At 74.3% G+C, this 54,472-nt stretch carries 57 protein-coding genes, 1 tRNA gene and 1 pseudogene (1 of these 59 cut by a window edge); 26 read left to right on the top strand and 33 right to left on the bottom strand.

Annotated elements, in window-relative coordinates:
• Positions 1–53: 53 nt before the first annotated feature.
• The 3 genes from BDZ31_RS23000 to BDZ31_RS23010 all read right to left on the bottom strand — a co-directional run bounded on the left by BDZ31_RS23000 (position 54) and on the right by BDZ31_RS23010 (position 2,552).
• The gene (locus BDZ31_RS23000; RefSeq protein WP_183345574.1) at positions 54–1,472 is read right to left on the bottom strand and encodes a hypothetical protein; all 1,419 of its coding nucleotides are present in this window, start codon (positions 1,470–1,472) and stop codon (positions 54–56) included.
• The gene (locus BDZ31_RS23005) at positions 1,469–2,074 is read right to left on the bottom strand and encodes an RNA polymerase sigma factor (protein ID WP_183345576.1); all 606 of its coding nucleotides are present in this window, start codon (positions 2,072–2,074) and stop codon (positions 1,469–1,471) included. Before BDZ31_RS23005 ends, BDZ31_RS23000 begins: the two co-directional genes overlap by 4 nt.
• Positions 2,075–2,168: 94 nt before the next feature.
• Positions 2,169–2,552: a hypothetical protein gene (locus BDZ31_RS23010; protein ID WP_183345578.1), complete on the bottom strand. Its 384-nt coding sequence runs from the start codon at positions 2,550–2,552 to the stop codon at positions 2,169–2,171.
• On the opposite strand from BDZ31_RS23010, the gene BDZ31_RS23015 reads away from it, so the two are divergent.
• A complete protein-coding gene (locus BDZ31_RS23015; protein ID WP_183345580.1) occupies positions 2,545–3,207 on the top strand; it encodes a potassium channel family protein in 663 nt (220 codons plus the stop codon). The genes BDZ31_RS23010 and BDZ31_RS23015 overlap by 8 nt on opposite strands.
• A gap of 8 nt (positions 3,208–3,215) precedes the next feature.
• Here BDZ31_RS23015 and BDZ31_RS23020 read toward each other — a convergent pair whose 3' ends face one another.
• Together BDZ31_RS23020 and BDZ31_RS25660 are read right to left on the bottom strand one after the other, a co-directional pair.
• Positions 3,216–4,976: a cation:proton antiporter gene (locus BDZ31_RS23020; protein ID WP_183345582.1), complete on the bottom strand. Its 1,761-nt coding sequence runs from the start codon at positions 4,974–4,976 to the stop codon at positions 3,216–3,218.
• 27 nt (positions 4,977–5,003) lie between these two features.
• Complete coding sequence (locus tag BDZ31_RS25660) at positions 5,004–5,495, bottom strand: DUF1269 domain-containing protein (RefSeq protein ID WP_183345584.1); 492 nt, start codon at positions 5,493–5,495, stop codon at positions 5,004–5,006.
• A 157-nt stretch (positions 5,496–5,652) separates the two neighbouring features.
• Between BDZ31_RS25660 and BDZ31_RS25665 the strand changes: the two genes are divergently transcribed.
• Positions 5,653–6,339: a TetR/AcrR family transcriptional regulator gene (locus tag BDZ31_RS25665; protein ID WP_343075679.1), complete on the top strand. Its 687-nt coding sequence runs from the start codon at positions 5,653–5,655 to the stop codon at positions 6,337–6,339.
• Between the two features lie 11 nt (positions 6,340–6,350).
• Here BDZ31_RS25665 and BDZ31_RS23035 read toward each other — a convergent pair whose 3' ends face one another.
• Both BDZ31_RS23035 and BDZ31_RS23040 read right to left on the bottom strand, forming a co-directional pair.
• A complete protein-coding gene (locus BDZ31_RS23035) occupies positions 6,351–6,815 on the bottom strand; it encodes a DUF6325 family protein (RefSeq protein WP_183345586.1) in 465 nt (154 codons plus the stop codon).
• 14 nt (positions 6,816–6,829) lie between these two features.
• Positions 6,830–7,147, bottom strand: coding sequence for an SHOCT domain-containing protein (locus BDZ31_RS23040; protein ID WP_183345588.1), 318 nt, complete (start codon positions 7,145–7,147; stop codon positions 6,830–6,832).
• 106 nt (positions 7,148–7,253) lie between these two features.
• Between BDZ31_RS23040 and BDZ31_RS23045 the strand changes: the two genes are divergently transcribed.
• Both BDZ31_RS23045 and BDZ31_RS23050 read left to right on the top strand, forming a co-directional pair.
• A complete protein-coding gene (locus tag BDZ31_RS23045; RefSeq protein ID WP_183345590.1) occupies positions 7,254–8,405 on the top strand; it encodes a hypothetical protein in 1,152 nt (383 codons plus the stop codon).
• 7 nt (positions 8,406–8,412) lie between these two features.
• The gene (locus BDZ31_RS23050; RefSeq protein WP_183345591.1) at positions 8,413–9,276 is read left to right on the top strand and encodes a YhjD/YihY/BrkB family envelope integrity protein; all 864 of its coding nucleotides are present in this window, start codon (positions 8,413–8,415) and stop codon (positions 9,274–9,276) included.
• On the opposite strand, the gene BDZ31_RS23055 is transcribed toward BDZ31_RS23050, so the two are convergent.
• The 4 genes from BDZ31_RS23055 to BDZ31_RS23070 form a co-directional block, all read right to left on the bottom strand.
• Positions 9,254–10,051, bottom strand: coding sequence for a VOC family protein (locus tag BDZ31_RS23055; protein WP_183345593.1), 798 nt, complete (start codon positions 10,049–10,051; stop codon positions 9,254–9,256). The two genes, BDZ31_RS23050 and BDZ31_RS23055, sit on opposite strands and share 23 nt — an antisense overlap.
• Before the next feature lie 93 nt (positions 10,052–10,144).
• Positions 10,145–11,185: an NAD(P)-dependent alcohol dehydrogenase gene (locus BDZ31_RS23060; RefSeq protein ID WP_183345595.1), complete on the bottom strand. Its 1,041-nt coding sequence runs from the start codon at positions 11,183–11,185 to the stop codon at positions 10,145–10,147.
• A gap of 82 nt (positions 11,186–11,267) precedes the next feature.
• Complete coding sequence (locus tag BDZ31_RS23065; RefSeq protein ID WP_183345597.1) at positions 11,268–11,870, bottom strand: hypothetical protein; 603 nt, start codon at positions 11,868–11,870, stop codon at positions 11,268–11,270.
• Between the two features lie 80 nt (positions 11,871–11,950).
• On the bottom strand, positions 11,951–12,571 hold the full coding sequence (locus tag BDZ31_RS23070) for a carbonic anhydrase (RefSeq protein ID WP_183345599.1): 621 nt from the start codon (positions 12,569–12,571) through the stop codon (positions 11,951–11,953).
• A gap of 221 nt (positions 12,572–12,792) precedes the next feature.
• Here BDZ31_RS23070 and BDZ31_RS23075 point away from each other — a divergent pair, with 221 nt between their 5' ends.
• The 7 genes from BDZ31_RS23075 to BDZ31_RS23105 all read left to right on the top strand — a co-directional run bounded on the left by BDZ31_RS23075 (position 12,793) and on the right by BDZ31_RS23105 (position 18,869).
• Positions 12,793–13,863: a thiamine pyrophosphate-dependent dehydrogenase E1 component subunit alpha gene (locus tag BDZ31_RS23075; RefSeq protein ID WP_183345601.1), complete on the top strand. Its 1,071-nt coding sequence runs from the start codon at positions 12,793–12,795 to the stop codon at positions 13,861–13,863.
• A 71-nt stretch (positions 13,864–13,934) separates the two neighbouring features.
• The gene (locus BDZ31_RS23080; protein ID WP_183345709.1) at positions 13,935–14,897 is read left to right on the top strand and encodes a pyruvate dehydrogenase complex E1 component subunit beta; all 963 of its coding nucleotides are present in this window, start codon (positions 13,935–13,937) and stop codon (positions 14,895–14,897) included.
• Positions 14,878–16,212, top strand: coding sequence for a dihydrolipoamide acetyltransferase family protein (locus BDZ31_RS23085; RefSeq protein ID WP_343075680.1), 1,335 nt, complete (start codon positions 14,878–14,880; stop codon positions 16,210–16,212). The genes BDZ31_RS23080 and BDZ31_RS23085 overlap by 20 nt, the downstream gene beginning before the upstream one ends.
• A complete protein-coding gene (lipB, locus tag BDZ31_RS23090; RefSeq protein WP_183345603.1) occupies positions 16,209–17,018 on the top strand; it encodes a lipoyl(octanoyl) transferase LipB in 810 nt (269 codons plus the stop codon). The genes BDZ31_RS23085 and lipB overlap by 4 nt, the downstream gene beginning before the upstream one ends.
• Positions 17,015–18,001 (top strand): lipoyl synthase, encoded by a 987-nt coding sequence (gene lipA, locus BDZ31_RS23095; RefSeq protein WP_183345605.1) that lies wholly within the window; start codon positions 17,015–17,017, stop codon positions 17,999–18,001. The genes lipB and lipA overlap by 4 nt, the downstream gene beginning before the upstream one ends.
• Positions 18,002–18,042: 41 nt before the next feature.
• Positions 18,043–18,693, top strand: coding sequence for a rhomboid family intramembrane serine protease (locus BDZ31_RS23100; RefSeq protein WP_183345607.1), 651 nt, complete (start codon positions 18,043–18,045; stop codon positions 18,691–18,693).
• A complete protein-coding gene (locus BDZ31_RS23105) occupies positions 18,690–18,869 on the top strand; it encodes a hypothetical protein (RefSeq protein WP_183345609.1) in 180 nt (59 codons plus the stop codon). Before BDZ31_RS23100 ends, BDZ31_RS23105 begins: the two co-directional genes overlap by 4 nt.
• A 10-nt stretch (positions 18,870–18,879) precedes the next feature.
• On the opposite strand, the gene BDZ31_RS23110 is transcribed toward BDZ31_RS23105, so the two are convergent.
• Positions 18,880–19,608: a hypothetical protein gene (locus BDZ31_RS23110; protein WP_183345611.1), complete on the bottom strand. Its 729-nt coding sequence runs from the start codon at positions 19,606–19,608 to the stop codon at positions 18,880–18,882.
• A gap of 88 nt (positions 19,609–19,696) precedes the next feature.
• Between BDZ31_RS23110 and BDZ31_RS23115 the strand changes: the two genes are divergently transcribed.
• The 4 genes from BDZ31_RS23115 (at position 19,697) to BDZ31_RS23130 (ending at position 23,612) form a co-directional block, all read left to right on the top strand.
• Positions 19,697–20,677, top strand: a complete 981-nt coding sequence (locus BDZ31_RS23115) for a D-alanyl-D-alanine carboxypeptidase family protein (RefSeq protein WP_183345613.1) — start codon at positions 19,697–19,699, stop codon at positions 20,675–20,677.
• Between the two features lie 135 nt (positions 20,678–20,812).
• Positions 20,813–22,024 (top strand): acyl-CoA dehydrogenase family protein, encoded by a 1,212-nt coding sequence (locus BDZ31_RS23120; protein ID WP_183345615.1) that lies wholly within the window; start codon positions 20,813–20,815, stop codon positions 22,022–22,024.
• Positions 22,021–23,160: an acyl-CoA dehydrogenase family protein gene (locus BDZ31_RS23125; protein WP_183345617.1), complete on the top strand. Its 1,140-nt coding sequence runs from the start codon at positions 22,021–22,023 to the stop codon at positions 23,158–23,160. Before BDZ31_RS23120 ends, BDZ31_RS23125 begins: the two co-directional genes overlap by 4 nt.
• Before the next feature lie 101 nt (positions 23,161–23,261).
• Positions 23,262–23,612, top strand: coding sequence for a YbjQ family protein (locus BDZ31_RS23130; RefSeq protein ID WP_183345619.1), 351 nt, complete (start codon positions 23,262–23,264; stop codon positions 23,610–23,612).
• A gap of 10 nt (positions 23,613–23,622) precedes the next feature.
• On the opposite strand, the gene BDZ31_RS23135 is transcribed toward BDZ31_RS23130, so the two are convergent.
• On the bottom strand, positions 23,623–24,417 hold the full coding sequence (locus BDZ31_RS23135) for a DUF3891 family protein (protein WP_183345621.1): 795 nt from the start codon (positions 24,415–24,417) through the stop codon (positions 23,623–23,625).
• A 105-nt stretch (positions 24,418–24,522) separates the two neighbouring features.
• Between BDZ31_RS23135 and BDZ31_RS23140 the strand changes: the two genes are divergently transcribed.
• The 3 genes from BDZ31_RS23140 (at position 24,523) to BDZ31_RS23150 (ending at position 27,124) form a co-directional block, all read left to right on the top strand.
• On the top strand, positions 24,523–25,494 hold the full coding sequence (locus BDZ31_RS23140; RefSeq protein ID WP_183345623.1) for an ABC transporter ATP-binding protein: 972 nt from the start codon (positions 24,523–24,525) through the stop codon (positions 25,492–25,494).
• Entirely contained in the window at positions 25,491–26,663 is a 1,173-nt protein-coding gene (locus BDZ31_RS23145; protein WP_183345625.1) for an ABC transporter permease, read from the top strand. Before BDZ31_RS23140 ends, BDZ31_RS23145 begins: the two co-directional genes overlap by 4 nt.
• 101 nt (positions 26,664–26,764) lie before the next feature.
• Positions 26,765–27,124 carry a hypothetical protein gene (locus tag BDZ31_RS23150; RefSeq protein WP_183345627.1) on the top strand — a complete coding sequence of 120 codons (360 nt, stop codon included), beginning with the start codon at positions 26,765–26,767 and terminating at the stop codon, positions 27,122–27,124.
• Positions 27,125–27,142: 18 nt separating this feature from the next.
• On the opposite strand, the gene BDZ31_RS23155 is transcribed toward BDZ31_RS23150, so the two are convergent.
• The 7 genes from BDZ31_RS23155 to BDZ31_RS23185 form a co-directional block, all read right to left on the bottom strand.
• Positions 27,143–28,765, bottom strand: a complete 1,623-nt coding sequence (locus tag BDZ31_RS23155; protein WP_183345629.1) for a peptidoglycan-binding protein — start codon at positions 28,763–28,765, stop codon at positions 27,143–27,145.
• A gap of 168 nt (positions 28,766–28,933) precedes the next feature.
• Entirely contained in the window at positions 28,934–31,075 is a 2,142-nt protein-coding gene (gene kdpB / locus BDZ31_RS23160) for a potassium-transporting ATPase subunit KdpB (protein ID WP_183345631.1), read from the bottom strand.
• The gene (gene kdpC, locus BDZ31_RS23165; RefSeq protein ID WP_183345633.1) at positions 31,072–31,656 is read right to left on the bottom strand and encodes a potassium-transporting ATPase subunit KdpC; all 585 of its coding nucleotides are present in this window, start codon (positions 31,654–31,656) and stop codon (positions 31,072–31,074) included. Before kdpC ends, kdpB begins: the two co-directional genes overlap by 4 nt.
• Entirely contained in the window at positions 31,653–33,389 is a 1,737-nt protein-coding gene (gene kdpA, locus BDZ31_RS23170; RefSeq protein WP_183345635.1) for a potassium-transporting ATPase subunit KdpA, read from the bottom strand. Before kdpA ends, kdpC begins: the two co-directional genes overlap by 4 nt.
• Positions 33,386–33,475: a K(+)-transporting ATPase subunit F gene (kdpF, locus tag BDZ31_RS23175; protein ID WP_183345637.1), complete on the bottom strand. Its 90-nt coding sequence runs from the start codon at positions 33,473–33,475 to the stop codon at positions 33,386–33,388. Before kdpF ends, kdpA begins: the two co-directional genes overlap by 4 nt.
• Before the next feature lie 212 nt (positions 33,476–33,687).
• A complete protein-coding gene (locus BDZ31_RS26165; protein WP_183345639.1) occupies positions 33,688–34,365 on the bottom strand; it encodes a response regulator in 678 nt (225 codons plus the stop codon).
• Positions 34,362–35,900 (bottom strand): ATP-binding protein, encoded by a 1,539-nt coding sequence (locus BDZ31_RS23185; RefSeq protein WP_183345641.1) that lies wholly within the window; start codon positions 35,898–35,900, stop codon positions 34,362–34,364. Before BDZ31_RS23185 ends, BDZ31_RS26165 begins: the two co-directional genes overlap by 4 nt.
• 190 nt (positions 35,901–36,090) lie before the next feature.
• Here BDZ31_RS23185 and BDZ31_RS23190 point away from each other — a divergent pair, with 190 nt between their 5' ends.
• Positions 36,091–37,032, top strand: coding sequence for an AEC family transporter (locus BDZ31_RS23190; protein WP_183345643.1), 942 nt, complete (start codon positions 36,091–36,093; stop codon positions 37,030–37,032).
• Positions 37,033–37,295: 263 nt separating this feature from the next.
• Positions 37,296–37,367, top strand: a tRNA-Ala gene (locus BDZ31_RS23195).
• Positions 37,368–37,425: 58 nt separating this feature from the next.
• Here BDZ31_RS23195 and BDZ31_RS23200 read toward each other — a convergent pair.
• From BDZ31_RS23200 to BDZ31_RS23230, 7 genes and pseudogenes are all read right to left on the bottom strand, one after another.
• The gene (locus BDZ31_RS23200; protein WP_183345644.1) at positions 37,426–37,599 is read right to left on the bottom strand and encodes a hypothetical protein; all 174 of its coding nucleotides are present in this window, start codon (positions 37,597–37,599) and stop codon (positions 37,426–37,428) included.
• Between the two features lie 20 nt (positions 37,600–37,619).
• A pseudogene (locus tag BDZ31_RS26275) lies at positions 37,620–37,844 on the bottom strand (putative toxin-antitoxin system toxin component, PIN family); the annotation flags it as partial.
• Positions 37,841–38,143: a hypothetical protein gene (locus tag BDZ31_RS23210; protein WP_183345646.1), complete on the bottom strand. Its 303-nt coding sequence runs from the start codon at positions 38,141–38,143 to the stop codon at positions 37,841–37,843. The gene BDZ31_RS23210 and the pseudogene BDZ31_RS26275, both read right to left, overlap by 4 nt.
• Positions 38,144–38,365: 222 nt before the next feature.
• Positions 38,366–40,810 (bottom strand): HtaA domain-containing protein, encoded by a 2,445-nt coding sequence (locus BDZ31_RS23215; RefSeq protein ID WP_183345648.1) that lies wholly within the window; start codon positions 40,808–40,810, stop codon positions 38,366–38,368.
• Between the two features lie 166 nt (positions 40,811–40,976).
• On the bottom strand, positions 40,977–41,537 hold the full coding sequence (locus BDZ31_RS23220; RefSeq protein WP_183345649.1) for an HtaA domain-containing protein: 561 nt from the start codon (positions 41,535–41,537) through the stop codon (positions 40,977–40,979).
• A gap of 281 nt (positions 41,538–41,818) precedes the next feature.
• On the bottom strand, positions 41,819–42,124 hold the full coding sequence (locus BDZ31_RS23225; protein ID WP_183345651.1) for a hypothetical protein: 306 nt from the start codon (positions 42,122–42,124) through the stop codon (positions 41,819–41,821).
• A gap of 377 nt (positions 42,125–42,501) precedes the next feature.
• Positions 42,502–42,822: a hypothetical protein gene (locus BDZ31_RS23230; RefSeq protein WP_183345653.1), complete on the bottom strand. Its 321-nt coding sequence runs from the start codon at positions 42,820–42,822 to the stop codon at positions 42,502–42,504.
• A gap of 102 nt (positions 42,823–42,924) precedes the next feature.
• On the opposite strand from BDZ31_RS23230, the gene BDZ31_RS23235 reads away from it, so the two are divergent.
• From BDZ31_RS23235 to BDZ31_RS23245, 3 genes are all read left to right on the top strand, one after another.
• Positions 42,925–43,173, top strand: a complete 249-nt coding sequence (locus BDZ31_RS23235; protein ID WP_183345655.1) for a type II toxin-antitoxin system prevent-host-death family antitoxin — start codon at positions 42,925–42,927, stop codon at positions 43,171–43,173.
• Position 43,174: 1 nt separating this feature from the next.
• Positions 43,175–43,552 (top strand): PIN domain-containing protein, encoded by a 378-nt coding sequence (locus BDZ31_RS23240; RefSeq protein WP_183345657.1) that lies wholly within the window; start codon positions 43,175–43,177, stop codon positions 43,550–43,552.
• 215 nt (positions 43,553–43,767) lie between these two features.
• The gene (locus BDZ31_RS23245; RefSeq protein ID WP_183345659.1) at positions 43,768–44,670 is read left to right on the top strand and encodes a hypothetical protein; all 903 of its coding nucleotides are present in this window, start codon (positions 43,768–43,770) and stop codon (positions 44,668–44,670) included.
• 58 nt (positions 44,671–44,728) lie between these two features.
• On the opposite strand, the gene metW is transcribed toward BDZ31_RS23245, so the two are convergent.
• The 4 genes from metW to BDZ31_RS23265 all read right to left on the bottom strand — a co-directional run bounded on the left by metW (position 44,729) and on the right by BDZ31_RS23265 (position 48,824).
• Complete coding sequence (gene metW, locus BDZ31_RS23250; RefSeq protein WP_183345660.1) at positions 44,729–45,322, bottom strand: methionine biosynthesis protein MetW; 594 nt, start codon at positions 45,320–45,322, stop codon at positions 44,729–44,731.
• Entirely contained in the window at positions 45,312–46,547 is a 1,236-nt protein-coding gene (gene metX / locus BDZ31_RS23255) for a homoserine O-acetyltransferase MetX (RefSeq protein ID WP_183345662.1), read from the bottom strand. Before metX ends, metW begins: the two co-directional genes overlap by 11 nt.
• Positions 46,544–47,854: an O-acetylhomoserine aminocarboxypropyltransferase/cysteine synthase family protein gene (locus tag BDZ31_RS23260; protein WP_183345664.1), complete on the bottom strand. Its 1,311-nt coding sequence runs from the start codon at positions 47,852–47,854 to the stop codon at positions 46,544–46,546. Before BDZ31_RS23260 ends, metX begins: the two co-directional genes overlap by 4 nt.
• 88 nt (positions 47,855–47,942) lie before the next feature.
• A complete protein-coding gene (locus BDZ31_RS23265) occupies positions 47,943–48,824 on the bottom strand; it encodes an ABC transporter permease (RefSeq protein ID WP_183345667.1) in 882 nt (293 codons plus the stop codon).
• 91 nt (positions 48,825–48,915) lie between these two features.
• Between BDZ31_RS23265 and BDZ31_RS23270 the strand changes: the two genes are divergently transcribed.
• The gene (locus BDZ31_RS23270) at positions 48,916–49,644 is read left to right on the top strand and encodes a GntR family transcriptional regulator (protein ID WP_183345669.1); all 729 of its coding nucleotides are present in this window, start codon (positions 48,916–48,918) and stop codon (positions 49,642–49,644) included.
• Between the two features lie 93 nt (positions 49,645–49,737).
• Here BDZ31_RS23270 and BDZ31_RS23275 read toward each other — a convergent pair whose 3' ends face one another.
• Positions 49,738–50,574, bottom strand: coding sequence for an isocitrate lyase/PEP mutase family protein (locus BDZ31_RS23275; RefSeq protein ID WP_183345671.1), 837 nt, complete (start codon positions 50,572–50,574; stop codon positions 49,738–49,740).
• A 106-nt stretch (positions 50,575–50,680) separates the two neighbouring features.
• Here BDZ31_RS23275 and BDZ31_RS23280 point away from each other — a divergent pair, with 106 nt between their 5' ends.
• Positions 50,681–52,069, top strand: coding sequence for a glycosyltransferase family A protein (locus BDZ31_RS23280; protein ID WP_183345672.1), 1,389 nt, complete (start codon positions 50,681–50,683; stop codon positions 52,067–52,069).
• Positions 52,070–52,184: 115 nt separating this feature from the next.
• Positions 52,185–53,450 (top strand): Glu/Leu/Phe/Val family dehydrogenase, encoded by a 1,266-nt coding sequence (locus BDZ31_RS23285; RefSeq protein WP_183345674.1) that lies wholly within the window; start codon positions 52,185–52,187, stop codon positions 53,448–53,450.
• Positions 53,451–53,607: 157 nt separating this feature from the next.
• On the opposite strand, the gene BDZ31_RS23290 is transcribed toward BDZ31_RS23285, so the two are convergent.
• Positions 53,608–54,472: the 3' portion of a PhzF family phenazine biosynthesis isomerase gene (locus tag BDZ31_RS23290; RefSeq protein WP_183345676.1), read on the bottom strand. It continues 17 nt past the right edge of the window; 865 of the gene's 882 nt are visible here — the last part of the coding sequence; the start codon falls outside the window, past its right edge — the gene reads right to left on this strand; its stop codon occupies positions 53,608–53,610.

Raw genomic sequence — 54,472 nt, forward strand, 5'->3', positions numbered from 1 at the left:
CGCGGGCCTCGACGGCCCGCGCGCTCGTCGCGGGGCGCCGGTGCGCGTCCGGCTCACGGCATCCACCCGCTGACGCCGACCGGGCTGCCGGCGACCGATGCGCGGGCGCGGGTGCCGGGGTCGAGGCGTCGGCTGACGCGGCCGACGGCCGTCACGCGGCGCGGGCCGGTCGTGCGCGCGAAGACCCAGCGGTCGCCGGCAGGCCACCAGACGCCGGCCCAGCGGCCGTCGGGCGAGATCGCCACCTCGCCGAAGCCGCCGGGGCCGGCGAAGCGCATCCGGGCCCGCAACCGGACCGGGCGGTCGATTCCCGACGCGCCGCCGGCTCGCCGCGACGGCGGTGGGTCGAGGCGGACGGTCCGCAGCTCGCTCGCGCCCCGTACGCGGTCGAAGGCGACGAAGGCGGCGACGCGCCCGTCCGGGCCGACCGCGAGGTTGCCGCCGAGAAAGCCGGGCCATGGCGGTCGTGCGGTCGCCAGCCGGCGGCCGTCGAGGGCGAGCAGGTCGAGGCGGTCTCGCCGGAGCACCAGCAGGCGGTCGCGGCCGGCCCAGGCGATCGCGCGCACCGGCTTGCCGCGACGGACCGGGACGGCGAGCGCGGGCGCCGGCGCGCCCGACGGCAGCCAGCCTGCCGGTCGCGGTGTCGGCCCCTCCCAGCTCGCGACCGCGTCGACGTCGCGCACGACGACGCCGCCGCGCGGGGTCGCGTAGGCGAGCACGTGATCGTGCGCCGGACCGGGGCGCCATGCCGGCGTGACCGCAGCGGTCCGCGCGGCGAGGGCCCGGTCGCCGCTGCCGTCCCCGGCGACGACGCGCAGCTGCCTGCGGCTGCGGTAAGCGACGCGATAGCCGTCGCCGCGCGACCAGATCGCGTGGCTGACATGCGGCCGCGACAGCGTCCAACGCACCTGGCCGCGCGGATCGAGCGCGGCGAGCAGGTCGCGGCGCGTCGCCAGCACGAACAGGCCGCGCGGCGACCAGCTCGCCGTCGACCACGCGCCGAGCCAGCGCGCCGACAGGTCGCGCTGCACGATCCAGGCGCCGGTCGGATCGCTCACGAGCAGCCGGCCGTCCGCCGGCAGCGCCCGTCCGGCCGGCGGGTCGAAGGTCCGCCCGATCCAGTCGCCGACCTTCGCGCCGGCGGGCCCGAGCGCCAGCGCCGCCCCGCCGAGCGCGACGAGCAGCGCGACGCCCCACCGCCGTGCGCGCCGCGCTCCTCGCCGCGCGCTGGCACCGCGCCGGCCGCGCCCGCGTGCTCCGCCGCCCGCCGCCCCATCCGTCCCGGCCCACGCCGCCGCGTCGCGATGCGCGTCGCCGCCGGCCGCGCGCCCGGCGGCGAGCGGGTCGCGTGCGTCGTAGGCTGCGCGGACGGCGGTCCACGCGCGTGCGGCGGCGGCCTGCTCGCGCTCGTCGTCGAGCCGGTGCAGACGGTCGGCGAGGGCGGCGTCGAAGCGGTCGCGGCGCACGCTCATCCCATCTCCTCTCGCAGCTCGCGCGCGAGCGCGTCGAGACCGCGACGCAGGCGCGAGTTGACCGTCCCGCGCGGCAGCTCCAGCGCCGCGGCGATCTCGCCCGGCGAGTAGTCGAGCAGGTGCCGCAGCACGACGACGGCCCGCTGCTCGGGCGTCAGCGCCGCGAACGCCGCCAGCAGCTCCTCCGAGCAGGCCGGCTCGCGCGGCCGCTCGCTCCCCTGCGCGGCCGGCTCCGGCGCCGCAGTCGCGTCGACTTCGCGCCGGACCCCGCGGGCGCGCGCCCAGTCGATCGCGCGGTTGGCTGCGATCCGCGCCAGCCACGGCGCGAACGGGCGCCGGCGGTCGAAGCGGTCGAGTCGTCCGACCGCGGCGACGAACGCCTCCTGCGCGACGTCCTCCGCCGCCGCGTGGTCGCGCGTGATCAGCAGCGCGACGCGATACGCGGCGCCCCAGTGCCGGCGGAACAGCCGCTCCAGCGCGACCTCCTCGCCCCGCCGCGCCGCCGCGATCAGCGTGCGATCGGAGGGCTGTGCGACCTCCTCGCGACGGTCGCGCCCGGGCAGCGGGAGCACGGCGGCGATCGTGTCGGAGACCAAGGCCATCGACCGACACTACGGCTGCCGGCGCGCCAGAGGTCCCTCATCCGGTGCATGGCGTCTCGGAGCTGACCGCGCGGCGGGCCGCGGCCGCCGACCTTCACCCGATCGCGGGGTAGGTCTCCGCGGCGGCCTCGGGGTCGGCGTCGGCGTCGGCGGCGACCTGGCGCCGCAGCAGCGCGAAGGCGAGCAGCGCCGCCGCGACCATCACGCCGGCGGCGACCCAGTAGGCGGTCGAGACTGCCGTCGTGACCGCCTCCTTGACGCCCTCGACGACCTCCGGCGGGACCGCTCTGCCGCCCGGCGTCGTCGCGCCCGACGCCGCCGCGGCGCCCGACGAGGAGAGCGCCGACTCCAGCTCGCGGACCTGGGCGCTCGTCGTCCCCTCGCGCGTGAGCAGCTCGCTGATCTGCGTCAGCTGCACGTTGGCGACGACGGTGCCCATCCGGCCGCCCGGCCCGCGATGCTGTGCGCTGATGCGCATCGGTCCCGGACCCGAGGCTGCCTACCGCTACGGCGTCGTGCTGCTGATCGCCTTCGCCGCGGTCGTCTTCTTCACGCTCGCTCCCGACACCGCGGTGACGAGAGCGATCGGCCTCGTGCTCGTCACCCTGACGCTGGCCTTCGCCGTCGTGACCGGCCGCGGCGATGCCGTCCGGCGCGGCGGCACGACGCTCGTGGCGATCGTCGCCGGGATCGCGGCGACGATCGCGATCGTCGTCGACGGCGCGCCGACGTGGGTCGGCTCGGCGATCGGCGCCGCGCTCGTCATCGGCACGATCGGCGAGCTCGCGAGCGGGATGGTGCGGATGCTGCGCGACCGCGGCGTCACGATCCAGGCGGTCTCCGGCGCGCTCGCGATCTACCTGCTGCTCGGCCTCTTCTTCTCGCTGGTCGTCGCCGCCGCCGCGCACGCCGGCTCCGGCGCCTACTTCGCGCAGGGCACCGACGGGACCGCGAGCGATCACGTCTACTACGTCTTCACGACGATGACGACGACCGGCTACGGCGACCTCACGCCCGCCGACTCGTTCGGACGGGCGCTCGCGGTCGTCGCGATGCTCGTCGGGCAGATCTACCTCGTGACGGTGATCGCGATGCTGGTCGGCAACCTGCGGCGCCGCGACAGCGGCGCCTGACCGGCCGCTCACTGCGGCCCGCCGAGCACGAGCAGCAGCTGGCCCGGCTCGGGCCGCGGCGTCTCCCCGCCGGTCAGCGGCACGACCGTGCGCGCCCGCCCGTCGCCGTCCTCGAGCACGAGCACGAGCGGCAACGCGCCGGGCCCCGGCGCGGCCGCCGCGCGGACGCGCTCGCCGGCGGCCCAGCGGCGCGCCAGCGCAGGGGCGGTCGCGCGCTCGCCGAACAGCGGCGGCGTCAGCTCGCTCTCGCGCTCGGCGAGCCGCGGCCTGTCCGGCGCCGGCGGCAGCGCCAGCACGCGCGCGGCGCCCAGCTCCTCCGCGAGCCGCTCGACGAGCAGCTCGTTGAGCGCGTCGTCGTCGGTCGTCACGAGCACGAGCCCGATCGCCTCGTCGAGCGGGTCGTCGTCGGCCGCGCCGTCGCCGAGCAGCGGGTCGGGGCAGACGGCGAGGCCCTCCGCCGCGGCGGCGCGCGCCTCCTCTGCGCGGCCGCTCCAGATCCGCACGTCGGCGCCGGCCTTCTGGAGCGCCCGCGCGAGGTCGCGCGCCCACGGCGCGCCGCCGACGACCAGCACGCCGGCCGGGTCGCCGTGCGACAGCCCGGTCGCGCGCGCGACCGCCGGCGCGAGGACGGCGTAGACGACGACCGTCCCGGCGATCACGCAGAAGACGAGCGGGACGACCAGCTCGGCACCCGGAGCGCCGGCGTCGGCCAGCTCGACGCCGAAGACCGACGCGGTCGAGGCGGCGACGATCCCGCGCGGCGCCAGCGACGCGACGAACGCCCGCTCGCGCCACGGCAGCCCCGTCCCCCACGTGCTCGCCAGCACCGCCAGCGGCCGCACGACGACCACGAGCACCGCGACGAGCGCGATCGCCGCCCAGCCGAGGTCGACGACGTCGCCGATCGCGACCGTCGCGGACAGCAGCACGAACAGGAGGCCGAGCAGGATCGCGCCGAGCGTCTCCTTGAACTCGACGATCCGCGCGATGTCGACGCGCTGCTGGTTGGCGAGCACGAGCCCCATCACGATCGTCGCCACCAGCCCGGCGTCGCTGCGCAGCAGGTCGGCGGCGGCGAACGCCGCGACGACCGCCATCAGCGTCGCGGCGACCTTCTGGCGCTCGGCCAGCCAGCGGGCGCGCAGCAGCGGCATCAGCAGCAGCGCGCCGGCGGCGCCGCAGGCGATCCCGCTCAGCATCGTGAGCCCGAAGTCGCCGGCCTGCAGCGAGATCCCGCCGCCGGCGAAGTCGAGCGCGTTGAAGACGACGACCGCCGTGATCGCGCCGACGGGGTCGACGACGATCCCCTCCCACTTGAGGATCGAGCGGACCGATCTCGCCGGGCGGATGAAGTCGAGCATCGGCAGCACGACGGTCGGCCCGGAGACGATCACGATCGCCCCCACCAGCAGCGCGATCGCGTGCGGCACGTCGAACAGCAGCTCGACCGCGAGCCAGCTGCCGAGCCACGTGATCAGGGCGCCGATCGTGACCAGACGCGCCGAGACGGCGCGGACGTTCCCGCGCAGCTCCTCGCGCCGCAGCCCGAGCGCGCCCTCGAAGAGGATGATCCCGACCGCGATCGAGATCGCGTCGTCGAGCGCCGGGCCGAGCAGCGCGTCGGGATCGACCAGGCCGGTGACGTCGCCCGCCACCACGCCGACGGCGAGCAGCGGGACGATCGCGGGGATGACGAGCCGCGCCGCCAGCAGCTGGGCGCCGACGGCGAGGACGACGACGAGCGCCAGCCCGAGCAGCTCGTCATCCATCGCGTGCTACCTGCTGAGCGGGAGCGCTCAGTCCTCCTCGGCGAAGGTGGCGCGCAGCTTCGCCTCGTCCTCGTTGGAGAGGTTGGTGTAGAGCAGCTCGGCGTTGGAGAGGTCGAACTCGGCCTCGACCTTGTCGAGCACGGCGTCGGAGCTGAGCAGGAACAGCGCCGAGGTCCCGGGCGTGATTCTCTCGCGCGCCTGGGCGATGAAGCTGTCGTCGATGCCGACGTCGCCGAGCGAGCCGGCGAGCGCGCCCGCGGCGGCGCCGACGGCGAGGCCGAGCAGCGGGATGAAGAAGATCAGGCCGAACAGCAGGCCCCAGAACGCGCCGCCGAGCGCGCCGGCGCCGGCGAGGTTGTGGAGCTGACGCGTCTTCGGCTTCTTCTTGCCCTCCTGCCAGCTGACGACCGCAGCGTCGTGGATCTTGATCAGGCCCTGCTTCTGGAGCGCCTCGAGCTTCTCGACCGCCCCCTCGGCCCCGGCCGGATCGTTGATCTTCCATACCGTGAGTGTCGCCACGCGGCTTTCCTTTCAGATCGGCGCGCCCGATGCGCGCTACGCCGAGCGCCACGCTACGCCGCGCCCGTGACGCGGTCAACGAAAGAGCGCCGACGCGTCCGTTTCGTGGAGCTTCGAACCGACGAATCGACACGACTCGCACGGTTATGGTGGATGCGTGAGCACGCGCCAACCGCCCCGCTGGAGCCGACTCGATCCCGACGTGCGCCGCAGCGAGATCCTCCTCGCCGCGAAGGAGATCTTCGGCACGCGGCCGTACGGGAGCGTGTCGATCACCGCGATCGCGGAGGCGGCCGGCGTCTCGCGCGCGCTCGTCACCCACTACTTCGGCGGCAAGCGCGAGCTGATGCTCGCGACGCTGCGCGAGTACGGCGCGATGGAGGGGCTCGTGCCGCGGACCGACCTCGGCCTGCCGGTCGAGGAGACCGTCGCGCGCAACGTCGACGCGTGGCTCGACTTCATGGCCGCCCACAGGGAGCTCGTCTTCGCGATGACGAGCGTCTCCGCGCTCGACCGCGACCCCGAGGTCGCGCAGGTGATCGACGACCTGCGCGACGCGACCGTCGACCGGATGCTCGTCAACCACTTCGGCACGAGCGACGTGCCCGCGCCGATCCGGGTCGTGCTGCGCGGCTACACGGGGCTGGCGCAGGTCGGCGTCGCCGACTGGCTCGTGACCGAGCGCGCCACCCGCGAGCAGATCCGCGTGCTGCTGACCAAGGGCCTGCTGACGCTGCTCCGCGAGGTGCTGCCGAAGGTCGTCGAGGTCAGCGGGCCCCTCGAGGCCGGCGCCTCCGGCGGCGAGCACGCGCCTGACGGCGTGGGCGCGCCGGCCGCCGGCTGACGCCGTGGCGGCTACGTCGGCGCCTGCGCCGACGCCTTCATCCCGGCCAGCTCGAGGTCGAGCGGGTCGACCCACGCCTCGGCCAGCAGCCGCCCGCCAAGGCCCTCCATCTTCTCGCGCAGCGGGATCGCCCAGCGATGCTCGATCAGCGCGACCGCGGCGGCCGTGCCGGGCGGGATCGCGTCGGCGACGTACCAGACGTCCTCGTCGAGCGCCTCCGCATGGAGCTGCGCCTCCTCGGCCCCGGCCGGCTCGCTCGTCAGGCCGGTCAGCTCGCCGAGCACGCCCTCGCCGCCGGGCAGCCGCTCCAACTCGAGCACCTGTACGTCGCCGCGCTCGTCCCTGCGCACCGCAAGCAGGTCGACGAGCCGCACGACGTCGCGCTCGGCCAGCCGCTCCAGCTCCCCGAGGATCTCGCCTCTGGGCTCGCCGCCCGTGAAGCCCAGCACCACCAGTTGCATCGGTCCCAGCGTCATCGTCCCGGCTCCTCTCAGCCGCCCTGCAGGATCTTCGCCTTGGCGGCCTCGAACTCGTCCTGCGTCAGCGCGCCCGCGTCGAGCAGCCCCTTCAGCTCGCCGAGCTTCGCGACGAGGTCGCCGCCCGCGGCCGGCGCCGTCTCGGCTGGGGCCGTCGGCGGGGGCGGCGGGGCCGCCGCGGGCTGCGCGTAGCGCTCCTGCTCCAGCTCGGAGATGCGCTGCTCCTGCTCGGCCTCGCGATAGCTCGTGCGCTGGGCGCGCTTGCCGGCCGCGTAGCCCGCGCCGCCCATCATCGCGGCCCGCAGCAGCGGCCGCCGTCGTGGTGCGAACATCACCCGCCTCCTGGTCTCCGTGTCAGCGTCAGCACGTTGTGCCCAGACGGGGCGCGCAGCAACCAGAAGCCGACACCGCGGCCGTCGCTCCGGATACCGTTTCGCAATGCCGATCCGCAGCCGCGTCCTCGTCGCGCTCGCCGCCCTCCTGAGCGTCGTCGCGCTGCTCGGCACGTGGGTCGACCGCCAGCTGCTGAACACCGACGACTGGACGACGACCAGCGCGGCGCTGCTGCGCGACGACGACGTCCGCCAGCCGGTCGCCGACGCAATCGCGGCGCAGGTCGCCGACGGCTCGCGCGCGACCGCGGCGCTCGAGGAGCTGCTGCCGCCGCGGCTGCAGCCGCTCGCGCCGCAGGCCGGCGCGCTCGTGCGCGAGGCGGCCCAGCGCGCGACCGAGCGGCTGCTCGACGGTCCGCGGGTGCAGCGGCTGTGGGTCGACGCCAACCGCGTCACGCACGAGCAGCTCGTCGACATCGTCGACGGCGGCGGCGCGGTGATCGCCGGCCGCGGCCTCGTGCTCGACCTGCGCCCGCTCGCGGTCGAGATCGCGCGGCAGGCCGGCTTCAGCGGCGATCGCGTGGAGCGGCTGCCGGCGCCGCGCGGCCGGATCGTGCTGCTGAGAGAGGACCAGGTCGACGCGCTGCGCGAGATCGGCGACCTGCTCCACACGCTGTCGTGGCTGCCGGCGCTGCTCGCGCTGGCGCTCTACGCGCTCGCGATCCAGCAGGCGCGCGCCGCCCGCCGCCGGGCGCTGCTCGCCGCCGGCGCGAGCCTCGCGGCGGTCGGGCTGATCGCGCTGATCGTGCGGCGGGCGGCCGGCCACGTGGTCGTCGACACGGTCGCCGGCGACGGTCCGTACGTGCCGACCGCGCAGGCGGTCTGGCAGATCGCGACGACGCTCCTCTCCGAGCTGGCGGTCGTCGTGCTGATCGCCGGGCTCCTCACCGCGCTCGGCGCCTGGCTCGCCGGGCCGGGGCGCCGCGCCAGCTGGCTGCGGGCGCGGATCGCGCCGGCGCTCGCGACCGACCCGGCGGCCGTGCTCGGCGTCACCGTGCTCGTCTACCTCGCGCTGCTGGCATGGGGGCCGCTGGCGGTCCTGCGGCGGCCGCTGGCGATCGCGGTCCTCGGCCTCCTGCTCGTCGCCGGCGTGTGGCTGCTGCGGCTGCAGGTCGTGCGCGAGCGCGCCGCCGCGGCGGCCGTCGCGGACAGCGGTGCCACGCCATCCGGCGACGGCCCGCCCGCCGGCGCGAGATGATCGGTCGATGACCGACGAACGCGATCCGCTCGAGTGGCTGAGCCGGCCGATCGCCGGCCGCACCGTCCCGGCGCGCGCGGTCGAGCTGGTGCGCGCCTGCCTCGACCGGCTCGTCCGCATCCAGTTCGTCGACCGCGCCGTCGCGCTCGGCTCGCTCGCCTTCACGGCGATGGTCCCGCTGCTGGTGATCGTCGCCGCGTACGCGCCCGGCAGCGAGAGCGTCGCCGGCACCCTGATCGAGCGCTTCAAGCTCAGCGGGGCGAGTGCCGAGCTGATGGAGGAGGTCTTCACCCAGCCCGACAGCTCGCGCGGCGCGATCTCGGTCGCCGGCGCGCTCCTGCTGGTCGGCTCCGCGCTCAGCTTCACGCGCGCGCTGCAGCGGCTGTACGAGCTGGCGTGGCGGCTGCAGACGCGCGGCTGGAAGGGGACGGTCGCCGGGTTGAAGTGGCTCGCCGGGGTGGCGCTGTGGACGACGATCTTCGCGGCCGTGCGCACGTGGCTCAACGACCACACCGGCGCGCTCGTCTCGCTGATCGTCGCGCTCGCCTCCAGCGCCGTGCTGTGGCTGCTGACGCCGTTCGTGCTGCTCGGCGGCCGGGTCGCGTGGCGCAGGCTCGTGCCGACCGCGCTGCTGACCTCGCTCGGCATGAGCGCGCTGTCGATCGGCTCGGTCGTCTACATGCCCCAGGCGATCGCCGAGTCGGCCGACCGCTACGGCTCGATCGGGATCGCGATCTCGCTCGTCTCGTGGCTGGTCGGAATCGGCTTCGTGCTCGTCTTCTGCGCGGCGATCGGCGCGGTGCTCGGCGGCGAGACCGACGCGCCGCCGAGAGCCGCGCCGCCGCAGGTCAGCCAGCCGGCATCGCGATGACGGAGAAGACGGCGCCGAGCGGATCGTTGAGGACGGCGATCCGGCCTGCCGCCGTGTCGAACGGCTCGACGGCGACCGCGCCGCCCAGCTCGACCGCACGCGCGGCCGCGGCGTCGGTCTCGTCGACGTTGAAGTAGACCATCCAGTGGGCGGGCAGCTCCGGCGGCCAGATCTCGCCGTCCATCGGCATCATGCCGCCGACCGCGGTCTCCGCGCCGGGCTCGTCGTCGCCGTCGAGGTGCCAGGTGAAGTAGCGGCCGCCGCCGGTCTCCAGCTCGACGGCCCGCCAGCCGAACAGCTCGCGGTAGAAGCGCAGCGAGCCGTCGGCGTCGCGCGTCGTCAGCTCGTTCCAGCAGAGCGTGCCGGGCTCGTTGACGATCCCCGCGCCGGCCTGCCGTCTCGCCTGCCACAGCGAGAAGACGGCGCCGCCGGGGTCCTGGACGACCGCCATCCGGCCGGCGTCGAAGACGTCGAACGGCGCGGCCAGCACCGTGCCGCCGGCCGCGCTCGCGCGCTCCGCCGCCGCGTCGGCGTCGTCGACCGCCACGTAGGTGTTCCATGCCGGCGGCCCCTCCTCCATCTGCGAGCCGACCGCCGCCACGTCGCGACCGCGCAGACGGCAGATGACGTACCGGCCCGGCGCGTCGGGCGGCATCACGTCCTCGCGCTCCCAGTCGAACAGCGCGCCGTAGAACTCGGCCGCGCGCTCCGGGTCGTCCGAGGCGTGGTCGACCCAGTTCGGCGTCCCGGGCTCGTAGCTGTCCCGCTCGCTCATGCTCTCCCTCCTGGTCGGGCAGGTACAGCGCACACTATTCCTGTGCGGGCCGGCATGCCACAGCGAACGGGATGCTCCGACCCGCCGAGCCGTTCACGGCGTGATCACCGCGCGCCCGACCAGTCTGCCGGCGCGCATCTTCTCGTAGGCGGTCATCACGTCGTCGAGCGCGAACCGCTCGACGTCGGCCCTGAGGCGGCCGGCGGCGGCGAGCGCGAGCACCTCGCGCAGCTCGACGGCGCTGCCCCAGTACGGTCCGGCGATCGTCGCGTCGTAGGGCAGGAGGCCGAAGCCGACCGGGACCGCGCCGCCGCCGATCCCCACGACCGCGATGTGGCCGCCGCTGCGGACGACCGCGCCGGCCAGCTCGACGGTCGGCTGCGCGCCGACGAGGTCGACGACCAGCTCGGCGCCGACCCCGCGCGTCAGCTCGCGGATCGCGGGCGCCGCCTCGTCGTTGGACAGCACCGCCGCGTCGGCGCCGAGCTGCTTCGCGTGCGTCAGCTTCTCCTCGGTGGTGTCGACCGCGACGATCCGCGCCGGGCTCAGCTCGCGCAGGATCTGCACCGCCATGTGGCCGAGCCCGCCGACGCCGATCGCGACGGCGGTCGAGCCGGGGACGAGCAGCGGCAGCGCCGCCTTGATCGCGTGGTAGGGGGTCAGCCCGGCGTCGGTCAGCGGCGCCGCCGCCACCGGGTCGAGGTCGCCGAGCGGCACGAGCAGCCGCTGGTCGGGGACCAGCTCGTAGTCGGCCATGCCGCCGTCGAAGCCGAGGCCGCCGCCCAGCCCGCCGAGCTCGCCGGTCCGCTCGCAGAGGTTCTCGGCCGACAGCCGGCAGGGGCGGCAGCGGCCGCAGCCCCACGGCCCGTAGACCGCGACCGGATCGCCCTCCGACCAGCCGCTGACGCCGGCGCCGAGCGCCGCGATCGTCCCGGTGTTCTCGTGGCCGAGCGTGAACGGCGGCGCGATCGCCGGCGGCGCCTCCTCCGCGGTCCAGTCCATCAGGTGGATGTCGGAGTGGCAGGCGCCGGCGCCCGCGATCCTCACCAGCACCTGCCCCGGGCCGGGCTCCGGGGTCGGCACCTCGGTCAGCTCCGGCGGCGTGCCCCAGCCGGTCAGTCGCAGCGCTCGCATGCCCGAGGAGCTTCCCGGCCCGCGCGCGGTGAAACGCGCCCGCGCGACGCGCCGCCGCCCGCGGCCCCGGGGCGGCGCCCGCTCAGCGCATGCCGGTGGAGAAGCGGGCGTTGGGCTCGGCGCCGGCGAATCTGATCCCGCGCGGGTACGGCTGCTCGACGTCGACGACGGCGCAGTACGCTCTGTCGGCATCGGTCGGGCGCGGCACGCAGACGCGGTAGAGGCTGCCGTCGATGATCGGGAAGACGTCGGCCAGCTCGACGTGGCGGCGGAACTCGGCCGGCGCGTCCGCGCGCGCGCCGATCCACGCCTTGCCGCGGGCGAGCGCCTCCGCCATCGCCTCGTGGTTGCGCGCGAGCGTGTCCTGGTGGCGCAGGCCGGCGAGCAGGAGGCCGGCCGCGAGCGCCAGCACGAGCACGACGCCGGCGCGGTCGCGCGCGAGGAAGAACGGCAGCGACGGGCGCGCGGCGCGGAGGGCGAGGCCGGCGATCGGCGCCAGCGCGGCGACGACGAGCAGGTTGAAGAAGCCGGCGAGCAGCAGCGCGCCGACGAGGTCCGGCCCCTCGCCGGAGATCGGCAGCCGCCACAGCAGCACGCCCTCGGCGACGACGAGCACCGCCAGCAGCGGCGCCAGCGGCGCGCCGCGCAGGCGCCAGCGCAGGCGGGAGGGCCACACGCGCTCCATGCCTCCAGGGTACGCCGGTGCGCGCCCGGCGCCCCCGGTGCGGGCGATGCGGCCGGTGCGGCGCCGACGGCGCCGCCCGGTCAGTCGGCGAGCGGCACGAAGCGGTCCTGGTCGACGTCGTAGACCTGCACCTCGCCGGTCTTGATGTCGTAGACCCAGCCGTGGATCGAGAAGTCGGGCTCGGGGAGGCGGCTGGCGATGAACGGCAGCCTGCGCAGGTGCTGCAACTGGACCAGCACGTGCTCGCCGACCGCGACCCGCATCAGCGCCTCGCCCTCGAGGTGGCTGTAGCGCTCGCGCACGATCTGACCGGTCTCCTGCGAGCTGAGCAGCCACTTCTCGAGCGTCGGCAGGCCGGCGATCGTCTCCGGGTGGAGGATCGCGTCGACCGCGCCGCAGTGGGTGTGACCGCAGACGACGATGTCGCGCACCCCGAGCACCTCGACGGCGAACTCGAGCGAGGCCGCCTCGCCGGGGCTGTCGTTGCCGCCGACCGGGACGATGTTGCCGGCGTTGCGGACGAGGAAGATGTCGCCGGGCGCAGCCTGCGTGAACATCTCCGGCAGGACCCGCGAATCGGAGCAGCTGACGAGCGCGATCTGCGGTCTCTGGCCCTCCACGGCCAGTCGCTCCATCAGTCCTCTTCGGCTCTTGAGGCCGTCGCGTTTGAAGTCGTGGATGCCGCGCAGAAGGTCTCTCATCAACGACTGATCGTATGCGCTCGACCGTCGAAACAGACCCGGTCCGAAGCGTGACCTTCCGACGAAATGGGACTCACCCATCCCTTCGGGGGGTCCGACGAGGAGTAGCCTGCAAAGCGATGTGTCCCCTGTGGTCGTGCTCGGTCGGAGATCCCGGGAGAGCACGCGGGGAGCCGGACGGAGACCCCGCTTCCGGTTCACGAACGAAAGGGTGAGGCAGGATGGCGACGACTGTTCGACCGACGGCGGCGGCCGACGGGGTCCCTGACGTACCGGGCCACCTGACCCGCGCGGACCGCACCGAGCTGCTGCGGGCGATGCTCTCGATGCGCCTGATCGAGGAGCGCGCGATGAGCCTCTACCGCCAGGGCAGGGTGCCCGGCTCCTTCTACGACGGCTTCGGCCAGGAGGCCGTCTCGGCCGGCGCGGCCTTCGCGATGGCGGCCGAGGACCGGCTCTGCATCCTCCACCGCGACCTCGCGGCGCATGTCGTGCGCGGCGTCGAGCCGGCGCGGATCCTCGCCCAGTACATGGGGCGCGCGACCGGCGTCACGCGCGGACGCGACGGCAACGTCCACTTCGGCGACAAGGACAGGGGCTGCGTCGGGATGGTCTCGATGCTGCCCGACATGATGCTCGTCGCGACCGGCATGGCGATGGCGTTCAAGCTGCGCGGCGAGGCGCGCGCGGCGCTGACCTTCTTCGGCGACGGCTCGACCTCGCGCGGCGACTTCCACGAGGCGCTCAACTGGGCCGCCGTGCAGCGGCTGCCGGTGATCTTCGTGCTCGAGAACAACCAGTACGCCTACTCGACGCCGACGGCGCTGCAGTACGCCGTCCCGCCGATCGAGCGCGCCGGCGCCTACGGGATGCCGGGCGAGACGGTCGACGGCAACGACGTCGAGGCGATGTTCGAGGCGGTGCGGGTCGCGCGCGAGCGCGCCGTCGCCGGCGGCGGCCCGACGCTGATCGAGGCGCAGACGATGCGGATGCACGGCCACGCCGCGCACGACGACATGCGCTACGTGCCGGCCGAGCAGCTCGCCGCGTGGCGCGAGCGCGACCCGATCGACCTGCAGGAGCGCCGCCTGAAGGCACTCGAGGAGCCGGTCGACGTCGCCGCGCTGCGGGCCGAGGTGCAGGCCGAGGTCGACGCCGCGACCGAGACGGCGCTCGCCGCGCCGATGCCCGACCCGGCCACCGCGCGCGACGGCGTCTTCGCCGAGGAGGCGGTCCCGCTCGGCGACGGCCGCGCCCCGTGGAGCGGCTTCGCGCGGGAGGCGGCGAGATGAGCGGCACGACGCAGACTCCCGCGACGACCGGGCGGGCGGGCGGCGGAGCGGAGCGCGCGACGCGCAGAACGATGACCTACCTGCAGGCGATCTCCGACGGCCTGCGCGAGGAGATGCGCGCCGACGAGCGCGTCTTCGTGATGGGCGAGGACGTCGGCGTCTTCGGCGGCGCCTTCAAGGTCACCGACGGCTTCGTCGACGAGTTCGGCACCGACCGCGTGATGGACACGCCGCTGGCCGAGTCGGGGATCGTCGGGACGGCCGTCGGCGCCGCCGTCGTCGGGATGCGGCCGGTCTGCGAGATGCAGTTCGCCGACTTCATCGCGTGCGGCTTCGACCAGCTCGTCAACGTCGCCGGCAAGATGCACTACCGCCAGGGGCTGGCCGTCCCGATCACCGTGCGGCTGCCGAGCGGCGGCGGCTTCTCCGGCGGCCCGTTCCACTCGCAGAACCCGGAGGCGTGGTTCATGCACGCGCCCGGCCTGAAGGTCGTCGCCCCCTCGACGCCGGAGGACGCGAAGGGGATGCTGATCAAGGGGATCCGCGACCCCAACCCGGTCGTCTACCTCGAGCACAAGCACCTCTACCGGCGCGTCAAGGGGGAGGTCCCGACGGGGACCTACGAGACCGACTTCAGCGCCCGGATCGCGCGCGAGGGTGACGACCTCGTCGTGATCGCCTACGGCGCGATGGTCCACACGGCGCTGGAGGCGACCGCTCCGGAGGCGCTCGACGGCGCCTCGGTCGAGGTGCTCGACCTGCGCTCGCTCGTGCCGCTCGACGAGGAGGCGATCCTCGCGAGCGTGCGCAAGTGCTCGAAGGTCGTCGTGCTCGACGAGGCGAACGCGACCTGCGCCGCCGGCGCCCAGGTCGCCTCGCTGATCGCCGAGCGCGCCTTCGAGGACCTCGACGGCCCGATCGTCCGCGTCGCGACCCCGGACGTGCCGATCCCCTTCTCGCCGCCGCTCGAGCAGGCGGTGCTGCCCGGCGTCGAGCGCGTGAAGGAGGCGTGCCGTGACCTCCTCGCGTACTGACGGCGGCGCGGCCGGCGCGGCCGGCGCGACGCTCGCCGACGTGACGATGCCGCAGATGGGCGTCTCGGTCGCCGAGGGGACGGTCGTCGAGTGGAAGGTCGCCGTCGGCGACCCGGTCCTCGCCGACGAGCCGATCTGCGACATCTCCTCCGACAAGATCGACAGCGAGGTGCCGGCGCCGGTCAGCGGCGTGCTCGCCGAGGTGCTGGTCGAGGCCGGCGAGACGGTCGCGGTCGGGACGGTGCTGGCGCGGATCGGCGGCGGCGCCGAGGCCGGCGCGGGCGCGGAGCCGTCGGCCGGCGCCGAGTCGGCCGCCGCGGCGCCCCCGGCCGAGATTGGCGGAAGCGGCCGCGGCGACGGCGCCAGCCGCGCCCCGCACGTCTCGCCGGTCGTCGCGCGGATCGCCGCCGAGCACCACGTCGACCTCTCGCAGGTCGTCGGCACGGGCCGCCATGGGCGCGTGAGAAAGCAGGACGTCCTGGCCTACATCGAGCGCGGCGGCGCGGCGGCGCAGGCGCCGGCCGAGGAGCCGCCGCTGCACATCGAGTCGCCGTACATACCCGAGCCGACGCCAGCCCCCGAGCCGGCCCCGGCCGCCGCCCCGGTCCCAGCCGCCGAGGCCGCGCCCGCCGCCGGCGGCACGCTGTCGCGGATGCGCCGCCAGATCGGCGAGCACATGAAGCGCTCGCTGGAGACGGCCGCCACCTGCACGACCTGGATGGAGGTCGACATGGGCCGCGTCGAGGCGGCCCGCCGGCAGGCGCGCGTCGGCGACCTCGTCGGGATCACGGCGCTGCCGATCGTCGCGCGCGCGACCGTCGAGGCGCTGAGGGAGCTGCCGGCGCTCAACGCGACGCTCGACGGCGACCGCTACGAGCAGCACGCGGCCGTCCACCTCGGGATCGCCGTCAGCCTCGGCGACGAGGGCGGCCTGATCGTGCCGGTGATCCGCGACGCGCAGGAGCTGTCGGTCGAGGGCCTCGCCCGCCGCATCAAGGAGCTGGCCCGCCGGGCCCGCGCCGGCGAGCTGACGCCGGACGAGGTCCGCGGCGCCACCTTCACGATCACCAACCCCGGCCAGTACGGGGCGATCATGGCGACGCCGGTGATCAACCAGCCGCAGGTCGCGATCCTCGACCTCGAGGCGATCGTCAAGCGTCCTATCGTTGTCAGCGACGACGAAGGGAACGACATGATCGCGATCCGCCCGCAGACGATCCTCGGCCTCTCCTGGGACCACCGCGCGCTCGACGGCGCGCTCGCCGCCCGCTTCCTCGGCTCGATCCGCCGCCGGCTCGAGCGGTGGGAGGCATGAGCGAGCTCGCGCCCGTCGCCGGCGACGAGCTGTGGGTCGCGCGGCTCGGGGTCGTCCCCTACCGCGAGGCGCTCGCGCTGCAGGAGGCGGTGCGGGCGCGGCGGCAGGCCGGCGAGATCCCCGACGTGCTGCTGCTGCTCGAGCATCCGCCGGTCTACACGCGCGGCCGCCGCTCCAGAGAGGGCGAGCTGCCGTTCGCGCCCGACTGGTACGAGCGGCAGGGGATCGACGTCGTCACGGTGCGCCGCGGCGGGCTGCTGACCTACCACGGACCCGGGCAGCTCGTCGGCTACCCGATCATGCGGATCGGCGAGGTGCTCGCCTACGTGCGCACGCTGGAGCAGTCGCTCGTCGCGGCGCTCGCCGACACCGGGATCGCCGCCCACGCGCGCCCCGACGACGGCCCCGGCTACCTCGGCGTCTGGGTCGACGGCGAGCGCAAGCTCGCCTCGGTCGGCGTCCACGTCGCCCAGCACGTCACCACCCACGGCTTCGCCGCCAACGTCGACAACGACATGCGCCCGTGGGAGTGGGTCGTCGCCTGCGGCCTGCCGGGCGTGCGGATGACCTCGATCGCCGACGAGCTCGGCGAGACGGCGCTGACGCGCCCGCCGGCCAGCGAACCGTTCGCCGCCGAGCGCCCGTCCTCGCCGCGGCTGGCGCGCTTCTCCGACGACGTCGTGCGCCGCTTCTGCGAGGCGTTCGGCAAGCGGCCGGTCGAGGTCGGGCGCGAGGCGCTCGGCGTCGACCCGCTCGACCGCACCCCGGTCGTCGCGGCCGGGCCGATATCGTCAGGAGAGTCATGAGCGTCACCGAACCGCGCAAGCACCAGACCCGCTCCCGCGCGAACCCGGGCGGGATGGACGTCCTGAAGGTGCTCGGCCCCGACGTGCGGCCGTTCCGCGAACGCAAGCCCTCGTGGTTCAAGGTGCCGGCCCCCGGCGGGCCGAAGTACCGCGAGCTGACGAGAATGATCAGACAGGAGAACCTCAACACCGTCTGCGTCGAGGCCGCCTGTCCCAACGTCGGCGAGTGCTGGGAGCGCGGCACCGCGACGTTCATGATCCTTGGCGACACCTGCACCCGCCGCTGCGGCTTCTGCAACGTCAACACCGGCAAGCCGACCTGGAACGACCCGCTCGAGCCCGCGCGCGTCGCCCGCTCGGTCGCGAAGATGGGCCTGCGCCACGCGGTCATCACCTCCGTCGACCGCGACGACCTGCCCGACTACGGCGCCTCCGCCTTCGTCGGCGTGATCCGCTCGATCCGGATGCAGGCGCCCAGCTGCAAGGTCGAGGTGCTGACACCCGACTTCCGCGGCCAGGAGATGCCGCTGGCGAAGGTGATCGCCGAGCGGCCCGACGTCTTCAACCACAACTGCGAGGTCGTCCCGCGCCTCTACCCCGTCGCCCGCCGCGGCTCGGAGTTCCTGCGCTCGGCGCGCGTGCTGAGGAACGCGAAGCTGATGGGCGGCGACGAGGTCACGACGAAGTCCGGCCTGATGGTCGGCCTCGGCGAGACGATGGAGGAGATGGTCGAGACCTTCAAGATCCTCCGCGAGCACCTCGTCCAGGTCCTCACCGTCGGCCAGTACCTGCGCCCGACCGAGCGCCACCTGCCGGTCGTCCGCTACTGGCACCCCGACGAGTTCAAGGAGCTGGAGGCAGCCGCCTACGAGCTCGGCTTCGACCACATCGCCGCCGGCCCGCTCGTGCGCTCCTCGTACCACGCCGACCAGCACGTGCCGCAGGAGCAGCCCGGCGTCGGGCCGCTCGCCGCCTCCGCCTGATCGCTCCGGCAGGCGCGCCGCCCTGCCAAGCTCCCGGTCGCGTGCTGCCGCTGAAGGACAACCTCGGGACCGACCGGCTGCCGGTCGTCACGCTGCTGCTGATCGTCGCGAACGTCGCGGTCTACCTGCTGATCCAGGGCGGCGGGATCGCGCACGGCCCGAGCGAGGTCGAGACGGTCGGCTACGCCAGCGCCGTCCCATCGCTCTTCCTCCACGCCGGCCTCCTGCACCTGCTCGCCAACATGCTCGCCCTGTGGCTGTTCGGTCCGGCCGTCGAGGACTCGATGTCGCGCTGGAGATACCTGCTCCTCTACCTCGCCGGCGGGCTGGCGGCGATCGCGCTGCAGGTCGCCCTCGACCCCCACGCGACCGTCCCCGCGCTCGGCGCCTCGGGCGCGGTCGCGGCGGTCCTCGGCGGCTGCCTGCTGCTCTACCCGCGCGTCCGCTTCGTCTCGATCGTGTTCGTGCCGCTGTTCTCGACGCTGGTCGAGCTGCCGGCGTGGGTGCCGGTCGCGGCCTGGGTCGCCGTGCAGGCGATCGTCGGCGCGACCGCGCTCTCGGACGTCGCGGACGCGAGCGGCGCGGTCGCCGCGGTCGCGCCCGTCGGCGGCCTCCTCGTCGGCCTGCTCGCGGTCAAGCTGCTCGCCGACCGGCGCAAGCAGGTCCCCGTGCGCGTCAAGGTGGCGGCATGACCACGAGACGGATCATCCTCGGCATCTCGCTCGCCTTCATCGGGCTGCTGATCTTCGTCACCTTCGCCGACGCCGTCGACGAGGGCGTCAGCATCCGCACCGTCGTCTCGATCCCGATCATCGTGATGCTCGGCGTCGGCGTGATCGGCGCGCTGGCGCAGCCGCCGCGGAGGTAGCGCGCGTCAGTCAGCGGCCGGGCGTCGAGATCACGCCCGGGCACTGGACGAACCAGCGCGCCTTGTACGGCCGCACCGCCGCGGCGTCGGCCGTGCGCACGGCGCGCAGCTCCTTCGCGAGGTACGTGCGATCGCTGCCGCAGAGGCCGAGCGCGGAGAGCGTGACGACGACCGGCGCGCGGAAGCCGTCGCCGTGGCGGTCGGCATAGACGAACGTGCCGCGGCCGACCGCCTTCGCGCCGCCCCAGCGCGACCAGCGCAGGCCGGCGACGCGGGCGCTGGCGCCCCACGGCAGCGTGCGCGGCTTGAAGGCGAACCGTCGGCCGGAGGGCGCGAAGGCGCGTCTGGAGGGCGGGGCGCAGACGTCGAGATCGAGGCCGGCGGCGTCGGGGATCCGCCGCAGCTCTCTGGCGCAGACGCCGAAGCGGGCGCCCTGGCCGACCTCGCTCCAGCGTCCGCCCGGCGTGCCCGGCTCGGGGCGTCTGAGGACCCAGACGTACGGCGGCCGCTGGCAGCCCTCGCCGCCCTTGGCGAACAGCGCGCCCCAGCGCGCGTCGACGGTCGAGATGCGCCCCTCGACGCAGTCCGGGTCGACCGGCGGGCCGGCCGCGCCGGCCATCTCCTCCAGCTCGGCGCGGTCGGGAGCGCGATCGGCGGCGGCCGGGGCGGCGAGCGTCGCGAGCGCGAGCGCGGCCGCGGCGAACGCCGCGACGGCCCCGGTGCGCACCCCTGCTCCCATGCGCCCGACCGTACTGGAACCCGGCGCACCGCCGCGCAGGTGGGCCGGGCCGGCAGCCGGGCGCGGCCCCGCCTGCCATCCTCTTCCCGTGTTCCTGCGCCGGCATCTGATCGCGGCCTGCTGCCTGCTCGCCGCCGCCGGCGGCGCGGCCGTGCTGGCGCTCGGACTGCTCGACGGCGGGGCCGGCGCGCCGGTCTCCGGCGTCGCCTCGCCGGCGGTTGCGGCCTCCCCGCCCGGCGAGGTCGCCGACGCGCCGCCGACGCCGCAGCCGCACGACTTCGGCCGCATCGCGGCCGAGGGCGGCCTGCTGCCCGTGCGGCTGCGCAGGCCGCCGCGCAGCGGGCTGCTCGTCGACGCATCCAGCGGCCGCGTCCTGTGGCGCCGCGAGCCGGAGCGGCGGCTCCCGATCGCGAGCGTGACGAAGATGATGACGGCGCTGATCGTCGCCGAGCGGACGCGGCCGCGGGAGCCGGTCGCGATCACGCGCGAGGCGCTCGCCTACACCGGCTCGGGGGTCGGGATGCTGCCGAAGGGCCGGCGGGCGCAGGCCGAGACGCTGCTCTACGGGCTGATGCTGCCGTCCGGCAACGACGCCGCGATCGCGCTCGCCCAGCACGTCGGCGGCTCGGTGCGGCGGTTCGTGCGGATCATGAACGCGCGCGCCGCCGAGCTCGGCCTCACCTGCACCCGCTTCGCCTCCCCGTCGGGGATCGTCGACGAGGGCGGCTGGTCGTGCGCGCCCGACCTCGCGCTCCTGGCCCGGAAGGTCCTGGAGGTCAGGCGGCTGGCGCGGATCGTGCGCACGCGCCTGACGACGATGCCGCTGCCGATCAGGGGCGGAAGGGTGTGGCTCGCCAACCACAACCCGCTGCTGGCGATGGGCTATCCCGGCGCCGACGGCGTCAAGACCGGCTTCACCGACGCCGCCGGCCGCTGCTTCGTCGGCAGCGCGACCCGCATCGGCCGCGACGGCAGAAGGCGGCGCCTGATCGTCGTCCTGCTCCACTCGCCGAACCCCGGCAAGCAGGCCGCGAGGCTGCTCGACGCCGGCTTCGCCGCCGCCCGCTGAGCGCCCGCTCACCGCGAGCTGCGTCGATCTGCCCACCGCAGCGGTAGGCAGATCGACGCAGCTCGCGACCGGCGGGTGGGCGGTAAGGTGGGCTGACGAGAGATTTGGCCGACCAGCCAGTCAGGAAGGAGTGTCGTGGACCTGAACGACTCGCCCGAGCTCGCCGCGTACCGCTCGCAGGTGCGCGCCTGGCTCGAGGAGAACGCCTCCCACGCGCCGAGAACGCGCGGCACCGGCGACGACGCGGAGGGGGTCGCCGCGCACCGCGCCTGGCAGCGGCGCCTCGCCGAGGCCGGCTACGTCGGCGTCACCTGGCCGGCCGAGCACGGCGGCCAGGGCCGCGGCCCGCTCGAGCAGGTCGTCGTCAACCAGGAGCTGGCCGCGGCCGGCGTCCCGGGGATCCTCGACGTGATCGGCGTCGGGATGCTCGGTCCGACGATCATCGCCCACGGCAGCGACGAGCAGAAGCAGCGCTACCTCGCGCCGATGCTGCACGGCGACGAGGTCTGGTGCCAGCTCTTCTCCGAGCCGGCCGCCGGCTCCGACCTCGCCGGGATCCAGGCGCGCGCCGTGCGCGACGACGACGGCGGCTGGCGGATCACCGGCCAGAAGGTGTGGACGACCAACGCCCAGTTCGCGGCGTTCGGCCTGCTGCTCGCGCGCACCGACGCCGACCTGCCCAAGCACAACGGCCTGACGATGTTCGTCGTGCCGATGGACGCCGCCGGCGTGACGATCCGGCCGCTGCGGCAGATCTCCGGCGAGCCGGAGTTCAACGAGGTCTTCTTCGACGACGTCAAGCTCGAGCCCGGCAGCGAGGTCGGGCCGGTCAACGGCGGCTGGGCGGTCGCGCTGACGACGCTGATGTTCGAGCGGCTGACGATCGGCGCCGGCAGCGAGGGGCTCGGCTACCGCGCCGACCGCTTCGCCGCGGCGATCGCGAGCGACCCGGTCGCCGCCGCCGACGGCGGCGTCCGCCGCGCCTACGGCGAGCTGGCGACCGAGCTGCTGGCGCTGCGCTTCACCGGCTACCGGCTGCTGACGGCGATCAGCAAGGGCCGCATCCCGGGACCGGAGGCCGGCCTCGGCAAGGTGACGGCGGTGAACGCGGCGATCGCCGCCGGCGACCTGATCGCCGACGTGCTCGGCCCCGAGACGCTCCAGAGGGGCGAGTGGGCCGACCTGATCTCCTTCCTGCCGGGCCTCAAGTCGGCCGGCGGCACGGAGGAGATCCTCCGCAACACGATCGGCGAGCGCGTCCTCGGCCTGCCGCCGGAGCCGCGCCTCGACAAGGGGATCCCGTTCTCGGAGCTGCGCGCGAAGGAGCGCCAGGAGGTGCAGGCATGAACTTCGAGCTCTCCGACGAGCAGGTCTTCCTGCGGGAGGCGGCGAGAGACGCGCTCGGCCGCGTCAGAACGGTCGAGGCGGCGCGCGACGCGCTCGAAGGAGCGGAGCTGCCGGACCTGTGGCCGACCACCGCGCAGGCCGGCTGGACCGGACTGCTGATCTCCGAGGACCACGGCGGCGCCGGCCTCGGCGCGATCGACGCGATGCTCGTCGCCGCCGAGTGCGGCCGCGTCCTCGCCGGCGTCGCGCTGCTCGGCCACCTGCCGGCGACGGCGCTGCTCGACGCCGACGGCGGCGAGGGCCAGCTGCTCGCCCGGCTCGCCTCCGGCGCGGCGCGGGCGGCGTTCGTGCCGGCGCGGCCGGGCGACGACCGCGATCCCGCCTGGACCGCCGAGCCGCGCCGCGGCATACGGCGCGCGCCGGCGCCGGCCGTCACCGTCGGCGGCAGCGACGGCGGGGCGACCGTCTCCGGCACGGTCGCGTGGGTCCCCGACGCGCCCGGCGCCGACGTGCTGGTCGTCGCCGCGGTCGAGTCCGACGGGAGGCCGCGCGCGGTCGCGATCGACGGCGGCGCGGCCGGCGTCGCGATCGAGGCGGCGAGCGCCTACGACGCGACGCGGCCGCTCGGCCACGTGACGCTCGACGGCGCGCGCGGCCGGCTGCTCGACGTCGACGGCGAGCAGCTCGCGGCGGCGTGGTTCCTCGCGCAGGCGCTGATCGCGGCCGAGTCGCTGGGAGCGGTCGAGGAGGCGCTGCGGCGCTCGGTCGAGTACGCGAAGGAGCGGTTCACCTTCGGCCGCCCGATCGGCTCCTACCAGGCGATCAAGCACGCGCTGACCGAGGTCCTCCGGCGCCAGGAGAACACGCGCTCGCCGCTCTACTACGCCGGCTGGGCGCACGGCAGCAAACCCGATGAGTTCGCGCTCGCCGCCAGCGCCGCCCGCTCCTGCGCCGGCGGCGCGCTCGACTACGCGGCGCGCGAGCTGATCTCCGTCCACGGCGGCATCGGCGCGACCTGGGAGCACGACGCGCCGTTGTTCTTCCGCCGCGCCCAGCTGTCGCGCCGCCTGCTCGGCGGCACCGGCGACGCCACCGACCGGGTCGCCGCCGAGCTGCTCGGCCAGGCCGCCGCGTAGCGCGCCGCCGCGGGAGGAGCGGCGTCCAGGGGATCGATATCACCCCCTGGGCGCCGCTCCTCCCCGGTGCGGCGTCCGGCGCGGGTGGGAACGTCCCGGCGATGGACGACGCTGACGTGATCATCACGACGATGAACGACCTGCCCGGCTACGAGGTCGTCGAGGTCTACGGCGAGGTCTTCGGGCTCGTCGTGCGGGCCCGCAACGCCTTCGGCAACATCGGCGCCTCCTTCCGCACGATCGCCGGCGGCGAGGTGAAGGGCTACACGAAGCTGCTGACGGAGTCGCGCAACCACGCCGTCGACCGGCTCAAGGAAGCCGCCCGCGAGCACGGCGCCAACGCCGTCATCGCGATGCGCTTCGACTGCAACGACATCGGCAGCGTGATGAGCGAGGTCGCCGCCTACGGGACCGCGGTCACCGTCCGCCGGGCGTACGCGCCGCCGGCGTGAGCGGCCCGCGCTACGCCTGGAGGTAGATCCGCACCGTCTCGGGCCGCGTCGCGGCGAGGTCGGCGCGGAAGGCGTCGTCGTCGGGCCACGCCCGCTTCGGCACCACGCGGCGGACCATCGACAGCGCCAGCGGGCTGTCGGCGAACGGGTACGGGTCGAGCCGCAGCCGCCAGGGGCCCAGCGGGGAGATCGCGACGTCGGCTCTGCCGCCGTCGGCGGTCGGCACGTCGCGCAGCGCGCCGGCCGCCCCCGGCCCGCCGGACTCGAGGTCGGCGAGCCCGCAGTGGAGCGACAGCAGGTCGGCGATCTGCAGCAGCGCGTAGTTGGTCCAGCGCTCTGCGTCGTCGACCTCCAGCCGCGCGGCGAGCGCGGCCTGGCGCTCCTCCTCCTGGTCGCAGAAGAGGTCGGCGCGGGCGCGCAGCTCCGGGTCGAGTCTCATCTCGCCGGCCGGCACGACGCCGTAGCGGCGGCGGTAGAGGCCGCTCATGTGCATCGAGACGAGCAGGCCGGCGTACGGGTCCTCGTCGCAGACGACCTCGACGCCGGCGCGGTAGAAGGCGAGGTGGACCGGCACCGCGACGCCGAGGAAGCTCTGCGGCGCGCCGCTGTCGGGGTCGAGCCGCGGCGACTGCTCCCAGACCGCCCAGCCGTCGTCGTGGCGCAGCCCGGCGCGCACGACCGAGGCGCGGGGCGCGGGCGGCGCGAAGCCGTCGCCGCCCCACGCCGCGAGCAGCTGGCCGGCGAGGTCGGCGTGGTCGGTCTGCAGGACGAGCTGCCAGGCGTCGCCGTCGTCGCGCACGAGCATGGGGCGAGCCTACCCCGGCGCGGCGGGCGCGCACGCGTCGCGGCGCGGGCGTCGATCGTGACGCGCCGACGTTTGCCGCTCGCCCCAGCGGGCACGGTCGGCGCGATGTCGATAGGTTCCGCCGCCGTGCTGCAGTGCCGCGATCTCAAGCTCAGCTATGGCAGCGTGGTCGCCCTCGACGGTCTCTCGCTCGACGTCGAGCCGGGCGTCATGACCGGCTTCGTCGGCCCCAACGGCGCGGGCAAGACGAGCACGATGCGGATCGTCCTCGGCGTGCTCGGCCCCGACAGCGGGACGGTCACGTGGCGCGGCGCGCCGGTCGACGCCGACGCCCGCCGACGGTTCGGCTACATGCCCGAGGAGCGCGGCCTCTACCCGAAGATGCGCGTCGCCGACCAGCTCGTCTACCTCGCGCGCCTCCACGGCCTCGACGGGACGGAGGCCCAGCGCGCGACCGACGACCTGCTCGACCGTCTCGGCATCGCCGACCGCGCCGACGCGACGCTCGAGAGCCTGTCGCTCGGCAACCAGCAGCGCGTCCAGCTCGCCGCCGCGCTCGTCCACGGCCCCGACCTGCTCGTGCTCGACGAGCCCTTCTCCGGCCTCGACCCGATCGGCGTCGACGTGCTCGCGAGCGTGCTGCAGGAGGAGGTCGCCCGCGGCGTCCCGGTGCTCTTCTCCAGCCATCAGCTCGAGCTGGTCGAGCGGCTCTGCGACCGCGTCACGATCGTCAAGGACGGGCGGATCGTCGCCGCCGGCCCGGTCGACGAGCTGCGCCGGCGCGACCGCCGACGGGTCGTGCGGATCGAGCTGGAGGGCGCGGACGGCGCCGGCTGGCTCGCCGGCATGCCCGGCGCCGAGGTGCTGCCGTCGCGGGACGACGAGCCGGGCCTGCTGGTCGCGCTCGACGACGCCGCCGATCCGCAGCAGCTGCTCGACCGCGCCCGCGCGGCCGGGGCGGTCACCCACTTCAGCATCGTGCTGCCGACGCTCACCGAGCTGTTCCGCGAGGTCGTCGGCGACGGCGGCGAGGAGACGGCCGCGGGCGCGGCGCGCGTCGAGGAGCGGGCGGCGTGAACGGCGCCCGCGCGATCGTCGCCCGCCGGGAGATCGTCGAGCGGCTCCGCAGCCGCGCCTTCCAGGTCGGCACGGCGATCCAGCTGGTCGCGGTGGTGGTCGTGCTCGCGATCGCCGGGCTCACCGGCGGCGGCGAGGAGACGCGCACGGTCGCGCTCGTCGGCGGCGCCTCCCAGCAGTACGCGGAGCCGCTGCGCGCGACCGGCCCGGCGCTCGACGCGACCGTCGAGACGACGGCGCTGCCCGACCGCGCCGCCGCGGTCAGAGCGGTCGAGGACGGCGACGCCGACGCGGCGGTCGTCGACGGACGCGAGGTCGTGCTCGAGGACGACCGCGACGACACGCTCGCCGCGGCGATCCAGTCGGTCCGCCGCGAGCTGGCGCTGCGCGACGCGCTCGACGCCGCCGGCGTCCCCGCCGACCGGCTGAGCGCGGCGCTCGCGCCCGAGCCGCTGCGCGTCGCGGTGCTCGACCCCGGCGACTCCGACCTCGGCACCCGCCAGGGGATCGCGTTCATCGCGATCCTGCTGCTCTACATCGCGATCTTCAGCTACGGCATGTGGGTCGCCAGCGGCATCGTCGAGGAGAAGTCCTCGCGCGTGATCGAGGTCGTGCTGAGCGCGATCCGGCCGCGCGAGCTGCTCGCCGGCAAGATCGTCGGCCTCGGCCTGCTCGGAATCGGGCAGTTCCTGCTCGTGATCGCGGTCGGCCTGATCGGCGCGAACCTGCTCGACGCCGTCGACCTGCCGAGGGTGACCGCCGGCTGGGTCGCGCTGATCGTGCTGTGGTTCCTGCTCGGCTACGCGCTCTACGCGTGCGTCTACGCGGTCGCCGGCGCGATCGTCTCGCGCCAAGAGGACCTGCAGTCGAGCACCGGCGGGCTCAACATGATCGTGATCGCCGCCTACATCCTCTCGTTCGTCGCGATCCAGGATCCCGAGGGCGCGATGATGACCGTCCTCTCCTTCCTGCCGCCGAGCGCGCCGATGGCGATGCCGGCCCGCTGGCTCGTGACCGACGTGCCGACCTGGCAGCTGGTCGCCTCGATCGCGCTGACCGCCGCCTCGATCGCCGCGCTGCTGCGGCTCGCGACGGTCGTCTACTCGCGCGCCGCGCTGCGGATGGGCCCGAAGGTCTCGCTGCGCAGCGTGCTCGCGACGCGCGGCTGAGAGGGACGCGAGCGCGGTCGGCGGCTGACGTCGACCGGCCGATCCACTTTGATGTGCGCCGGCACACGACGCACGAACCCCTGACACCGAGGAGGACATCAGTGAGGATCAAGACGCCGCTGCTCGCGCTCGCCGCGGGCGCCGCCGTCGCCGTCGGCGGCTGTGGCGAGGACTCCGCCGGCGACGCGGTCGAGTCGCTGCAGAAGCGGAGCACGCAGATCCAGGAGAAGGGCAGAGCGCTCCAGGAGAAGATGAGAGAGCTGCAGCGGAAGGTCGAGCGCGGCGAGATCGACCCCGCGGCGGCGAGGAGACAGCTGCAGGAGCAGGCCAGAGAGCTGCAGGACGACGCGGTCAGAGCGGCCGGCGACGCCGTCGACGAGCTGAAGGACGCGGAGATCCCCGCCGATGCGAAGCAGCAGCTCGAGGAGGCGCAGCGTCAGCTCGACGAGCTGACGAGATAGCCGTGCCGGCCCGCAGCGCTATCGCCGGCGCGGCGGGCCGCCCGCGATCTCGTACCGGCGCGCTCTCATCGACGCCGACGTCGGGCCGTTGACGGCCGGCAGGCGGTTGGCGGCGGCGGTCGCGGCGCGGGCGCCCTTGCCGTTCGCGGCGGCGCGGGCCGCCTTCGAGGCGCGCGCGACCCAGTTGGGCTCGCGCGGGGTCTCTCTCAGCAGCGTCGGCCAGGTCGCGGCGTCGATCGCGCCGGTCGGCGTCAGCCCCTTCGCCGCCTGGTAGGCGCGAACCGCTCTCTGCGTGCCGGCGCCGAAGTCGCCGTCGATCGCGATCGAGTGACCGGCGCCGGCGAGGTGCTGCTGCGCCCACACGACGAGATCGCCCTTCGAGCGCAGCGCCAGCGTCGGCCAGCCGGGGTCGGCCGGCGCCGCGATCGCCGGGAGGTCGGCGCCGAGCGCGGCCCAGTCGGCGGGGCGCGCGAAGTCCCACACCCACCAGCTGATGCCGCGTGCGCCGTATGCCTCCGACAGCTGACGGAAGCGGCGGATCTCGCTCGCCGGCGGCGCGTCGTACGCCTGCCCGAGCGGGAAGATCGGCGTCTTGTAGACCGTGTTGTACTGGTAGGTGAGCTGGAGGCTGCGATCGGGGGTGTCGCCGATCTCCTTCCAGTACACCTGCGGGAGGTTGAACGTCGCACCGCCCGGGCCCATGAAGACCGAGTACGGGAACGAGCCGTGGTAGTGGACGTAGGGGAAGCTCGTCAGGCCGATCGGGAAGTCGTCGCCGACGGCGGCGCGAAGCGCGCGCACGTAGCGCTGCGCCTGCGCGTACTTGCCCTCGTAGGCGGTCTCGGCGTCGATCACGAAGCAGTCGGCGCCGGCGGTCTTGGCGGCGGCGCTGGCGCGCGCCTCGCCGATCGGGTCGTTGCCGTAGACGAAGTGCCAGCCGCAGACGTTGAGGCCGGTCGCCTTCAGCGCGGCGACGGTGCTGCTGGAGAACTGCGACCAGACGTTGGTGCCGTCGGCGCTCTTGACGAAGACGGTGCGGACGCCGGCCGCGGCGGCCCGCGCCGCCATCGCCTCGGGGTCGCCGCGCTCGGATCTGCTCAGGTACCAGACCCACATCCCGCCGCCGTCGAATGCGCTTCTGCCGACGCTCGGGATCGGCGATCTCGCCGGCGCTCTCGCCTTCGGCAGCGGCGCCCGGCGGACGGTCACGCGGACGCGGTTGGAGTAGCGCGGGCCGGGCATCACGACGCGGATGCGGCCGCTGATGGCGTTGCCGGGGACGCGCACGACGATCCGCGTTCTCGTGCGGAAGGTGCCGCCGACGCGGCGCTTGCCGACCTTGCCGGTGCGCGCGTTGCGGACCGGGAACTCGACCTTCGCGCGGCGCGTCATCCCGCCGGCGCCGATCAGCATCCGCCCGGTGCGCACCACGATCGAGTGCGAACCCTGGCAGGGGAACGGCTGCGAGGAGCAGCGGATGAAGACGATGCGCGGCTTCTTCGGCGTCGCGGCGGTCTTCGCGCGCTGTTGCTTCTTCTTGGCGGCGTCGGCCTCGGCGGCCGGGGCGAGCGCGAAGGCGGAAAGCGCTCCGAGCAGGACGATGAGCAGGAAGGCGGTGTGACGAGTGAGGGCAGCGGTCATGGCGTCGGTGGTCTCCGGCGGGCGCCAGCAGCTTAGGCGTCCGGCACGGCTGGGTCCGGGCGCTCCGTTGCAAGCTCAGAACACGGTCAGGCGGCGAGCGTTGCGGTCCGATGCGCCGATGCACGATCCGCTGCGCGGGGAGCGTGCCGTCGCGCGCCGCCGTCGCGATCACGCTCCCAGCAGGTTGTGCACCACGAGGTCGACGAGCTTGATGCCGACGAACGGAGCGATCAGGCCGCCGAGGCCGTAGACGAGCAGGTTGCGGCGCAGCAGCGCGGTCGCGCCGAGCGGGCGGAAGCGCACGCCGCGCAGCGCCAGCGGCACGAGCAGCGGGATCACGAGCGCGTTGAAGACGATCGCGCTGACGATCGCCGAGCGCGGGCTGCCGAGGTCCATCACGTCGAGCGCGTCGAGCGGGCCGGTCGCGGTCTCGTCGCCGCTCGCCGCGTAGCTGGCGGCGAAGATCGCCGGCAGGATCGCGAAGTACTTGGCGACGTCGTTCGCGATCGAGAAGGTCGTCAGCGCGCCGCGCGTGATCAGCAGCTGCTTGCCGACCTCGACGATCTCGATCAGCTTCGTGGGATCGGAGTCGAGGTCGACCATGTTGCCGGCCTCGCGCGCCGCATGGGTGCCGCTGTTCATCGCGACCCCGACGTCGGCCTGCGCCAGCGCCGGGGCGTCGTTCGTGCCGTCGCCGGTCATCGCGACCATCCGGCCGCCGGCCTGGTGCTCCCGGATCAGCGCGAGCTTCGCCTCGGGCGTCGCCTCGGCGAGGAAGTCGTCGACGCCGGCCTCCCGCGCGATCTTCGCCGCGGTCAGCGGGTTGTCGCCGGTCACCATCACCGTGCGGATGCCCATCGCGCGGAGGTGGTCGAACCGCTGCCTCATGCCGTCCTTGACGACGTCCTTCAGGTGGATCACGCCGAGCGCCCGGTCGTCGCGCGCGACCGCCAGCGGCGTGCCGCCGTCGCGGGCGATCCGCTCGATCGCGGTCGTCAGGGCGGGCGGCGCGGTCCCGCCCGCGGCCTCGATCCAGCGCTCGATCGCGTCGCCGGCGCCCTTGCGCACGCTCACGCCGCCGAGGTCGACGCCGCTCATCCGCGTCTGCGCGGTGAACGGGACGAAGCGGGCGTCGAGCCCCGCCAACTCGCGGCCCCTGATCCCGAGCCGCTCCTTCGCCAGCACGACGATCGAGCGCCCCTCCGGGGTCTCGTCGGCGAGCGAGGCGAGCTGCGCCGCCTCGGCCAGCTCGCGCTCGCTGACGCCCGGCATCGGCACGAACTCGGCCGCCTGGCGGTTGCCGAGCGTGATCGTGCCGGTCTTGTCGAGCAGCAGCACGTCGACGTCGCCGGAGGCCTCGACCGCGCGGCCGCTGAGCGCGAGCACGTTGCGGCGCACGAGCCGGTCCATGCCGGCGATGCCGATCGCGCTCAGCAGCGCGCCGATCGTCGTCGGGATCAACGCGACCAGGAGCGAGACCAGCGTCGCGATCGAGGTCGCCGTGCCGGCGTAGCCGGCGAACGGCCGCAGCGTCACGACGACGACGAGGAAGATCAGCGTCAGGCCGGCGAGCAGGATCCCGAGCGCGATCTCGTTCGGCGTCTTGCGCCGGCTGGCGCCCTCGACGAGCGCGATCATGCGGTCGAGGAACGACTCGCCCGGCCGCTGCGTGATCTCGACGACGATCTCGTCGGAGAGCACCTGCGTGCCGCCCGTGACGGCCGAGCGGTCGCCGCCGGCCTCGCGGATCACCGGCGCCGACTCGCCGGTGATCGCCGACTCGTCGACCGACGCGATCCCGGCGATGACGGTGCCGTCGCCGGGGATCGTCTCCCCTGCCGCCACGACGACGACGTCGCCGAGGAGCAGCTCGCCGGCCGGCTTCGCGCCGCCGTCGCGCAGGGTCGCGAGCGTCTCGCGGCGCATCGCGCGCAGCGTCGCGGCCTGCGCGCGGCCGCGGCCTTCGGCGATCGCCTCGGCGAAGTTGCCGAAGATCGCGGTCAGCCACAGCCAGACGGCGACGGTCAGCGTGTACCAGGCGGGATCGTCGCCGGCGCCCGCGATCTCGCCGCCGAGCGCCTGCACGGCCCACACGAGCGTCGTCAGCAGCGCGCCGACCTCGACGACGAACATCACCGGGTTGCGGACCATCCGCCGTGGATCGAGCTTGCGCAGCGCGTCGAGCAGCGCCGTCGTGAGGATCGCCGGCTCCAGCAGCGAGCGTGCGCGGCGCCGGGGCCCGTCCCGTCCCGGCTCACCCGGCGCGGCGGACGGGTCGTGCTGGGGCGGTGCGAGCGTCTGGCCGGTCATCGGGCGGTCTCCTGGTCGAGCGCGACGTTCAGCTCCAGCACGTTCACGCCGGGCTCGCCGAAGAGGCCGAGCCCGCGTCCGTCGGTGTGCTCGTCGACGAGCCGGTCGACGCGGGCGAGCGGGAGACCGCGCACCTGCGCGACGCGACGGGCCTGGATGCGGGCGTTGGCGACCGTGATGTGCGGGTCGACGCCGGAGCCGGAGGTCTGGACCGCGTCGGGCGGGATCGCGGCGCGGGTCAGGCCCGAGTCGTATCTGCCTTCGAGTCGGAGGTAGGCGGCGGCGCGCGCGGCGATCGCGGCGCGCGTGTCGGCGCCGTTGGGGCCGGCGTTGGAGAAGGCGGTCGCCGACGGGTTCCAATCGGTCTGCGACGGCCGGCTGTGGAAATAGCGCGTCGCGCGGAAGCCCTGGCCCAGCAGGCGCGAGCCGACCGTCCTGCCGTCGACCGTCAGCTGGCTGCCGTTGGCGGCGTCGTGGAAGGCGACCTGCCCGACGCCGGTCACGGCCAACGGGTAGGCGAGGCCGAGCACGAGCGTCAGCACGGCGAGCGCGACGACGGTGGCGTGCGCATCTCGCTTCATCGGAACATCCGATCGGTCAGCCCCTGCACGACCGGGCCGAGCAGGAGCGCGGGGACGAAGGTGAGGAGCGCGACGAGCAGGATCGTCCCGATCGTCAGCGCGCCGAAGGTGGCGGTGTCGGTGCGCAGCGTGCCCGGGCCGTCGGGGTGGGCCGTGCGGCCGGCGAGCGCGCCGGCGATCGCCAGCACGGCGACCAGCGGCAGGAAGCGGCCGGCGAGCATCGCCCCGCCGCCGAGCAGGTCGGCGAAGGTGAGGCCGAAGGCGCCCGCGTTGCCGGGGGCGTTCGGCTGCACGAAGCCGGTGTAGCCGGCGAACGCCGAGCCGTTGTTGTTGGCCTGCGAGACGTAGGCGTAGAGCGTCTCGGAGAAGCCCTGCGGTCCGCCGTTGTGGATCGATCTGAGGCCGTGGCCGGAGGCGATCGCGGCGGCCGTCGCGACGAGCGCGAGCAGCGGCGCCGCGAGCGTGCCGATCATCGTCAGCTTCACCTCGCGGGCGCCGATCTTCTTGCCGAGGAGCTCGGGCGTGCGCCCGACCATCAGGCCCGCGACGAAGACCGCGAGGATGACGAACATCAGCATGCTGTAGAGGCCGGAGCCGACCCCGCCGAAGATCACCTCGCCGGTCATCATGTTCGCCATCGGGATCGCGCCGCCGATGCCCGTCAGCGACTCCATCGCGGCGTTGACGGCGCCGCACGAGGCGACGGTCGTGACGACCGCGAACAGCGACGTGCCGGGCATCCCGAAGCGCGTCTCCTTGCCCTCGAGGTTGCCGCCCGCGATCCCGGCCAGGTGCTGCGCCGGCGAGCCGTGCGCCTCGGCCGCGTAGACGATCGCGACGGCGGCCGCGAAGAACGCGAACATCGCGCCGTAGATCATCCAGCCCTGGCGGCGGTTGCCGACCATGCGGCCGAAGGTCGCGGTCAGGCCGGCGGGGATGGCGAGGATCGCCAGCATCTGGACGACGTTGACGAGGCCGCTCGGGTTCTCGAACGGCATCGCCGAGTTGACGTTGAAGAAGCCGCCGCCGTTGGTGCCGAGCAGCTTGATCGCCTCTTGCGAGGCGACCGGCCCGAGCGCGATCGCCTGCTCGGCGCCCTCGAGGCTCGTGAAGGCGCGGGCGGGCGCGAGCGACTGCACGACGCCCTGGGAGACGAAGAGGAGCGCGAGCGCGAAGGCGATCGGCAGCAGCACGTAGAGGAGCGCGCGCGTGAAGTCGACCCAGAAGCAGCCGAGCGTGCTCAGGCTGCGGTTCGAGAAGCCGCGGATGACGGCGATCGCGACCGCGATCCCGACCGCCGCGGAGACGAAGTTCTGCACCGCGAGGCCGGCCATCTGGCTGAAGTTCGAGAGCGTCGTCTCGCCGGCGTAGAACTGCCAGTTGGTGTTGGAGACGAACGACGAGGCGGTGTTGAACGAGAGGTCGGCCGGGCCGGAGGAGAAGCCGGCCGGGTTGAAGGGATGGATGCCCTGGGTGCGCAGGATCAGGTAGAGCAGCAGCCAGGAGCCGAGGCTGACGACGAGGACGGAGCGGGCGTAGGCCTTCCAGTCCTGCTCCTCGCCGGGGTCGACGCGGAGGATCCGGTAGAAGCCGCGCTCGACGCGGCCGGCGCTGCTCGCGAGGATCGCGTCGCCGCGGAAGACCTTGTGCATGTAGGCGCCGAGCAGCGGCGTCAGCGCCGTCAGCAGCGCGCAGAAGAGGCCGACCTGAAGCCAGCCCTGTGCCGTCGTCACAGCTTCTCCCCGCGCAGCAGCGCGTAGGCGAGGTAGGCGAAGAGGGCGATCGAGACGGCGATCCCGACGGCGTTCCCGAGGCTCATACCCGGTCGACCCCCTCGATCAGGGCGAGCATCGCGGCGAAGAAGAGGAGCGCGACGGCGACGGCGATCAAGTCCATGACCGCAGCGTGCGCCCCGCGGCGCCCAGCCCGGGTCAAGATTCAGCCGGTCGCCATCAAGATTTCGTCAAGGGCGGGGCGCGGTGCGGACAGGCGGTCGGCTCGCCGCCCTGTCGCGTGCGGCCAACGCGGCCGTCACGCCGCGAAGCGATAGCCGACGCCGGGGTCGGTGCGGATGTAGCGGGGGCTGTCGCCGGGCGGCTCGATCTTGTGGCGGAGGTTGGCGATGTGGGTCCGCAGCGTGCGGATGTCCTCGCCGTACGCCGGCCCCCACACCTCGGTGAGCAGCGCGCGGTGCGTCAGCAGCCGGCCGCGGTTGCGCGCGAGCACGCGCAGCAGGTCGTACTCGATCGGCGTCAGATGGACCGCGGCGCCGTCGCGCCGCACGACCCGCCGCGCGAGGTCGAGCTCGAGCCCGTCGACCGCGATCACCGGCTCGTCGGCGGCGCGCCCGGCGCGCCGCAGCGCGGCGCCGAGGCGGGCGACCAGCTCCCGCGCGCCGAACGGCTTCGTGACGTAGTCGTCGGCGCCGGCCTCCAGCGCGCGGACCTTCTGCTCCTCCTCGCCGATCGCGGACAGCACCATGATCGGCATCTCGCTCCAGGCGCGCAGCTGGCGGCAGATCTCGATCCCGTCGCCGTCGGGCAGCACGAGGTCGACGATCGCCGCGTCGGGCGGTCGCGTCGCGGCGGCGTCGAGCGCCTCTTCGGCGGTCGCGACCGCGATCGGCTCGTAGCCGGCGTCGCGCAGGATCACCTTCAGCGCACGCAGGATCTGCAGCTCGTCGTCGACGACGAGCACGCGACCGCTCACGCGCGGCCTCGGGCGCCGGGAGCACGAGCCGCCGTCAGCGGAGCTCCTCCGACCGGTTCCGAGCGGCCGGGCGACGGTTCGCCGTCGACCGGCAGCTCGACGACGAAGCTCGTCCCCTGGCCGGGCCGCGACTCGGCCCACACGCGGCCGCCGTTGGCCTCGACGAAGCCGTGCACGACCGCGAGCCCGAGCCCCGAGCCGACCTGGCCGCCGTCGTTCGTCCCGCTCCGCTCCCGGCCGCGGTAGAACGGCTCGAAGACGCGCTTCAGCTCGCGGCCGGGGATGCCGGGCCCGCGGTCGACGATCCGGATCAGCAGCCGATGGCCGACGGCTCGAGCGCGGACGGCGACGGGATGGTCGCCGCCGTAGCGGACGGCGTTCTCCAGCAGGTTGGCGAAGGCCCGCTCGAGCTGCACGGCGTCGGCGCGCACGAGCGGCAGGCCGGGGTCGATCCCGACGTTGAAGCCGGCGGCGTGCGGCGTCTCGGCGATCGCGACGCGCAGCACCTCGTCGACCGAGCACCACTCGCGCCGCGGGTCGGCCTGCCCGCCCTGGAGCCGCGACAGGTCGAGCAGCTTGTCGACCAGCCGCGCGAGCCGGTCGGCTTCGGATCCGACCGCGGCGGCCAGCTCCTCGCGCTCGCCGTCGGTCAGGTTGGGCGAGCCGAGCGCCTCCCCGGCCGCGGCGATCGCGGTCAACGGCGAGCGCAGATCGTGCGAGACCGCGCGCAGCAGCGCCGTCTTGATCTCGTCGCTGCGTCGCAGCGCGCGGGTCTCGACGGCGTCGTGCGCGATCGCCTCGCGCTCGAGCGCGACGCCGACGATCGCCTCCAGTCCGGGCACGACCCGCTCGCACAGCCGCGAACGCGTCGGCTCGCGCGGCGGCGAAGTCAGCCGCAGCATGGCGATCCGGCGGCCGTCGCCGGAACGGAGCGGGATCGCGAGCGGGTCGTCGTCGCCGGCGTCGGCAGGCGCGGGGCTCGCGGCGGCCGCGGCGGGGCGGGCATCGGTCCCCGCCTCCTCCAGCTCGATCGCGACGCCCTCGAGGTCGAGCGCATCCGCGAGCCGCTCGGCGGCGAGCGGGAGCGCGGCGCGGAGGTCGCTGCCGCCGAGCAGCAGCCGCGCCAGCTCGGCGGCGAGATCGGCCTCGCGGCGGCGCAGCTCGGCCTCCCTCGCGCGCGCCCGTGCCAGCTCGGCGAGCGTCGAGGCGATCGCGGCGGCGAGGAGGAAGACGAGCAGCGCGACCCAGTTCTGCGCGTCGGCGACCGTGAAGCGACCGGTCGGAGGGATGTGGAACCAATTGAACGCGAGCGCGCTGGCGACGGCGCTCCCGAGGCCGACCCACAGCCCGAACCAGGTCGCGACGAGCAGCACCGCGAGCAGGTAGACGACGCCGGTCGAGACGGCCGGGACGATCTCCCGCAGCGGGTAGATCAGCCCGGTCGTGAGCGCGACGGCGCCGATCGCCGCGACGACGCCCGTCCACAGCGGCGGACGTTCGGCCGGGAGGAGCTTGGAGAGGTCCACGCGCGCCACGGCTCCAGCGTACCCCCGTCTTGGCCGGGTCGCCGAGGCAGCCGACGGGCGCATTCGCGCCATCTTCCGCACCCCTGGCGGATCGTGCGAGATGCGCACATACGGTTGCCATACGCACATCGAGACCGCGTCGCGGGCCGATTCGTGACAGCATCGGGGCCATGCCGCATCGCCACGACGAACGAATCGCTTGATCGTCGTCGTCGTGACGGTGCTGCTCGCGGTCGCCGCGGGCGTCCTGCTGGAGCGCCGCGCCGGTCCTCGCGTCGCCCGCCCCGCGCGCGTGTGGATCGTGCGGACGATGCTGTGGGTGCTGATGCCGTTCGTCGCCTACGTGAGCATGGCGCGGCTCCACCTGACGGCGAACGTCGGCATAGGGATCGTCGTCGCGGGCGCCGCGCTGGCGGCGACGACGACGCTGATGTGGTGGCTGACGCGCGGCCCGCTCGGCCTCGACCGCCCGACCGCCGGCGCGCTGATGGTCTGCGCGGTGCAGGTCAACACCGGCTTCTTCGGCCTGCCGCTGTGCGCCGCGCTGTTCTCGCAGGCCGAGTTCAACCAGGCGGTCGCGTACGACGTGCTGATCTCGATGCCGGCGTTCGTCTTCGGCAGCTTCACGATCGGCGCGCTGTTCGGGACCCACGGCGAGGACAAACGGATGGGGCCGCACATCGCGGCGACGCTGCTGAGGAATCCGATGCTCTACGCCGCGATCGCGGGCCTGCTCGTGCCCGAGTCGTGGGCGCCGGAGCTGCTCGAGCTGCCGGTCAGAGTCGCCATCCTCGCGACCGTCCCGCTCGGCTTCATGGCGGTCGGGATCACGCTCGCCGACGAGGCCGAGGAGGGCGCGCTGCGGATCCCGCCCCCGCTGACGCGCGCGCTCGCCGCCCTGATCGGCGTGCGGATGGTGCTGATGCCCGCGATCGTCCTCGCCTTCTCGCTGTTCGTCGTGAAGCTGCCGGCGACCTACCCCCTGCTCGCGGCGATGCCCTCCGGCGTCAACACCGTGCTCGTCGCCCACCGCACCGGCCTCGACCTCAGAAGCGCCGCTGGCGGCACCGCCTGGACGACCGCGATAGCCCTCGTCTGCGTCGCCGCCGTCGCCCTCGCCCAGGCCGTCGGCCTGCTCTGACGCCGCGCCCGTCTCCGCGCCGCCGTCGCCCTCGCCCAGGCCGTCGGCGTGCTCTGACGCCGCGCCCGTCTCCGCGCCGCCGTCGCCGATGCCTCGCATGGCCTTGCCGCACACGACCCGCGCGACCGCGCGTCTCCCGGCGCCGGCCAGCCCCCGCGCCGCGCCGCCCCACGCGGCGCCGCCCCACGCGGCGCCGCCCGCGCCGTGCCGGCCAGCCCCCGCGCCGCGCCGCCCCACCGGCCCCGGCTAGCATTGGGAGGCCCGGGGGCGTAGTGCTAACGGGAACACGCCGCCTTTGCAAGGCGGAGTTGGGGGTTCGATTCCCCCCGCCTCCATTGGTCCGAAAGCGCCGCTGCGGCGGCGACCGGACGCGCAAGACCGCTCGGCGGAGGCCTACGAGCGCGAAAGCAGCCCGATGAAATCGGCGGGCCGTTGAACGGGCGGTCGTTCGATGCCCGCTTCCACAAGGTCCCGGTCGCCGCTGACGATCGCGTCGACCTGCTGCGCTCGCGCGAGCGCGACGAGGTAGTCGTCGGCGGGGTCGCGGGTGACGCTGGGAATCGGCACCGGGTCCGGCAAACGGTCGCCTGCCGTTCGATCCGAGCTATCAGCTCGCGCGCTCTGGCCTCGTCGAACCAGCGCCGGAACTTCGGGCGCAGCGCGACGCGGCGCAGCTCGGCGATCAGTTCAGGACTGACGACGATCTCGATGCGGTCGTCGATCCAGGCTTCGACGATCCGATCGGGTGGGGAGCCGGCGGGGCCGATCAGGGCGGAGATGAGGACGCCCGGATCGACGACGACGCAGATCACGCAGCCTCGCGCCGCTCACGGCGCGAGGCGTGCAGTTCCTCATAGGCGATCCGCTCCGCCTCGTCGGCGGAGAGATCGGGGGAGCCGGCCTGCGTCGAGTCGACCAGCCGCCGCAGGAGGTAGGCGTTCAACGCGCGCTCAACGACCGCCGCGTCGTCAAGACCGGCAGCGGGCTCGCCCAACTGCTGACGCGCACGCTCGACCATCTCCGCGTCGAGCGCCAGGTTGACCTTGTCTCCGGAAGCCACACGCGACACGGTATCGCGCGCGTGTAGCCCTGTCACCGGCGTCGCGGACACAGTCCCGCGGATGCCGTCCGCGCCGAGCCGAGTCCGTTGGACCGATCACGCGCTCGAGAAGGCAGCACTGCTCGACATCGCCCGAACCGACATCGAGCAAGCCGTGATCGAGCACTCCCGCCCCCTGGGATCGCCGCAGCAGCCTGACCCCTTGCACGCTCCTGACGAGCGCCCCGCGACGGCGGGACGGCGCTCGTTCAGCGCCGCCCCGCCGAGTCGTTCCTAGCGCCGGTCGCGGGCGCTTCTGCCGGCGGTCGTTCTCGGCACCTTCACGCGGACGCGGATCGTCCGTCTGACCGTGGCCGATCTGACGCTCGCGCGCAGGGTGAAGCGGATCGCCAGGCGGCGGCCGGCGAGCCGCGTGCGGGCGGCTCTGGAGAGACGCACGCGGACGGCGGCGCGTCTGCCCGCTCGGACCGTCTTCGGCGCGAGCAGGCGCACGCCGTAGCGTCTGCCGGCGACCCTCACGCGGATGGTGCGGGGCACGCGCACGCGGCAGGCGCCACCGCCGCGCGGGCAGGCGACCGTCGCGACGGTCGCGACGCCGGAGCGGTTGAGGCGGGCCGCTCTGACCGCTCTCAGCACCGGGCGCTTGACGGTGCCGCCCGGCGGGCCGGGCGCCGGCGGTCTCGGCTGGTCGGTCGGGGAGCCGGGCTCGCCGACCGGCGGGTTGTCGACCGGCGGTCTCGGCGGCTCGCGGTCGGGCACCGTCGCCGGGACGCTGAACGTCAGGCGGCCGAACGGCCCGCCGGCGTAGGTGACGCCGAGCGTCTGCCCGGCGATCGAGGTCATCGTCGCCGGCGCGCCGATCCAGCTGCGGCGGCCGCTGACGGCGCCGTCGCGGTGTCCGCCGCGAGCGAGGTCGACGTCGAGCACGTGCAGGTCGTCGAACGGCCTGCTCGTCACCCTGCCCGCCATCGCGTCCTCCATCGACCCGCTCGTCGAGCCGTCGCTGATCAGCCGCGCGATGCGCCCGTCGGCCGCGACCCGCAGCGTCGGGTTCACGAAGCGGATGTCGATGCCGTGCGAGGGCATCGCCCAGCGCAGCGTCCCCTGCTGCTCGACCACCAGCTCGCCGGTCGTGACGTCGCGCCAGGCGTCGGACTGGCCCCAGCGCCAGCTGAAGCGGTCCTCGGGGTCGGGCCAGCTGGCGCCGTCGGACAGCTCGACGAAGCCGGCGCCGTCAGGCACGCCGGGGATCGGCGACGGCCAGAACGTGTACAGGTATCTGACCCACGAGCGGAGGCTGCCCGCCGACGGGTCGGCGCGGCCGCTCCACTCGGTCCGCAGCGCCGGCTCGGCGACGTGGTGGGCACTCGCGAGCGCGTCGATCGACGACGTGTCGGACGGGTCGCCCGCCTCGGCACCCACCGGCCAGACGACCGTCGCGTCGCCGAGCGGGTCGCCGGCGAGGCCGACGATCGTTCTCGGCGGCGCGTCGGCGGCGAGCGGCCGGACCGCGCTCCAAGCGCCGCCGGCCGGCCGCCGCGCGGCCTCGACCGCCGCCCCCGCGGAGCCGGCGCGCGACCACGCGACGAGCGCGCCGCCGTCGTCGTCGAGCGTCAGCCGCGGCGCGAACGCGGGCGCGTCGGCGGGCAGCGTCGCGACCGTCTCCGGCGCGCTCCAGGCGCCGCTCGCCGAGACGGTCGCCAGCTTCACCGCCGGCGGCGCCGCGCCGTCCTGCGCGACGTCCCAGACGACGCTCGCGCGGCCGTGCCCGTCGAGCGCGACCGCCGGCGTCGCGGTCGCGGACGAGGGAAGCGGCTCGATCGCCGCGTCCCACGGCTCGTCGGTCCCTGCCGGGCGGGTCGCGACGCCGCCGCCTCCCCCGCCGGCCGTGTCGACCGGCCACGCCACGACGGCGCGTCCGTCGACGTCGACGACGAGCTCGGGCTCGTACTGGTTGGTCGGGACGCGCGCCGGCGGCTCGGCGACCAGCTTCGGCGCGCTCCAGCTGCCTCTCGCGCCGCCGGTGCGGACCGAGCTGCGGATCGCCTTGACCGAGGAGCTGAGGGTCGAGCCGGTGCGCCACACGACCGTCACGTTGCCGGCGCGGTCGCTGCCGATCGCCGGTGGCCGCGAGACGGTGCCGAAGCCGGCGGTCGACGCGCCGCAGGCCGGCTCGGTCGGGACGGTGAAGATCGCTCTCGGGTTGGCCCACGTGTCGCTGCGCGCGGGGAGGGTCGAGACGATCACCGCGCAGCCCTGGCCCCACGCGGCGGTGGCGGTGCCGTCGGCGTCGAGCGTCAGCGCCGGAGCGGAGCTGGGCGACTCGCCGGCGGCGCTGATCGTCTCGACCGCCGACCACGTGCCGTCGGCGCCGCGCGTCGCCGCCTGGATCCGGTCGTCGTTGCGCCAGACCGCCGTCGCCGACCCGTCGGGGGCGACGGCGAGCTGCGCTCTCAGGCTCGTCGCGTAGCTGCCCGGCAGCGTCACCGGCTGCGACCAGCTGCCGCCGGCCGGCTTGGTCGCCGCCTTGAGCGACTGCTCGCCTCTGTTCTGCAGCCACAGCGCGGTGGCGGTGCCGTCGGCGTCGAGGGCGACGCTCGGATAGGGGGCGGCCTCGCTGGCCGGCAGCGGCGCCGGCCCCGTCCAGCCCGGTGCCGCGGCGGCTCCGCCGGGTGCCGCGGCCATCGCCAGCGCCGCGGCGCCTGCCGCGACGGCCAACGTCCTGCTCGTCCGTCTCACTGCGATCGCACTCCTCGTCTTGCTTCCGGTTCCCGGGCGCGTCCCCCTCGCCCCGCTCACGTGCGGCGAGCCGGCCGGGATCGCCCGGCCGGCTCGCAGGTCGGCTCGCCGTCGCCGCGGCGGCGACGCGATGCCGGATCCGCGACTAGAAGTCGCCCTCCGCGTCGAGCACGCCGAACTCGTCGCCGGCCGCGTACGAGCCGTTGGAGCCGCCGTTGAAGACGACCGCCCCGTCGCTCGTCAGCTCCGGCACCGCGCCGGTCCAGGTCTTCGGGTTCGTGCCCGATCTCGTGCCGCCGGTGAGCGTGAACAGCGTCCAGTCGCTGAACGTTCTTCTCGCGCTCAGCAGCGGCGTGTACCAGCCGGAGCCGGTGACGTCGCCGGTGCTGAAGTCGATCGAGACGTCCTCGATCGCAAGGTCGATGCCGTGCAGCAGGACGGTCGAGCGGAAGCCGCCGTCGAACGGCGCGACGTCGCCCGCGCCGGTCGCCGCCTGCGGCAGCGAGAGCACCGGCGAGCTGAACGTCGCCGGGCTGAGGGCGGTCGTTCTGCCGCCCCATCTCGTGACGTATCTGAGCCAGGTCGAGCGCAGCTCCCACTCGGCTCCGCCGGCCGACGCGGCGGCCGGGACGAGGAAGGCGAAGGTCATGAGCGCGGCGGCGAGCGACAGCAGCACGCGCACGCGCGACGACAGCCTGCGAGACATGAGACGTCCTTTCGGTTGGAACCCCCTGGTGCGCACCTCGGCGCACCCTCGAGCCGTGGGCCCGAGACGCCGCCGCCCATGCGGCGACTTAGGGCACCCTAACAAGAATTAGGGCGCCCTTACAACCGATGTCGGATCAGCCTTCCTGCGAGGACGGACAGCCGGGTCCGACCCACGCCCAGCCAGACCCCGACAGCACGGAGGCCCCACCACAAGGCGGAGCCTCCGTCGCGCTCAGATCTCGCGCCGGCGCGATGCTCACACATCGCAGGGCACGGGACTCACACTAGCCAGACCGACACCGGACTGGCGAAGAGCGTCCCGGTGACCGTGATACTCATAGGACAGAAGAGGCCACTGCCAACTCTTCGCGGTATCGAGGTCGCGTTGAACGTGACAGTCGACACTCTGCCACCAACGAGATTCACGCTTATCCCACCGACAGGATTGGACAGCCAACCCCATAGCCCGACACCCCCTGTACAGACGACCAACCCGTTCAACATCATCCCGAACGAGCCGATCTCGAAGTTGATCGAGCCTATGTCCGGTAGGGTGCCGGAGAAGCCTGAGTACTCAAGCGTCATCGGACTTAGCAAGACCCCTGACGTGGCCCCCGTACACCCCAGAATGGACCCGCTGAAGCTACCCTGACTGAAGTACCTTCTCTTGCTAAGCGACGATGAGTTCAGAGACAACTGAATGGACACATTGCACTGAATCAGGTTGTTTATAGTGAGCGTCCCGTTAGCCCCAACCGACGTCGACGAGAGTCCAAACCCCGTCGAAGCAGTCGCGCCCCCGGATGCCGCGAGAATGAAAGCGACCGCGCACACGCACGCGATCGCCGAGTTCAGATATCGGCGCATCCGCCACACCTCTCGATGTCGATGACATTGCGAGCAGCAGCGCGCCGCGCGGACCTATTCTACCATAAAACAGTCAAGCGTGGGTCCGTCGCCGCTCAGCCGGCACCTGTGCGCCGCTCGATCTGAGGACGACCGAGGACGACGCGCACGACGACGCGCGTCGGGCGGGTGGGGGCGGCGAATGAGAGGAAGTCTCGAACCGGACCCTCGTGGCCGCAGAACGGGCAGCCGAGCGGAGCCGCCGGCGACAGCGGGCGGTCGCCGAGCGCGATCGGCGCGTCGCAGTCGGGGCAGGCGAGCGTGCCGGCGGCGACGACGGAGCTGCGCGCGACGCGCCGCTCCTCCTCCGCGCCCGCGTTGCGGCCGACCCGATCTCGAAAGCCGTCGGGTCCGTCGATGCCTCGCTGGAACCCCATCCGTCCAGTCTAGGCGCCTCGCCCCGGCGCGCCGCACGCCTCCGTCCGGTCGACAACACCGATCGGGTAGCGGTTCTGCTACCGCCTGGCTACGATGATCCGGTGACGTCGATCCCCCAGAGAGAGCTGCGGAACAACATCGGCGACGTCCTGCGCCGTGCGGAGGCTGGCGAGGAGTTCACGATCACCGTCGCCGGCCGCCCCGCCGCGCAGCTCGGCCCGGCGCCGCGGCGTCGGTGGGTCGACGATGCGACGCTCCAGCAGGTGTGGGCGACGGCTCCACCGGATGCGGATCGCCTGAGAGCCGACCTCGAACGGTTCCCGGCCGATCTCGGCGACCCGTTCGGCTGAGGTGCGCGCGCTGCTCGACACGTCGGTGCTGATCGCAGGCGAGCCGCTGCGAGGGATCGAAGGCGCGATCAGCGCCGTCTCGCTTGCCGAGTTGCACTTCGGGCTGCTCGTCGCGCGCGACGACGACGAACGCGCGCGACGGGCACAGCGGCTCGGCGTCGTCGAGGCGACCTTCGATCCGATCCCGCTCGACGCCGCCGTCGCACGCGAATGGGGACGGCTCTCCTCCGCAGTGTCGGCACGCGGCGGTCAGCCACGGCGCCGCACCGCCGACCTCGCGATCGCGGCCACCGCGAACGTCCACGGCGTGCCGCTGCTCACGCGCGACCTGCGCGACTTCGCTCCCATCGCCGACCTCGTCGACGTCCGCTCCGCCTGAGTGGAACCGGCGGCGCCGGGCGTCTCACCACGCCGAACCGTTTCGCCGCCGGCGCGCGGCCGGGGCCGGGATCCGGCGGCGCGGGCGTCACGCCGCCACGCTCAAGCACTGAGCACGGCGTCCGATGGGAACGATCAGGGCGTGCGGGGCACGGCGGCTGGCGCCGTCGGCGCGCGCATCGTCCGGTCATCGAGCGAAAGCGGAGGGTCAGCGTCGTGTTGAAGAGAGTGATCGGGAGCGCCGGCGCGGCGGCATTGGCCGCCGGGCTGATCGCGCTGCTCGCGCCGGGGGCCGCGAACGCGGCGACGAGGACCTGCCCGGCGACCTTCCAGGTGCTGCACAACGACAAGATCGGCGCGATGAACCTGCCGGCCGGCGCGTACACCGTGCGCGTCACCAACCTCAGCTGCGCGTCGGCCTCGAGGCTGTTCGCCAGCTTCCTGCAGGACTACGACGGCCACCTGCCGTCGCCGTGGCGGGCGAACAGCGCGGCGAGAAGCTTCACGAACGGCCGCGCGAGCTTCTCCGTCAGACCGGCGAGAAGAGTCACGCCGCCCGGTCCGCCGACGCCGAGCAACCCGACCACCTGCCCCGGCACCTTCAGCGTCCTGCACAACGACCGCATCGGCTCAGTCGCGCTGCCGAGGGGCCGCTACACGATCAGACTGCTGCGCAGCGGCCTGTCGTGCAGCGGCGCGTCGACCCTCTTCGCGCAGTTCCTCGACAGCCCGAGCGGCGTCCCGGCGCCGTGGACGATCACCGGCTCGAGCGGCAACGCGACCTTCAACAACAACATGGGCGGGTTCGCCTTCAGCGTCTCGCGCACCGGCGGCAGCACCAACGGCGGCGGCCGCTCGGCGACCTTCTGCACGGTCTTCACGGTCGAGCACGACGACAACATCGGCAGCCTCTACCTGCCGAGAGGCAGATACGAGATCGTGCTGCCGCCGAGCTCGACGATGAGCTGCGCCGCCGCCCAGAGACAGTTCACCGCCTTCCTCGACGCCGCGGCGCTTCCGCGCCCGTGGGTGCTCGACGCCCAGCGCGGCAGCTTCTCGCGCGGCCCCGGCTCCAGCACCACCTTCGCGGTCGACCCGCTGAAGGGGACGCTCCGCTGAACCGTTACGGAGGAGGGCCCGGGCGCCGCGCCGACCGCGCGCCCGGGCCCGCCGCCGCTCAGTCCTCGAGCACGTAGACGGCGCGCACTGCGAGCAGGTTCGGGGCGACGCGGGTCGCCGACGGCGCCCGCCCGCCGCTCGCGTCGAGCAGCACCCGCCGCGCGATCCGCATGCCGATCTCCGCGACGGTCGCCTCGAAGTCGCGCAGCGTGCAGAGATGGATGTTGGGCGTGTCGTGCCACTGGTAGGGCAGCGCCTCGCTGACCGGCATCCGGCCGGTGCGCGCGAGGTCGAGTCGCAGCCGCCAGTGGCCGAAGTTCGGCAGCGAGACGACCCGTCGCGGGGCGACGCGGCGCATCTCGCTCAGCACCTCCAGCGGCTCGCGCGTCGCCTGCAGCGTCAGCGACAGGATCGCGCAGTCGAAGGCGCCGGTCGCCGTCCGCGACAGCTCCTCCTGCAGGTCGCCGTGGGTGACCGGCACGCCGCGCGCGACGCAGGCGTGGAAGCCCTCGTCGGAGCGCTCGACGCCGACGCCGCTGCAGCCCCGGCGCTCGATCAGCTCCTCCAGCAGCGCGCCGTCGCCGCAGCCGAGGTCGAGCACGCGCAGGTCGCGGCCGACGAGCGCGGCGACGACGTCGAGGTCAGGCCGCATCGGCCGCTCCCGTGCCCGCACCCGCGCCGGCAGCGGCCGCCCGTCTCGCCCCAGCCCCGCCCGCCAGCTGGTCGAGGAAGCCGGCGACGGTGCGGTGGTACTCGGGGATCGGGAAGAGGAACGAGTCGTGCCCATGCGGCGCCGACAGCTCCCGGAAGGTGACCGGCGCGCCGGCACCGCGCAGCTCGTCGGCGATCTCGCGCGCGTGCTCGGTCGAGAAGCGCCAGTCGGAGTCGAACGACAGCACGAGATATCTCGTCGCCCCGCCCGGCGACGCGGCGGCCTCGGCCACGCTGCGCTGGACGTAGGCGGCGTCGGCGAACGGGTCGAAGTAGTCCATGACGCGGGTCATGTAGAGGTAGGTGTTCGCGTCGAAGCGCTCGACGAACGACTGGCCCTGATGGGCGAGGTAGGACTCGACCTCGAAGTCGACGTCGAAGCCGTAGCGCGGCTCGACGGCATCCTGGATGCGGCGGCCGAACTTCTGCCGCATCGACTCCTCCGACAGGTAGGTGATGTGGCCGATCATGCGCGCGAGCGCGAGGCCGCGGTCGGGCCGGGCGGGCGCCTCCGCGGCCTCGGGGACCGACGCCGCGTAGTAGTCGCCGCCGGCGAAGTCGGGATCGCGCATGATCGCCTCGCGCGCGACGGCGCTGAAGGCGATGTTCTGCGCCGACAGCCGGCCCGAGGCGGCGACGATCACCGCGCCGGCCAGCTCGCCGGGATGGTCGAGCGACCACTGCAGCACCTGCATCCCGCCGAGCGAGCCACCGACCGCCGCCAGCAGCCGTCTGACGCCGAGCTCGCGCAGCAGCGCGCGGTGGACGGCGACGAGGTCGCGGACGGCGAGCTGCGGGAAGCGCAAGCCGTACGGCCTGCCGGTCGAGGGATCGATCGAGCCCGGCCCGGTCGTCCCCTTGCAGCCGCCGAGCACGTTGGCGCAGACGACGAAGAGGCGGTCGGTGTCGAGCGGGCGGCCGGGGCCGATGATGTTGTCCCACCAGCCCGGCCGGCGGGCGCCCTCGTGGTAGCCGGCCGCGTGCGCGTCGCCCGACAGCGCGTGGCAGACGAAGACGGCGTTGCCGCCGTCGGGCGCGAGCGTGCCGTAGGTCTCGTAGGCGACCTCGACATGCGTCAGCCGCGCGCCCGACTCGAGCACCAGCGGACGCTCCTCGTCATGGACGAGGAGCGTCTTGGTCTCGACCTGTCCGACGCCGTCGCTCACGCAGGCGTCGCCTGGCGAGCCTTGGAGAGCGCCTGGTCGAGGTCGGCGACGATGTCGTCGATGTGCTCGATGCCGACCGACAGGCGCACCAGGTCCTGCGGCACGCCGGCCGAGTCGAGCTCGGCCTCGTCGAGCTGCGAGTGGGTCGTCGTCGCCGGGTGGATCGCCAGCGACTTCGCGTCGCCGATGTTGGCGAGGTGCGAGAACAGCCCGAGCGCGTCGATGAAGGCGCGTCCGGCCTCGCGGCCGCCGGCGATCCCGAAGGTGACGAGCGCGCCGGCCCCGCCGTCGAGGACCCGCTGCGCGGTCTCGTAGTAGGGGCTGCTCTCCAGGCCCGGGTAGTTGACCCAGGTCACCCCGTCGTGGGCCTCGAGGTGCTTGGCGACGGCGAGCGCGTTGTCGGAGTGGCGCTCCATCCGCAGCGGCAGCGTCTCGATCCCCTGCAGCAGCAGGAAGGCGTTGAACGGCGACTGCGCCGCGCCCATGTTGCGCAGCAGCACCGTCCGGGCGCGGCCGACGTAGGCGGCGGGGCCGAGCGCGTCGGTCCAGACGACGCCGTGGTAGGAGGGGTCGGGCTTCGTCAGGCCGGGGAAGCGGTCGGCGTGCGCGGCCCAGTCGAATCTGCCGGAGTCGACGATCATGCCGCCGATCGTGGTGCCGTGGCCGCCGATGAACTTCGTCGCAGCGTGGACCGAGACGTCGGCGCCGAGGTCGAAGACGCGCGAGAGGATCGGCGTCGGCACGGTGTTGTCGACGATCAGCGGCAGGCCCTTGGCGTGGGCGGCGTCGGCCCACGCTCTGATGTCGACGACGTTCAGGCGCGGGTTGCCGATCGTCTCGGTGAAGACGAGGCGCGTCTTGTCGTCGACGACGCCGTCGAGCGCGCTGACGTCGTCGGGGTCGACGAAGCGGACCTCGATCCCGTACTGCGGCAGCGTGTGGGCGAACAGGTTGTACGTGCCGCCGTAGAGCGTCGAGTGGGCGACGATGTTGTCCCCGGCGCGGGCGATGTTGAGCACCGAGTAGGTGACGGCGGCCATCCCCGACGCGAGCGCCAGCGCGGCGACCCCGCCCTCGAGCGCGGCCAGGCGCTCCTCGAGCACGTTCCACGTCGGGTTCATGATGCGCGTGTAGATGTTCCCCGGCACGGCGAGCGCGAACAGGTCCTGCGCGTGCTGCGCGTCGTCGAAGACGTACGAGGTCGTCTGGTAGATCGGCACCGCGCGCGCGTTGGTCGCCGGATCGGGCTGCTGACCGGTGTGGAGCGCGATCGTCTCCGGGCGCGTGTGGGGCTGCTGCTCGCTCATCGGGTCTCCTCGCTGCGTGCTGGATCGGGTCCGGGGGTCATGGGAGTCTGCCACGTGCGCGCACGTGGGCCCGCGGTGGCCGCGCGCCTCACCGGATCAGGTTGATCTCCGGGTGGGTCGCCAGGAGCGTCTGGGTGAAGACGTAATTGACCGCGCCTATGCCGAGGAAGACCACGACGATCGCCTGGTTGACCGCGCGGCCGACGCCGGCCGCGCCCCCGGAGACCGTCATCCCCTTGTAGCAGCAGATGATCGCCGTCACGCCGCCGAAGATCAGCGACTTGACGACCGACCCCCACAGGTCGGTTATCGACGAGCTGGTGAAGAAGGTGGCGAAGAACGGCTCCAGCCGCGCGCCGTATATGAGCGTCGCGACGAGCCCGCCGGTGATGCCGAAGACGATCGCGAAGACGTCGAAGAGGCCGGTCAGCAGTATCAGCGCGAGGAAGCGCGGGACGACGAGGTTCTTGACCGGGTCGACGCCGAGCACCTGGAGGGCGTCGAGCTCCTCGCGGATCTTGCGGGCGCCGAGGTCGGCGGTGATCGCGGTCCCGGCCGCGCCGGCGACGACGATCGCGCATATTATCGGCCCCAATTCACGCACCACGGCGAGCGTGAAGAGACCGCCCATGCGGTCGAGCGCGCCGAAGAGGGTGAGGAAGTTGGCCGCCTGCAACCCGGGCACCGAATAGGCGACGCAGAAGATCGTGAGCATCAGCGGCAGGAAGCACTGCCGCAACGCGAACAGGAACTGCGCGATGAACTCGTCGCCGTATGGATACGGCGGGCGGACGGCCGAGATCAGCGTCTTGCCGGTCAGGATCATCACGTCGCCGACCTCTTCGAGCAGCAGGCGGGCGCGCGGACCGGCGCTGCGAAGGCCCTCGCGCGCCGCCCGGCCGCGGCGCGGCGCCTGATGCTCGCCGTCCCGCGGCGCGGGCGGGGCGTCCGTACCCCCGACAGCAGTCATAGCTAGATATCACTCCGATTCATGGTGCGAGACTACTGGTCTGCTAGCACTCCATGCAACCGGGAACCGGGCCGCTACGATCGGTCGGGCCGTGAGCCGCTTCGAACCGCTCTCGCTCGATCGCGACGCCGAGGTCCCGCTCGGGACGCAGCTGACCTGGGCGCTGCGCGCCCGCGTCACCGGCGGCGAGCTCGCGGCCGGCGAGCGGCTGCCGGGCGCCAGAGAGCTGGCGGCCCACGTCGGGGTGAACGTCAACACCGTCCGCGCCGTCTACGCGCGGTTGGAGGAGGAGGGACTGCTCGAGGTCGTCCACGGCCGCGGCACGTTCGTCGCCGACCGCGCCGCGCCGCTCGACGCCGCCGCCCGCTTCGCCGCCGCCGTCGAAAGCGAGGCGCGCCGCCGCGGCATCGATCCGCGCGCCGTCGCCGCGGCGCTCTACGTCCAGCCGGCCGACCAGCCAGGCGCTGACGACGACCCGGCGATCCGCCGCGCGCTGCGCGAGGAGATCTCGCGGCTGGAGCGGCGGCTGGCGAGCCTGCCTGCGGTCGCGCCGGGCGACGACCCGTTCGCGCCGTCCGCGCAGTACCCGTCGGACGCCGGGCGGCTGCTGACGCGCGCCGAGCTGGAGCGGCAGCGCGACGAGCTGGCCGAACGGGTCGCCGAGGCGGCCGACGCCGGCGCGGCGGAGGCTGCGCGATCCGCGCGCGCGGCCGCCGACGCGCGCCCCGCCGCGGGCGGCGACGCCGCGGCGCGCGGGCGCAGCCGCGACCCGAGCACGCTTACGCGCAACGGCACCCTGCGCTGGGTTCCGGGGAGCTGAGCGCGCGGCCGCTCCCCGATCGGGGCGCGGCGGTCAGTGGGCGGTGCGCGGCGGTCAGCGCGCGGCGCACGGCGGTCAGCGCCCGGCGCGCGCTCAGCGGAACAGCTCGTTCGCCTCGCCGTAGGTGAGCGTGCCGGCGGCCATCAGCTCCGAGGTCCCGGTCTCCAGCACCTCGAGCGCGATCCGGCCGGCGAGGTCGAGCACGGCGCGGATCGGCCCCGACCCGACGCTGACGCGGCGGACGCCGAGCCGCTCCAGCTCGTGCAGCGGAGGCGTGTCGCGAGCGGCGAGGACGTTGACCGGCGCGGGGACCGCCGCGACCAGCCGCGCGATCGCGTCCGGGTCGGCGAGGCCGGGCACGAAGACGCCGTCGGCGCCGGCCTCGACGTACGCGCGCAGGCGCTCGATCGCGAGCTCGATCCGCTGCTCCGGCGGGCCGGCGCCGACCCACCAGACGTCGGTGCGGGCGTTGAGGAACAGCTCGATCCCGGCCGCCTCGGCCGCGGCGCGCGCGGCGAGCAGGCGGTCGACCTGCTCGGCGAGCGGCCGCAGCGCGGCGCTCCCGATCCCGACGCCGTCCTCCAGGTTGACGCCGACGGCGCCGGCGTCGAGCACGGCCGCGACCGTCTCGCCGACCTCCTCGGCGGTCGCGCCGTAGCCGCTCTCGAGATCGGCGGTGAGCGGCACGCGCAGCGCGGCGGCGATCCGCGCGGTGGCGTCGACCAGCTCGTCGCGCGCGAGCGCCTCGCCGTCGGGTCGGCCGAGCGCGAAGGCGACGCCGGCGCTGGTCGTGCCGACCGCGTCGCAGCCGGACCGCTCGAAGACGCGGGCGCTGCCGGCGTCCCAGGCGTTCAACACGACGAGCGCGCCGGGGCCTTGGTGCAGCTCGTGCAGCCGCCGCGCGCGGCGTCGCTGCTCCTCTCGCTCCATCTTCGGGAGCGTAGCGCCACGCGCCGGAGGCGCGCCGCCGCGCCGGGTCGCGCGCCGTCGCGGTCGACCGCTCAAGTCCTCCCCCGCCGCGACGATCATCGCGAGCATGAACCTGCCGCTCGTCAGCGTCCTGCTCACCGCCCGCGACGACGCCGCCCGCATCCGCGCGACGCTCGACGACGTGCTCGCGCAGGCGTACCCGGAGGAGGCGATCGAGCTCGTCGCCGTCGACGACGGCTCGCTTGACGGGACGGCCGTGCTGCTCGACGACCTCGCCGCCCTCCTTCCCGGTCGCGTGCGCGTCTTCCACCAGCCGCGCACCGGTCCGGCCGCCGCGCTCGACCGCGCGCTCGGGGAGGCGCACGGAGCGCTGCTCGCACCCCTGGCCGCCGGCGACCGCTGGCCGCGTGACCGCGTCGCCTCGCAGGTCGCGCTGCTCGAGCGCAGGCCGGAGGTCGGGCTCGTCTACTCCGCGCTGCTGCCGCGCGGCGAGCAGGCCGCGCCGGCGCTGTGGCCGGCGGAGCTGGAGGTCGACCCGCCGCGCGGGCGCCCGGTCGGCCGCCTGCTGCGCGAGGAGTCGATCGCGCCCTCGGCGCTGATGGTGCGCGCGGCGCTGCGCGAGCAGATCGCGCCGATCCCGGCCGAGATCGGCCGCGCCTCCTGGTGGCTCGCGGTTCGCAGCGCAGCGGTCGCGGAGATCGAGTGGCTGCCCGAGGCGCCCGACGCGGAGGCCGCCGCCGAGCCCTGCCCGCGCGAGCCGGCCGCCCTCCTGCGCGACACGCTCGCCTTCCAGCGCTGGTTCCTGCGCCATGCGACCTCCGAGGCGCCGTTCCTCGACGAGCTGCCGCAGATCTGGACGGCGTTCACGGACGCCGCGCGGCGGCTGCTGGCGGTGACCGACGACCCGTTCGCCGAGCTGATCCGCGTCAGCGACGGCGACCGCGCCGAGGCGATCGGCCTGCTCGCCGACGCCCGCGCCGCGATCGCGCGCGGCGACGCCAGGCCGGGGCTGGCGCTGGCGGCACGTGCGGCCGCGACCGACCCGTGGTGCGCGCCGGCGCGCCAGCTGCTCGCGGAGGCGTTCGCGACCCGTCCGCGCCGCGCTCCGACCGACCCGCTCGCCGGCGCCCGCCGCTTCGTCACGCTCGCCTTCGCCGAGGAGCTGATCGGCGAGCCGGAGCTGCTCGTCGCCTACGCCGCCCACTTCGACGGCAGCGCCGACGCGACGCTCGCGATCGACGCCAGCTCGCTGACGCCGGCGGCCGCCGAGCAGGCGCTCGGCCGGCTGATCGCCGAGCTCGGCCTCGACGATGAGGGCGGCGCCCACCTGGTCGCGATCGTCGGGCCGATCGACGCCGCGGTGCGCGAGCGGCTTCCCCAGGGCGTCAACGCGCTGCTGACGCGCAGACCGCGTCCCGGCCCGGCGGCGCCGTCGTTCGGTGCCGCGGAGACGGCCGCGCTGCGCGCGTTCGCGGCGCGCGCCTTCGCGGCCTGAGCGGGTCGGGCCCGCCGCGCCGGCGGCGGGTCTCCGCGCGCCGCGCCGACGCTCTCCGCCCTGCCGCCCGATCGCGATTGCGCCGTGCCGCCGCCGGGCAACGGATAGTGGCGAGATGGAGACGACAGCGCCCGCGGAGATCTCGGCGTTCGAGACCGTCCGCCACTACTTCCACCTGGCCGCGGACCGGCTCGGCCTCGCAGACGACCAGCGGGAGCTGCTGCTCGCCGCCTACCGGGAGGTCCAGGTGGCGATCCCGGTGAGGTTGTCCGACGGCTCGGTCAAGACGTACTCGGGCTACCGCGTCCAGCACAACCACGCGCGCGGGCCGTTCAAGGGCGGCATGCGCTACCACCCGACGGTCGACCTCGACGAGACGCGCGCGCTCGCGGCGCTGATGACGTGGAAGACGGCGATCGCCGGCGTCCCGTTCGGGGGCGCGAAGGGCGGCGTCGACTGCGATCCGTCGCAGCTGACCCACCGCGAGCTGGAGAAGCTGACGCGCGCGCTCGTGCAGCGGATCGACCCGGTGCTCGGCCCGACGCGCGACATCCCGGCGCCCGACGTCAACACCAACGCGCAGGTGATGGCGTGGATGATGGACGAGTACGGCAAGGCCCATGGGTACTCGCCGGCGGTCGTGACCGGCAAGCCGATCGCGCTGGAGGGCTCCTACGGTCGCGAGTCGGCGACGGCGCGCGGGCTGGTCTACATGCTGCGCGAGGCGGCCGCGGCGATCGGCGTGCTGCCGCAGGAGGCGACGGTCGCGATCCAGGGCTTCGGCAACGTCGGCTCGTGGGTCGGGCGGTTCGTGCAGAGGCTCGGCGCGCGGGTGGTCGCGGTGTCGGACGCCTCCGGCGCGATCCGCTGCGAGCGGGGCATCGACGCCGAGCGGCTCGCGGTCCACGTCGGCGCCGGGAGCGGGGTCGCCGAGTTCGAGGCCGACGGCGTCGAGGTCGTCTCGGTCGAGGAGTTCCTGTCGACGCCGTGCGACGTGTTCGTCCCGGCGGCGCTGGGCGGGATGGTGCACAGCGGCAACGCCGGGCTGATCGAGGCGCGGATGGTCGTCGAGGGCGCCAACAGCCCGACGACGCCCGAGGCCGACGCGCTGCTGCGCGAGAAGGGCGTGTTCGTCGTCCCCGACGTGATGGCGAACGCCGGCGGCGTCGTGGTGTCGTACTTCGAGTGGGTCCAGAACCAGCAGCACTTCCGTTGGGACGAGCGCGAGGTCAACGACAAGCTCGGCTCGATCATGCGGCGGGCCTACCGCGAGGTCGCGGGGCGCGCCCAGCAGCGGCCTGACACGTCGCTGCGCGTCGCGGCGTACGAGCTGGGGATCGAGCGGGTCGTCGAGGCGGCGCGGCTGCGCGGGAACTTCTGAGGCGGAGGAGCGAAGGGGCGCCCCGGCCAGGGCGCCCCTTCTTCGCGTCCTTGCCCTCCTATGTCTTGGGCCGTCCTCGCCCAACGACAGGGCTTGTATCGGCAGCGCGGCGCGCGGACTTGAAGGGTCGGTGGTCAGCGCGTGGACGTCTGTCCGGTCACAGACGCAGCGTGCCGTCGACGAGGACGACGACGTCGCCGCCGACGCGGACGCGATCGCCGTCGATCGCGGCGTCGAGCCGGCTCGCGCGGCCCATCTCGACGCCCTGGTCGATCGCGAGGCGGTCGGAGCCGGTGCGGGCGTGGAGATAGGCGCAGAGCGGGCCGGCGGCGGAGCCGGTGGCGGGGTCCTCGCCGATCTCGGCGCTGAACGCGAACGAGCGCGCGTGGGCGGTGCTCTCGGCGCCGGCGCCGCGCGGGTCGCAGGCGGCGGCGTAGAGGACGACGGCGCCGTGCGCTCTGAGGAGCGTGTCGAGTCGCGCGTAGTCGGGGACGGCGCGAGCGGCGGCGTCGCGGTCGCGCAGCGGGAGCATGAGGTGCGGGACGCCGGTCGAGACGACCTGCGGCGGGAGCGCGGGATCGCCGTCCTCGACGGTCAGCCCGATCGCCGCGAGCGCCTCGGCGCGCTCGACCTCGGCGCCGTGGATCGCCGGCTCCTGCAGCATCGAGGCGTAAGCGCGGTCGCCGTCGGCGTGGAGGGTGACGTCGATCGGCTGCAGACCGGCGCCGGTCTGCTGGACGTAGCGGGCCGTTCCGCCGGGCTCGAGTCCGTTGGCGCGGGCGACGGCGACGGCGGTGCCGAGCGACGGATGGCCGGCGAACGGCAGCTCCAGCTCGACCGTCCAGATGCGGTTGCGGTAGTCGGCGCCCGCGTCGGTCGCCGTCTGCACGAAGGTCGTCTCGGAGAGGCGCGTCTCGCGCGCGAAGGCGAGCATCGTCGCGTCGTCGAGGCCGTCGGCGTCGTGGACGACGGCGAGCCCGTTGCCTTCGAGCGGCGTGGCGGTGAAGACGTCGAGGAGGGTG

Source organism: Conexibacter arvalis (genome assembly GCF_014199525.1).
GTDB lineage: Bacteria > Actinomycetota > Thermoleophilia > Solirubrobacterales > Solirubrobacteraceae > Conexibacter > Conexibacter arvalis.

Bases quoted from the DNA above. Each gene is read 5' to 3' on its own strand.
- BDZ31_RS23000 (WP_183345574.1), bottom strand. From the start codon at position 1,472: ATGAGCGTGCGCCGCGACCGCTTCGACGCCGCCCTCGCCGACCGTCTG.
- BDZ31_RS23005 (WP_183345576.1), bottom strand. From the start codon at position 2,074: ATGGCCTTGGTCTCCGACACGATCGCCGCCGTGCTCCCGCTGCCCGGG.
- BDZ31_RS23015 (WP_183345580.1), top strand. From the start codon at position 2,545: ATGCGCATCGGTCCCGGACCCGAGGCTGCCTACCGCTACGGCGTCGTG.
- BDZ31_RS23010 (WP_183345578.1), bottom strand. From the start codon at position 2,552: ATGCGCATCAGCGCACAGCATCGCGGGCCGGGCGGCCGGATGGGCACC.
- BDZ31_RS23020 (WP_183345582.1), bottom strand. From the start codon at position 4,976: ATGGATGACGAGCTGCTCGGGCTGGCGCTCGTCGTCGTCCTCGCCGTC.
- BDZ31_RS23035 (WP_183345586.1), bottom strand. From the start codon at position 6,815: ATGACGCTGGGACCGATGCAACTGGTGGTGCTGGGCTTCACGGGCGGC.
- BDZ31_RS23040 (WP_183345588.1), bottom strand. From the start codon at position 7,147: ATGTTCGCACCACGACGGCGGCCGCTGCTGCGGGCCGCGATGATGGGC.
- BDZ31_RS23045 (WP_183345590.1), top strand. From the start codon at position 7,254: ATGCCGATCCGCAGCCGCGTCCTCGTCGCGCTCGCCGCCCTCCTGAGC.
- BDZ31_RS23050 (WP_183345591.1), top strand. From the start codon at position 8,413: ATGACCGACGAACGCGATCCGCTCGAGTGGCTGAGCCGGCCGATCGCC.
- BDZ31_RS23055 (WP_183345593.1), bottom strand. From the start codon at position 10,051: ATGAGCGAGCGGGACAGCTACGAGCCCGGGACGCCGAACTGGGTCGAC.
- BDZ31_RS23060 (WP_183345595.1), bottom strand. From the start codon at position 11,185: ATGCGAGCGCTGCGACTGACCGGCTGGGGCACGCCGCCGGAGCTGACC.
- BDZ31_RS23065 (WP_183345597.1), bottom strand. From the start codon at position 11,870: ATGGAGCGCGTGTGGCCCTCCCGCCTGCGCTGGCGCCTGCGCGGCGCG.
- BDZ31_RS23070 (WP_183345599.1), bottom strand. From the start codon at position 12,571: ATGAGAGACCTTCTGCGCGGCATCCACGACTTCAAACGCGACGGCCTC.
- BDZ31_RS23075 (WP_183345601.1), top strand. From the start codon at position 12,793: ATGGCGACGACTGTTCGACCGACGGCGGCGGCCGACGGGGTCCCTGAC.
- BDZ31_RS23080 (WP_183345709.1), top strand. From the start codon at position 13,935: ATGACCTACCTGCAGGCGATCTCCGACGGCCTGCGCGAGGAGATGCGC.
- lipB (WP_183345603.1), top strand. From the start codon at position 16,209: ATGAGCGAGCTCGCGCCCGTCGCCGGCGACGAGCTGTGGGTCGCGCGG.
- lipA (WP_183345605.1), top strand. From the start codon at position 17,015: ATGAGCGTCACCGAACCGCGCAAGCACCAGACCCGCTCCCGCGCGAAC.
- BDZ31_RS23105 (WP_183345609.1), top strand. From the start codon at position 18,690: ATGACCACGAGACGGATCATCCTCGGCATCTCGCTCGCCTTCATCGGG.
- BDZ31_RS23110 (WP_183345611.1), bottom strand. From the start codon at position 19,608: ATGGGAGCAGGGGTGCGCACCGGGGCCGTCGCGGCGTTCGCCGCGGCC.
- BDZ31_RS23125 (WP_183345617.1), top strand. From the start codon at position 22,021: ATGAACTTCGAGCTCTCCGACGAGCAGGTCTTCCTGCGGGAGGCGGCG.
- BDZ31_RS23130 (WP_183345619.1), top strand. From the start codon at position 23,262: ATGGACGACGCTGACGTGATCATCACGACGATGAACGACCTGCCCGGC.
- BDZ31_RS23135 (WP_183345621.1), bottom strand. From the start codon at position 24,417: ATGCTCGTGCGCGACGACGGCGACGCCTGGCAGCTCGTCCTGCAGACC.
- BDZ31_RS23140 (WP_183345623.1), top strand. From the start codon at position 24,523: ATGTCGATAGGTTCCGCCGCCGTGCTGCAGTGCCGCGATCTCAAGCTC.
- BDZ31_RS23155 (WP_183345629.1), bottom strand. From the start codon at position 28,765: ATGACCGCTGCCCTCACTCGTCACACCGCCTTCCTGCTCATCGTCCTG.
- kdpB (WP_183345631.1), bottom strand. From the start codon at position 31,075: ATGACCGGCCAGACGCTCGCACCGCCCCAGCACGACCCGTCCGCCGCG.
- kdpC (WP_183345633.1), bottom strand. From the start codon at position 31,656: ATGAAGCGAGATGCGCACGCCACCGTCGTCGCGCTCGCCGTGCTGACG.
- kdpF (WP_183345637.1), bottom strand. From the start codon at position 33,475: ATGAGCCTCGGGAACGCCGTCGGGATCGCCGTCTCGATCGCCCTCTTC.
- BDZ31_RS23220 (WP_183345649.1), bottom strand. From the start codon at position 41,537: ATGTCTCGCAGGCTGTCGTCGCGCGTGCGCGTGCTGCTGTCGCTCGCC.
- BDZ31_RS23225 (WP_183345651.1), bottom strand. From the start codon at position 42,124: ATGACGCTTGAGTACTCAGGCTTCTCCGGCACCCTACCGGACATAGGC.
- BDZ31_RS23230 (WP_183345653.1), bottom strand. From the start codon at position 42,822: ATGGGGTTCCAGCGAGGCATCGACGGACCCGACGGCTTTCGAGATCGG.
- metW (WP_183345660.1), bottom strand. From the start codon at position 45,322: ATGCGGCCTGACCTCGACGTCGTCGCCGCGCTCGTCGGCCGCGACCTG.
- BDZ31_RS23260 (WP_183345664.1), bottom strand. From the start codon at position 47,854: ATGAGCGAGCAGCAGCCCCACACGCGCCCGGAGACGATCGCGCTCCAC.
- BDZ31_RS23265 (WP_183345667.1), bottom strand. From the start codon at position 48,824: ATGACTGCTGTCGGGGGTACGGACGCCCCGCCCGCGCCGCGGGACGGC.
- BDZ31_RS23275 (WP_183345671.1), bottom strand. From the start codon at position 50,574: ATGGAGCGAGAGGAGCAGCGACGCCGCGCGCGGCGGCTGCACGAGCTG.
- BDZ31_RS23280 (WP_183345672.1), top strand. From the start codon at position 50,681: ATGAACCTGCCGCTCGTCAGCGTCCTGCTCACCGCCCGCGACGACGCC.
- BDZ31_RS23285 (WP_183345674.1), top strand. From the start codon at position 52,185: ATGGAGACGACAGCGCCCGCGGAGATCTCGGCGTTCGAGACCGTCCGC.